We start from the raw sequence: 57,071 nt of genomic DNA on the forward strand, positions 1-57,071 counted from the left end.
GCACGCGGATGCCGTGGACGCTCTCCTCCACCGAGGTGGCGAGGTCACCCGCCTGATCCTGACTCTGTCGTGCGAGGGCGCCGTAGCGCTTCTCGAAGCGGTAGCCGGCGTACCACAGCGGCGCGGAGGCGACGAGGAAGAGCGTCCCCAGCAGCCAGTGCCACCGGAACAGCAGCACCGCGCCGATGAGGATCGTCAGCACGTTGACGATCAGCAGAATGAGGCCGAACGCGAGCCAACGGCGGAGCATGCTGATGTCCTGCATCATGCGCGAGAGCAGCTGCCCCGACTGCCAGCGGTCGTGGAACGCCACCGGCAGGCGCTGCAGGCGCGAGTAGAACGACTGTCTCAGGTCGTACTCGACCTTCGTCGCGGGGGCGAGCACGAACCACCGGCGCAGCCACACCATGCCGGCCTCGGCCAGGCCCAGCCCGAGGATGAGCACGGCACCCCACGCCAGCTGCCCGGGGTCGCCCGAGCTGATGGGGCCGGCGACCAACTGCTCGAGGACGAGCGGGATCGCGAGGGCGAGCACGCTCGCGCCGAGCGCGCTGACGGCGCCGAGCGCGAGCCGCGGGAGGACGGGCCGCGCGATGGGCAGGAGCCGCGCGAGGGAACGGAGCGTCGACAGTTGAGGGCGGTTTTCTGCGGTGGTCATGATCCTCGTGGGGTCGAAGCGACGCGCGGGAGTGGAGCGCGAGAGAAAGGATGCCAGGGGCGCCGGTGGAGACCCACCGGGACGTGCGACGCGGGAACGGCCGAAGCGCTACGAGCGACGCGCGAGGCGGATGGCGCGGATGCCGGGAAAGGAAGCGGCACGTACGACGGTGGCGTCGATCTGGTCCATGGCATCCTCCTCGATCGGTGCGCAGCCGCCGGGGGGCGCGGCAGCTTTTCAGGATATGCCTGAGAGTTCACCGAGGGCAAGCGTGGATTCTGCGGCCGGCTGTCGCACACGGGCACGCCAGGCGCCCGACTGCGGCACGACCTCAGCGATCCGCTCGACGTCAGCGGCGTCCGGCTCCCTGCGGCTGAGGTTGTACGAATCGCTGAGGGTGCGCGGCGGCGTCAGCCCGCGGCTTCGCGCTCGAGCAAGCGTCGCTTGACGTCCACTCCCCACGCGAAACCGCCCATCGTGCCGTCGCCGCGCAGCACGCGATGGCAGGGCACGAACAGCGCGGGCGCGTTCCGGGCGCAGATGGATGCCGCCGCCCGGACGGCCGTGGGCGAGCCCAGAGCGGTGGCGAACCCGGTGTAGGTGAGCGGGGCTCCCGGCCCGATGGCCCGGAGGGCGGACCACCCTCGCTGCTGCAGCGGCGTTCCGAACTGCACGACCTCGACGTCGTCGATCGCGGCGAGATCGCCGTCGTAGTAAGCCGCGACGGCCGCGGCCGCGCGCGTCTCGCCCGGCACGACCTCGGCGGGGCGGTGGGTCGGGCGGAGCCGGTCGAGCACGGCATCCACCTCGTCGGTCCAGCCGGAGACGAGCACGCGGTCGGCGGCGTCGGCGAGGATCGCGAAGGGACCGTCGGGGGTGTCGACGAACTGGAGGGTCGCGGTGGTCACGGGGCGGGCTCGCTTTCGGTCGAAGGGGTCGGCGTGCGCCACGCCTGGGTCACGGGGGCGGCGTACCAGTAGTGGGCCATCGCATAGCTGCGCCACGGCGCCGCGCGCTCCGACCATCGCGTGAATCCCGCGGGGTCGGAGGGCAGCCCCAGCGCCGCCGCGCCGGCGCGTGCGGCGACGTCACCGGGAAGCAGGACGTCGGGGTCGCCGATCACCCGCATGCGGACGTAGTCGGCGGTCCAGGGCCCGATCCCCCGCATCGCGAGGAGCCGCGCGCGCTGCTCGGCGCCGTCGTCACCCGGCCCGAGCGCCAGCGAGCCGTCGGCGAGCGCGGCAGCCGCCTCGACGATCGCGCGGCGGCGCGCGGTCGGCCCGCGGAGCACGTCGAAACCCTGCTCGGCGATGACCGCGGGGTCGGGGAAGAGCGTCATCGCGGCTCCCCCGATCTCGGTGCGCTCGCCGAGCTCGGCCGACAGTCGCCCCTGCATCGTGCGCGCCGACGCGACGCTGATCTGCTGGCCGATCATCGCGCGGAGCAGCATTTCGGCGGCATCCATGGCCCCCGGCACCCGCACGCCCGGAACCGCGGCGACCGCGGGGGCGAGTTCGGGATGCCGGGCGAGCGCCTCGTCGATCGCGAGCGGATCGGCGTCGAGGTCGAACAGACGTCGGACGCGCGCGATCAGGGTGCCGAGGTCGGCGAGGGCGGTCAGCCGCGCTCGCAGGCGCAGTCGGGAGTCGGCGTCGCGTCGCACCTCGAACCACGCCGGTCCCCCTGGCATCCGGATCACGCGTGCGAATGAGGCGTCGTCGCCGATCTCGACGCCGGGGATCGCGTGCGCTCGCATCCAGCCGAACAGGCCGACGGTGTCGATCGGGCCGCGGACGGGAAGGGCCAGGTCGATCTCACCGACCGGGACGGTGCCCGCGGCACGGGAGCGTCGGGCGCGGAGAGCGGTCGGCGACATGCCGAAGACCTCTCCGATCGTCTCGGTGAACTGCCGCACGCTCGAGAAGCCCGCCGAGAACGCGACATCGGCTGCCGACAGGTCGGTGCCCACGAGCAGGGCCCGGGCGGTGTGGGCGCGCTGCGCCCGCGCCAGGGCGAGGGGCCCCGCGCCGAGCTCGGCGGTGAGCAGGCGGCCGAGGTGGCGGGAGGAGTACCCGAGGCGCCGCGCGAGGCCGGGCACGCCCTCGCGATCGACGACGCCGTCGGCGATGAGGCGCATCGCGCGGGCGGCGACGTCGCCCCGGAGGTCCCAGGCCGGGGATCCCGGTGCGGCCTCGGGCAGGCAGCGCTTGCACGCGCGGAACCCCGCCTCGTGCGCCGCGGCCGACGTGGCGTAGAACGTCACGTTCGCCTCCTTCGGCGTGCGCGCGGGGCAGCTCGGCCGACAGTAGATCCCGGTGGAGCTCACGGCCGTGACGAACTGCCCGTCGAAGCGCCGGTCGCGCGACTGGATCACGCGGTAGCGCTCGTCGAAGCCCCGAGTGTCGGCGGCGGTGGAGGTCATGGCATCCACCCTGCCACCGACCACCGACATGCTCCGGCGGAAATCGGACACGAGGGTGGGGCGACGTCGCGCTCGAACGTGATCCCTTGCTCTCCCCTTCGTTCAGTGTCCAAGACACGCGGACGGCACCGAGGTGCATCGGCGTGTCTTGGACACTGAGGCAAACGGGCGGGGGCGGGGCGACCCGCCCCGGGGCGTCAGGCGGTCGCCGCGGTCTCGCGCAGGATCACCAGGCCGCCCCAGATCGACAGGACCAGCACCAGCACGACGAAGCCGAGGAACACCGGCACCAGCGGCAGAGCGAGGAGCGCGATGCCGACGGCCAGCGGCGGCACGGTCATCCCGGCGAAGGCGAGGAGGAAGACACCCGAGGTGATCTCGCCGCGGGTGCGCGGGTCGGCGAGAGACCCGGCCGTGGCGAGGGCCCCGCGGAAGAGGAGGCCGACACCGGCGCCCGCGACGATGCCGCCGAGCACGAACAGGATGCCGGAGGTCAGCAGATCGGCGGCGCCGAGGCTCAGCAGCCCCGCGATCATGGCGACGAGCCCCAGCCGCAGCTGCGTGCGGGTCGAGCGGCCCGCGAACACGACCTGCGACACGGCTGCGGCACCGAAGACCGAGAATGACACGGCCCCGGCGACGAGGTGATCGGTGACGCCGAGCCGTCCCGCGAGGAACGTCGGGGCGACCGAGCCGAACAGCCCCGTCACGGCGAAGGCGGCGAAGGCCGCGGTGCCCGCCGCCCAGTAGGCGCGGCGTCCGTCCGCGGGGATGCGGACCCGCTGCGGACGGTAGCGGAAGGACCGGTCGATCTCGACGGTCTCGGGCACGAACGCGTACGCGAGGCCCAGGGCGAGGAAACCGACGAGGAACACGACGTACGGCAGCACGAGCGGCGCGGGGGTGAACTCCGCGAAGAGGCCGCCGATCAGCGGGCCGAGGGCCAGGCCGCCCATGTTCGCGACGCCCGCGACCGTGGCGGCGAAGCTCGGGGATGCCGGGTGCGACACGCGCCGCAGGTCGGCGAGGTGCGCGGTGGCCGAGGCCGTCAACAGGCCGATGCCGAGCCCGGCGACGAGGCGTGCGGCGATGACGCTCGCGGCGTCGGCGCGCAGCACGAACACCAGGGCCGCGACGATCTGAAGCACCGTGGCCGCGAGGATGAGCGGGCGGCGACCGAGCCGGTCGCTCAGGTGCCCGGCGAGGTACAGCGACACCATGACGCCGATCGAGTACGCGGCGAACATCACCGTGATGAGGAACGTGGGGAAGCCGTCGCGCGCCTGATACAGCGCGTAGAGCGGCGTCGGCACGGTGTTGAAGGCCATGAGCGCGAGGAACGTGGCGGCCGTGACCCAGAACCCGGTCCGGTGCGAGAGACGCGCGGCGGTCGCCCGAGCGGCCACCGGAAGGACGATGGAGGAAGTCATGGCTTCAGGATGCTCCGTCGCGAGCATCGAGGGAAACGAACGTTCTCGATCATGATGATCGAGTCCGTCTATGATCACCGCATGGAGACCCGCCTCCTCGAGTACTTCGTGACCGTCGCGGTCGAGCGCAACGTCACGGCCGCCGCCGCCCGCCTGTTCGCGGCGCAGTCCACGGTGTCCGCGGGCCTCGCGAGCCTCGAACGCGACCTGGGCGTCCGCCTGTTCGAGCGCTCCACGAAGTCGGTGCGACTGACGCCGGCGGGTGAGGCGCTCCTCCCCCTCGCGCGCACGCTGCTCGCCGACGTCGACGCGCTGCGCGGGGCGGCATCCGAGTCCGGAACCGGGGTTCGCGGACTCGTGCGCATCGGCACGTTCGCGGGATTGCGGGTCATCGACCTCCCCGAGATCCTCGGGCGCCTCCGCCGTTCGCACCCGCTCGTCGATGTGCGCGTGACGGTCTCGGCCACGGGATCGCGCGGGTTGTTCGTCGACCTCGACCGCGACCGTCTCGACCTCGCGTTGACGGCCCTGCCCCCGGCATCCGGTGCCGTATCGAGACCGCTCGCTTCCTACCCCTACGTCGCCGTCCTACCCGAGACGCATCCGCTCGCCCGGGGGGACGGCCCCATCTCGCTGACCGAGCTCGCGGACGACGACTGGATCGACGTGCTCCCCGGCTTCGGCAATCGCGTGCAACTCGACGGCGAACTCGAGCGCCGCGGGGTGATGAGACACGTCGTGGCCGAGGTCGGCGAGCTCGCCGCCGTCCCCGAGTACGTCGCCGCCGGGCTCGGTGTCGCCGTGATCCCCGACGTCGTCCCGAAGGCGGGATGCCGCGTGCGTCCCGTCGCCGACGACCTCCCCCCGTGGACCGTCTCGCTGACGGTGGGCCCCTCCGCCGTCTCCCGCCGGCACGTGCGGGCGGTGGTGGAGGCGATCCACGCCTCGGGGTGAGGCATCCCGCGGTGCGGCATCCCGAGGTGAGCATCCGGTTTGGGGCGCATCCTTCCGTTCGGGGCGCGATTATCACGCCCCGAACGGAGAATCACGCCCCAAACGCACGAAGAGGAGGGATGCCGCGGCCTCAGCGCTCCGCGACCGCGAACCCGCCGGAGGGCAGGAGCACCGTGATCTCGCGATCGAACGCCGCCGTGCGCACGAGCGCGCCGCGCGAGTCGTAGACCCGGACCGTCCCGCCGCCCGAGACCGTGGTCCGCTGCACGAACGGGGCGCTGGACTGCACGAGCTCGCTGCGACTGCCGCCGCCTTCGAGGACGAGGCGCGACACCCACGGCCGCACGATGAGCCCGTCGAGCACGAGATCGCCGCGCAGCGCGGTGACGGTGAGCTCGGTCCGGCGCTCCGGAACCGCGGTGGTCAGCGCGTGCGGCAGCAGCGCGCCGGGCGTCGGCGAGATGCCCTGGGCGGGACCGGTGACCTTCAGCACGCCGTTGCCGCGCCAGCGCGACAGCGACTGCTCCCCCGGCTGCGAGAACACGACCGGCTCGACCCACCGCCGCGAGTCGGCCGCGCCGATGTCCCACGTCGCGCTCTGCCGCGGCTTCAGGGTGAGGGCGTCGCCCGACCAGCTCGACTCTCCCGTCCACGACGCCGGCGTCGAGACCGTGCCGTCGGTGGACCTGGCATCCTCCGCCTGCACGAACGTCAGGCCGACGCGGTCGGTGACGGAGGTGAGCGCGGTCGCCCGCGCGGCGATCGCCGGGTGCGCGTCGAGCGCGAGGGCGGTCAGGAGTCCGTGCATCGTCGACTCGGCCCCGCTGTTGCGGTTGACCGTGCCGTCGGGCTGCAGCCCGTCGAAGGTCACACCCGTCGCGGGGTCGTACATCCGCGCGCCGGCGTGGTTGCCGCCGAAGAACCACGCGGCCTGGATGCCGGCGAGGTCGGCGAACGCGCTCGATCCTGTCGTGTCGGCGAGGGCGACGAGCGACTGCACACGGGAGTCGGCGCCGTACGCGATCTGCACGCGGTCGGTCGGGCTCGGGTACCAGCCGTTGTCCGGCCCGCCCGCGGTGAGCAGCGTCGTCGTGAAGCCCGTGGCGTCGGCGATCGCGGGATCCGCCAGCGCGGGGTCGTCGAGGACGTCGGCCGCGACGGCGAGCGCCGCGGGCATCTGCGACCCCCACGCGTGCCACATCGCCGGCGACTGCGCCCACGGGAGCACCGCGCCGTACGGCCACTCGCGGGAGGTCCCGGATGCCATGGCGGCCACGCCCTCGGCGAGCTGACGCGCCGCGGTGGTCGAGGAGTCGTCCCCCGCCCGCACGGCGGCGGCGAGTCCGAGGACCGCCTCGGCCGAGGCATCCGCCCCGTCCACGATGAGCCACGCGGGGACCTTCTTGCCGTCGGCCTCGACGTACCGGCCGTACTTCGACAGGACGTCGCGCTCGATCGCTCCGTGCGACAGGGCGAGGCGGTCCTTCAGGAACGCGGCGAAGTCGGGGTCGTCGTCGGCGAAGGCCGCGTAGCCCTCGCCGAGCGCCCACACCGTGCGCGCGAGCCAGTAGCTCGGGCCGGAGTCGGACGGGTCGGGCAGCTCCACCGGCTCGGCGGAGGGGTTCAGCTCGCCGTCCGGCTGCATCCACAGGACGACGTTGCCGGCGTCAGGACCCTCGGTGGTCTGGTGGTACGCGACCGTGCGGAGCAGTTCGTACGCCTTGTGGCGGCTGTCCGCGTCGCCGGTCTGCTGCCAATGGCGCAGGTAGACGACGGCGGCGCGGGTGGTGTCGTCGGCGTTGTAGGCGCCCTGACTCCAGTCGCCCGTCGCGGGGTCGAGGGCACCTCCGCCGATGCGCTCGAAGGTCCCGCCGTCGCGGGCGTCGGCGTAGGTCCAGGGCGCGAGGAGCGTCGGCTCCTCGGCGAGACGGTAGGTGGTGTGACCTTCGACGCCCGCGGGTGTGGGCGAACCGAGGAGGAAGTCGAGGTGGTCGAGGTTTGTCAGCGACGCCGCCGGGGCGGTGGCGGCCCGGGCGACCTCGGCGGTGGCCGGCGCCAGCGCCGACGCCGGTGCGGCGCTCAGCGGCACCGCCAGGGCGACCGCGCCCGCGAGGACCAGGCCGCGCGCACTCCATCGTGCGTTCATGGGGGGGGGATCCTTTCGATGGGGGGGCACAACTCCTGCGAAGCCGCCCCACCGCCGTCGGGGGACGGCCGGAGCGGCGATTCCGCAGGAGTTGTGACGCTCAGTCGGTGCGCTCGAGCAGGGCGACGCCGATCTTCGAGTCGGCCATGCCGTAGAACACGAAGTGACGGCCGTCGATCTCCTCGATCGCGGTCGGGAAGACGACATTCGGCACGATGCCGCTGCGCTCGTCGTCGGTCTCGGGGGCCAGCAGCGGCTCCGGCGTCCGCGCGATCACGCGGCTCGGGTCGTCGGCATCCAGGATCAGGGCGCCCGCGGCGTAGTTCACCTTCTGCTGCTGCGAGAACGCGCTGTCGATCACGCCGGTCACACCGTGGTGCAGCACCAGCCAGCCCTCGGGGATGCGCAGCGGCGGCGGTCCCCCGCCGATCTTCACGGCCTCGAAGGGGAACGCGGGGCCCGCGACGAACCGGTGCTGCTCCCACAGCGCGAGGTTCGCGAGGTCCTCCCGGACGGATGCCACGGGCACGTAGCTGATCCAGATGGACTGCCGCTCGTCCGAGACGCCGGCCGGCACCCGCACGCCCTGTCCGGGCTTGGTCTCGCCGAGGTCCCACATGGGTCGGTGCAGCACCGCGAACGCCTCGCTGCCGTCGGGGGCCGTGACCGTCTCGGGGAAGAAGACCGTGTCCTTGTTGTGGAACAGGTTCAGGTCCATGTCGAGGTCGTCCTGGTAGCGGAACAGCACGGGTCCGAGACGCCGCCAGTCGCGCAGGTCCTCGGAGACGGCGACGGCGGTGCGCGGGCCCAGGGGGCCGTAGGCGACGTACGTCATGACGTGCAGCCCCAGGGCCTCCACCCAGGTCGTGCGCGGGTCTTCGGTGCCGGCGTTGTCGGCGCCTCGCTCCCACCCGCGATCGGGCTGGAGCACCACGCCCTCGCGTTCGACGGCGACGGGTACCCCGTCCTCGACGACGACGCGGGCGATGCCCACGCGCGAGACGTTGCCCTCGGCGACCAGGCGCGGCAGCAGGTACAGCTCGCCGTCGGGGCCGCGGCCCGAGGCCGGGTTGAGCACCCCCTCGGCTTCGTCGACGTTGCCGGGCTCGGGGGTCATCACCACACCCACACGTGTGAGGCGGTAGGGGACGGGGGAATCGGGGGTCATTGTCATCCTTTCACTCCGGATCCGAGGTCGTTGGAGGTGAAGTAGCGCTGGAAGATCAGGAACAGCGCCACCGCGGGGGCGGCGAGCACGACGGCGCCGGCCATCATCGCGCCGAAGGGGTTGGTCGTGGATGCCGCGATGGTGGAGATGAAGTTCGCCAGCGACACGGCGAGCGGTTGCATCGCGGCATCCTTCGTGATGAGGAAGGGCCACAGGAACTCGTTCCACGGACCGATGAAGGTCAGCAGCACCGCCGTCAGCAGCGCCGGACGCACGAGCGGCAGGGCGACGCTCCACAGCAGCCGGAACTCGTTCGCCCCGTCGATGCGGGCGGCGTCGAACAGCTCCTTGGGGAGCTGCAGGAAGTACTGCCGGAAGATCACGACCGCCGTGGAGTTGATGAAGAACGGCAGGATCATGCCGAGGTAGCTGTCGCTCAGCCCGTAGTCGCGGGCGATCATCACGTACAGCGGGATCATCAGCAGCTGGAACGGGATCACCTGCACCAGCAGCACGAGCGCGAAGGTCGCCGACCGGCCGCGCCACTTCAGCACCGCCAGCGCGTACCCGGCGAGCACTCCGAACACGATCGTGCCGAGGATCACTCCCCCGGTGAAGATGCCCGAATTGACGAGGCCCTTCAGCAGGTTGATGCGCCCGTCGATCGCCGTGTAGTTCTCCAGCGTCAGGTTCGACGGGTGCGGGAACGCGCCCGCGATCGTCGAGTCCGGGTTGGTCTGCAGCGAGCCGACGACCATGTAGTAGAAGGGGAACAGGAACGCCAGGGCGCCCAGCGTCAGCACGCCGTAGGTCACGACTCTGGTCTTCATGATTCCTCCCTCCCCACGAACCGGCGCTGGAGCGCCGCGATGATCAGCACGAAGATGATCAACACCACCCCGATGGCCGCGGCCACGTCGGGGTTCTGCTGCTCGATCCCCTTCTGGTAGATGAGCAGCACGGGAGACGTCGACGCACCGTTGGGACCGCCGCCGTTGGTGAGCAGGTACGGCTCGGTGAAGAGGTTCGCTCCGGTGATCGTGGCGAGCAGCACGACGAGGAACGTCGCCGGACGCACGCCCGGCACGGTCACCGAGAAGAACTGCCGGAGGCGTCCGCCGCCGTCCACCGCCACCGATTCGTACAGCTCGCGCTGCACGTTCTGGAGCGCCGCGAGGTACAGCAGGATGTAGAACCCGAGCCCCTTCCACGTCACGAACAGCGCGATGGTGGGCATCGCGAGCGCCGAGTTGACCAGCCACGACGGGTTCGGCGCCAGCGGGCCGAGGGCGTTGTTGATCAGCCCCGTGTTCGAGAACAGGAACAGCCACACCGCGACCACGGCGACGGATGCCGTGACGTAGGGCACGTAGAACGCGACGCGGAAGAACGCGCGGGCGCGCACCACCCGGTCCAGCGCCGTGGCCAGCACGATCGACAGCACGACCGTCAGCGGGACGTTGATGAGCAGGAAGATCCCGACGTTGCCGAACGACCGCCACACGGCCGGGTCGCTCAGCGCCGTGACGTAGTTGTCGAGGCCGACGAACGGCCGGTCGACGTTCGCGCCCGGGGCGGTGAAGAAGTAGTCGTGGAACGACATCCACACCGCGAACACGATCGGGTAGGCGAAGACGACCCCGATGAAGATCAGGTACGGAGCGGAGAACAGGATGCCGAGCGGCTGCGCCCCGAGGAGGCGGCGCCGCTTCTTCCCGGCATCCCCCGCTCCCCCCGCACGTCCGGACCGGCCGGGGTCGCCCCCGGTCCGCCCGGACGTGCGGGTGAGATCGACGGTCATGTCACTTCCCCGCCGCGAGCTGGTCGATCTGGGTCTGGGCGTTGGAGAGGAAGGTGTTCACGTCCTCTTCGCCGAAGATGACCGCCTTGGAGTACTCGTCGCGGAACGCCTGCCAGATCTCGACCGAGCTGACGACGTTGGGCACCTCGACGGTGCGGGCGGCCTGGTCGCCGAACTGCTCGTAGGCCGGGTTGGCGCTGAAGTAGTCGGCGTAGGTCGTGGTCAGGTCGGTGCGGAGCGGCATCTGGCCGGTCTCCTCGAGCCACTTCCCGTCCTGCTCCTGGCTGGTGGCGAACTTCAGCACCTCCCACGCCGTGCCCTTGTTCTGGCACGCGGTGAAGAGGCCGACGTTCTTCGCGTCGCTGAAGGTCCAGGTCTGGTCGGCCGCGGTGCCCTTCTCGGTGGGAACGGGCACGGCGCCCCAGTTGACCTTGTCCTTGTAGACCGACACGGCCCAGGGTCCGACGATGGCCATCGCGGCCTTGCCGTCGGCGAACGCGTCGCCCTGGTACTGCTCGTTGCCGGCGAGCTCGTCGGCGTAGATCGTGCGCCAGAAGTTCGCGACGGCCTCACCGTCGGCGTCGTTGAAGGTGGCCTTTCCGTCCTCGACGAGCTGCTTCCCGCCGGTCTGCGCGGCGTACAGCGGGTAGAAGTCGAACCATGACTGGAAGAACTCGCTCGTGGGCGCCGGGTTGATGGCGTAGTCCGAGACGCCGGCCGCCTTCAGCTCCTGCGATGTCGCGAGGAACTCGTCGTACGTCGACAGCTGCGGCTTCTCCGGGTCGAGGCCGGCCTGGGCGAACAGGTCCTTGTTGTAGAAGATCATCACGGGGTTGCTCTTCCACGGCAGCTGGTAGAAGCCGCCGTCGTCGGAGCGGTACTGGTCGGCGAGGTCGCCGCTGCGCTCGGTGATGTACTGCTCGCCGTCGGGGAAGTCCGACAGGTTCACCAGGCCCCCCTGGCGCTGGAAGCCGGGCACGGCCGCGGGCGAGGTGTTGAACACCAGGCACGGGGCGTTGCCGGCGGTGATCGCCGCGCCGATGACCTCCTCGCTGGAGGACCCGGCGGGGATCTCCTGCGCCGTGATCTGCTCGTCGGGGTGGTCGGCGTTCCAGGCCTCGACCATCTGCTGGCCCCACGCGATCTCGGCGGCGTTGTTCGAGTACCAGATGGTGATGGGGCCCTTGGCATCCATTCCCGAGGCTCCTCCGCCGCCTCCGCTGCACGCGGAGAGGGCGAGGATGCCGGTGGCGGCTACTGCTGTGGCGAGAATGCGTCGTCGCATGTCTTCCTCCTTGTGGGGCGGGCGGGGGCCCGCGGGTGTCAGCTTCGAGTCGGGGGCGCGGTGGAGTCGCGCACCTGCAGGCCGGGGTCGGCGAGCGCGAGTGCCTCGGGCTCTCCTCCCGCGATCGCCTGCAGCAGCGCGCGCGCCGCGGCCGCCCCCCAGCCCCGCGCGTCGGTGGAGACGCTCGTGAGGGCGGGGAACAGGTGTCGGCCGAGTTCGGTGTCGTCGAATCCGGTGATCGAGAGGTCGCGGGGCACCGACAGGCCGCGGCGCTGCGCCGTGCCGAGCCCCGCGACGGCCATGTTGTCGTTGGAGTACACGATCGCCGTGGGCGGGACCTCGGCGTCGAGCAGGGCCGTGGTGGCCCGCGCCCCGTCGGCGGCGCTGAAGTCGGTCTCGACGACACGGGCCCGGATGCCGCGCGCCCGCGCCGCCGCCTCGAACGCGGCCGCGCGGTGGCGTCCGTGCAGCATCGCGAACGGGCCCGCGACATGCGCGATGTCGGTGTGCCCGAGGTCGGCGAGGTGGTCGACGGCGAGGCGGATGCCGGCGCCGTCGTCGACCGAGACGGAGGTGAAGGGGCTGTCGACATCGGGGACGCCGAGGGTCACGGCGGCGATGCCGAGGCTCGCGACGAGGTCGATGCGCGGATCGTCGGCGCGGAGGTCGGAGAGGATCACGCCGTCGACGCGGCGGTCGGCCGCGAGTCCGCGGTAGGTCTCCTCTTCGTGGCGGCCGGGGGTGGCGGCCGCGAGCACGAGCACCTGGCCCGAGACGGAGAACTCGTCCTCGACGCCCGCGATGAACGACGGGAAGAAGGGGTCGGCCGCGATGACGTCGGGGCTGCGGCCGATGACGAGACCGCACGCGAAGGCCCGGCCGACGCTGAGCGACCGCGCCCGCAGGCTCGGGCTCCAGCCCATCTCGGCGGCGACCGAGAGGATGCGGTCGCGGGTGTCGGGGGCGACGCCGGCGCGGCCGTTCAACGCGAACGACACGAGACCCTTGCTGACCCCGGCGCGGCGCGCGACATCGGCGATCGTGGGTCGCGTCTCATTCGTCATGCTGCACCTCGTTGTGGCATCCATCGGTCTAAACCGGTTCAGTAGGACTGAGCCTAAACCGGTTCAGGGACGTGAGTCAACCCTCGACGGTGCGGTCCGCGGGGGGCACCCCCGGGTTTGGGGCGCGTTTCTCCTCTTGGGGCGTGAAATTCCCCGCCCCGAACGCAATCTCGCGCCCCAAACCCGCACCGCCCCGCGGGGGTACACCGCAACCCCTCCCCCGTGTCGGTGGGCGCCGATACCGTGGGCGCATGAGCGAACGCGAATTCGACCTGATCGTCATCGGCGCCGGCCCCGTGGGCGAGAACGTCGCCGACCGCGCCGTGCAGGCCGGTCTCACCGCCGTGATCGTCGAATCCGAGCTGGTCGGCGGCGAGTGCTCGTACTGGGCGTGCATGCCGTCGAAGGCGCTGCTGCGCAGCAGTGCCGCCCTGCGCGCGGCCCGCGACGTCGACGGCGCGAAGCAGGCCGTGACCGGCGACCTCGACATCGCCGCGGTCCTCCGGCGCCGCGACTCCATGACCAGCAACTGGAACGACGCCGGGCAGGTCTCGTGGCTCGAGGGCGCGGGCATCGAGCTCGTCCGCGGCCACGGTCGACTCACCGGCGAGAAGACCGTGCGCGTCACCGCCGAAGACGGCACGACGACCGACCTCGTCGCCCGCCACGCGGTCGCGGTGTGCACGGGTTCCGCGGCGCTGCTCCCCGGCATCCCGGGCCTGGCCGACATCGAGCCGTGGACGAGCCGCGAGGCGACGGCGGCGCAGAGCATCCCCGGGTCGCTCGCGATCCTCGGCGGCGGCGTCGTCGGCGCCGAGATGGCGACGGCGTTCGCGAGCCTCGGCGCCGAGGTCACGATCATCGCGCGCTCCGGCCTCTTGGGCGGCACCGAGCCGTTCGCCGGCGAACTGGTCGCCGATTCCCTCCGCGCCCGCGGCGTCACGGTGAAGACAGGCGTGGATGCCACGGCCGCCCGCCGCGACGACGACGGACGCCGCGTGCTCGAGCTGTCCGACGGCACCGCCGTGACCGCCGACGAGGTGCTCGTGGCGACCGGCCGCGTGCCGCGCACCACCGACCTGGGGCTCGACACCATCGGCCTCGAGGAGGGCTCGTGGCTCGACGTCGACGACACGCTCCTCGTGCGCGGCTTCGACTGGCTGTACGCCGTCGGCGACGTGAACCACCGCGCGCTCCTCACCCACCAGGGCAAGTACCAGGCGCGCGCGGCGGGCGACGTCATCGCCGCACGCGCGCAGGGCGGCGAGGTCGACGACAGCCCGTGGGGAGCCCACGTCGCGACCGCCGACCACGACGCCGTTCCGCAGGTCACGTTCACCGACCCCGAGGTCGCGTCCGTCGGTCTCACCGCCGCCGCCGCCGAGAAGCGCGGCTTGAACGTGAAGGTGCTCGATTACGACCTCGCGCACGTCGCCGGGTCCAGCGAGCAGTCCGACGCCTACGTCGGCAAGGCCCGCGCGATCGTCGACCTCGACCGCGGCGTGCTGGTCGGCGCGACGTTCGTCGGCCCCGACATCGCCGAGCTGCTGCACTCCGCGACGGTCGCGATCGTCGGCGAGGTGCCGGTGAAGCGGCTGTGGCACGCGGTCCCGTCATACCCCACGGTCAGCGAGGTCTGGCTGCGCCTGCTCGAGACGCTGGGCCGCGACTCGGCGTGATCCGCGCGTTCGCGTGAGTCGCCAAGATATGTCGCCTCACCGCCCGCCCAGGCGACGATTCCTGGCGACTCACGCGAAGAGAAGGGAGTCAGGATGCCGAGAACGATCGCGCTGATCCGCGGTGTCGGCGGACCCACGGCGATGAAGATGCCCCTGCTGCGCGAGGTGCTGGCATCCGTGGGTCTCGGTGACGTCGTCACGCTGCAGGTGGCGGGGAACGTCGTTCTCGACGACGGCGGCCGCTCCCCCGACGAGATCGCCGGAACGATCCGGGATGCCGTGCGTGCGGCGTTCGGTCACGACCTGCCGGTGATCGTGCGCTCGCACGCCGAGCTCGCCGATGCGCGGGGGCGGAACCCGTTCGCCGACGCCTCCGAGGGGCGATGGGTGCAGACGGTGTTCCTCGATGCGGCACCCGCCGTCGCGCTGGAGGTGCCCGACGGCATCCCGGAAGAGGCCGTGCTCGACGGCCACGAGGTGTTCGTGCGCTACCCCGAGGGCATCGGCGGGTCGAAGCTGCAGGCCGGCTGGTTCGAGAAGCGCCTGGGCGTGACGGGCACCGCCCGGAACGCCAACACGATCGCGAAGCTCATCGCGCTGAGCGCCTGACGCCGCGCCGGCCGTCGGCGCGGCGGTCGCCATGAGCGCTGGCGTGTGCACGCTCTACCCCTGCTCCGCGCCCCGCTCCGCGCCCCCGCTGTGCCGCGGTTGCTGCTGCCCACACCGCGCGATAAACGCGATCCGCGACGATAAACGCGACGCCAGCGCGTTTCTGCGCGCGAATCGCGTTTATCGCGCAATCGGCCGCACCCGGACGCCTCGCTGCCCCGCGGCATCCCACCCGAGACGCATCCCGCCGAAGCGCACCGCGCGCGGTCGCCTGCTTCCGCCGTGTGCGGCGCCGCGCCGCGGCCCACCATCCGCCATAAACGCGATCCACGACCATAAACGCGGCGTCAGCGCGTTTATGCGCGCGAATCGCGTTTATCGCGACGAGCCGCCCCACCCCGCACCCCCACCCCGCCGCACACGCCCCGCCGCCCAAACCCCGCCGCACACGCCCGCCCGCACAAACGCCGCCGCCCCCGCAACCGAAGTCGCGGGGGCGGCGGGAACAGGGCGCGTCAGTGGAAGAAGTGACGCTCGCCCGTGAAGAACATCGTGACGCCGGCGGCGCGCGCGGCGTCGACGACCTCGGCATCCCGCACCGAACCGCCGGGCTGGATGATCGCCGAGATCCCGGCGTCGATCAGCACCTGCGGGCCGTCGGCGAAGGGGAAGAACGCATCGGATGCCGCGATCGACCCGGCCGCGCGATCGCCCGCGCGCTCGACCGCGAGGCGGCACGAGTCGACGCGGTTGACCTGGCCCATGCCGATGCCCACGGTCGCCGAACCCTTCGCCAGCACGATCGCGTTGGACTTCACGGCGCGGCACGCCTTCCAGGCGAAGATGAGGTTGGTCATCTCCTCGTCGGATGGGCGCTCGCCCGAGACGAGCTCCCAGTCCTTCGCGACCGACTCGATGTCGGCGGGGAAGCGGTCGGCATCCTGCAGCAGCAGGCCGCCCGAGACGAGACGCACGTCCATCGGTTCCTGGCGCCAGTCGGCGGGGAGCTGCAGCACGCGCAGGTTCTTCTTCAGCTTGAACACCTCGAGGGCTTCGGGCTCGAAGTCGGGCGCGATGATGACCTCGGTGAAGATGTCGCGGAGGTTCTCCGCCATCTTCAGCGTCACGGTGCGGTTCGCGGCGATGACGCCGCCGAACGCCGAGACGGGGTCGCACTCGTGCGCGCGCAGGTGCGCCGAGGCGATCGGGTCGAGCGCGTTGGGAGCGGCGACGGCGATACCGCACGGGTTCGCGTGCTTGATGATCGCGACGGCCGGCTTCACCATGTCGAACGCGGCGCGCAGTGCGGCGTCGGCGTCGACGTAGTTGTTGTACGACATCTCCTTGCCCTGCAGCTGCGTGGCCTGGGCGATGCCGTGGCCGCCCACGCGCGTGTAGATCGCGGCGCGCTGGTGCGAGTTCTCGCCGTACCGCAGGGTCGAGAGGCGCTCGGCCTGGATCGTCAGGTGCGCGGGCAGGTCGATGTCGTCACCGAGCGTGCCCTCGGCGAACCACGTCGACACCGCGGTGTCGTAGGCGGCGGTGTGCGAGAACGCGCGGGCGGCCAGCTCGCGGCGCTGCACGAGGTTCGTGCCGCCCTGCGTGCGCAGCGCGTCGATGATCGCGGGGTACGACTCGGGCGAGACCACGATCGCGACGTTGGCGTGGTTCTTCGCCGAGGCGCGCACCATGGCGGGGCCGCCGATGTCGATCTGCTCCACGACGTCATCGCCCTCGGCACCGGATGCCACGGTCTCGACGAACGGGTACAGGTTCACGACCACGAGTTCGAACGGGAGGATGCCGAGCTCGTCCAGCTGCGCCTCGTGGCCGGCCAGGCGCAGGTCGGCGAGGAGTCCGGCGTGGACGTTCGGGTGCAGCGTCTTCACGCGTCCGTCGAGCGACTCGGGGAAGCCGGTGACGGCGGAGACGTCGGTCACCTCGAACCCGGCGTCGCGGAGCAGCGTCGCCGAACCCCCGGTCGACACGATCTCGACGCCCGCGGACGCCAGCGCCTCGCCGAGCTCGAGCAGGCCGTTCTTGTCGCTCACCGACACCAGCGCGCGGCGGATCGGGACGACGTCACGGGGACGGTAGTCGGCGGGGTCGTGGCGGGGTCCGGCCATGGCTGCGGCTCCTGTGTCTCGTGGGATGCGGAACGCGGGCGACCGCCCGCGGGGGTTCAGGGGTGGCGGGATGCCGTGGCATCCAGGTCGAGGTCTCCCTCGGCGATCCGCCGGACGACGTCGATCAGCAGACGGCGTTCGACGGGCTTGATGCGCTCGTGCAGGGTGTCCTCGGTGTCGTCGGGCAGCACGGGGATGCGCTCCTGAGCGAGGATCGGACCGGTGTCGACTCCCGAGTCGACGACGATGACGCTCGCGCCGGTCTGGTCGACGCCGGCGCGGAGGGCGTCGCGCACCCCGTGAGCTCCGGGGAACTCCGGCAGGTACGCGGGATGGGTGTTGATGATCCGCGGCTCCCACTCGGCGACGAGGTCGGCGGGCAGCAGGCGCATGAGTCCGCTCAGCACGACGAGGTCGGGCTGCCAGACCCGCAGCTGCGCGCCGAGTTCGGCGCCCCACTCCTCGCGCGAGGAGAACCCGTCGAACGGGACGAGGAAGGTCGGGATGCTGAAGTGCTCGGCGTGGGCGAAGCCGTCGGCTTCGCGATCGGCACCGACCGCGATCACCCGCGCGGGGAAGTCGGGGGCGGCAGCCGCCTCGAGCAGGGCGCGGAGGTTGGAGCCGGTGCCGGAGATGAGAACGGCGACCGTGAGCACGGAGGTCAGTCTACGGGGCGCGCGTCCCGGCCATCGGTCGCGTCGGTTCCGGGCCCGTCGCGCCACTCGGCGGGCAGCGGCTCCATGCGCGACCACGCCTCGCGGATGCGGGCCTGGACGTCGTCATCGGTGTCGAGGGCTGCCGGGCGCTCGTCGGTGTCGCCGGGAACGGGCTCCGGTGCCCACGGCGCCGGCACTGCGGCCGTGAGCACGGCCTCGGACGGACGGTCGCGGAACGCCCGCGCGGTCTCGGGTTCGCGATCGGGGATGGCGGCATCCGAGTGGGCGCGGTGCGGGAGCGACGTCCGCGGGGCGAGGAGCAGGATCGCGAGGCCGACGAGCATCTCGAGCCCGAGGGCGAGCGCGAGGGGACCCGGCTGCGGTCCGGTCTCGGCCAGGCGCCCCGGTCCGATCGCGCCGCTGGAGAAGACCGCGATCAGCGCGCCGACTCCCCCGGTGAGCGCGGCCACCGCCACCGCGACGACCAGCCGCGGGGCGGCCGGTTCGTGATCCGAGCGCTCGGGCATCGACGAGCGCAGGATCCACCCCGTCAACGCTCCGACCGCGAGCGGCAGGAGCGCCAGGAGCAGGAGCCACGACGTCGTCGACTCGGGGACGATCCCGAGGATCGGGATGCCGGGAACCGCACCGACCTGCGTGGCGGCGGGGGTGACGGCGGTGTCGGTGCCCAGCGAGAACCCGGGGCCGGCGGCGAACGCCACGGCCCACAGCACCAGCGTCGGCAGGTAGACGAGCTGGCCGAGGGCGAGGACCGTGGCTCCGATGCCGTCGACGTTGCTGGCCTGGAACAGCGTGATGATCTGCGTGCCGCGCGCGAGGAGACCCGCGACCACGACGACACCGCCCACGGCGACGAGGCCCAGGGTCGTCAGCGCAACGCCCCGCAGGACGAGCCCGGGAACGGGCGCCCAGTCTCTCGGCATCCGCTCGATTGCCGCACGGAGGCGATCGACCGGCCCCTCGTCACCGACCCGCCAGGAGCCCACGACGGCGCCGACCAGCGACGGGACCGCGAAGATCAGCGACGGGAAGAGGATCGCCTGCCACGTCTCGAACGACACCAGCGGAGCGGCCGACGTGAGCGCGACCAGGGCGGCGACGGCGGCGAAGACCAGCGATCCGGAGAGCAATCCGGTCAGCGCGGCCCCCGATTCGGCGGCCCGGATGCCGGAGCGCGCGGCGAACAGGCCGGTGAACGCGGCGAAGGCCAGCGGCGCGAGGGAGAGGACGAAGGTCGCGAGCGAGGGGTCGACGCCGGTGGCCGCGAGGTAGGCATCGGGCAGGGTCACCGTGATCGGGACCAGATGCCCCAGGTGCCACACCGCCGCCGCCGTCGGCCACAGAGCCGACCAGTCGGCGTCGCCGAGGGCGACGACCCACATCAGCGCGAGAGGCGCGAGCACGACGGCGATGCCGACCGCGGCGGCCAGGAGCGCGTCGAGGGCGGCGAGGAGAGCGACGAGGAGACGATGCATGAGCGTCTGCGACCCTACCCGCGCTTCCCCGTCCGCGACCTCAGGCGCGGCGGGGTGCGCCGTCCCGTGCGCGAGTCGCCAGGATTTGTCGCCTCTGCGCGGTCCGAAGCGACAAATCGTGGCGACTCACGCGCCGGAAACCGGCTCCAGCACGAAGATCTCGATGCGGCGCTCGGTCTTCTTCTGGTACTCGTCGTAGTCGGGCCACACCGCCACGGCGCGCGCCCACCACTCGTCGCGCTCGGCGCCCTCGGCCTGGTGCGCCTGGTATTCGCGCTTGACGTCGCCGTCCTGCAGCTCCACCCGCGGGTTCTTCACGAGGTTGTGGAACCACGCCGGGTGCTCGGGAGCACCGCCCTTGGATGCCACGACGAGGTAGCGTCCGTCGTGCTCGACCCGCATGAGCGCGGTCTTGCGCAGGCCCCCCGTTTTTGCTCCGACGGACGTGAGGACGATGATGGGAACGCCCCGCAGTTCCGCGGCCTCCTGACCCCCGCTGGCCTCGAAGGTCTCGGCCTGCGAACGGGCCCATTCGCTGGTGCTGGGCAGATACTCTCCTGAGAGTGGCATGTCCCCCACGATAGGCCCGCTCCCCCTCCCCGGCACCGACTCTCCCCCTTTTCTGGAGCCCCCATGAGCACGCCCGCTCCCGAGACCACCGCCGCTCCCGCCCCGAAGAACGCCGTCGACCGGTTCTTCGAGATCACCGCCCGGGGTTCCTCGGTCGGCGCCGAGGTGCGCGGCGGCGTCGTCACGTTCGTGACGATGGCCTACATCGTCATCCTGAACCCGATCATCCTGTCGGGCACTCCCGACGTCGCCGGCAACGCGCTCGGCTTCCCCCAGGTCGCCGCGGTCACCGCGCTGACCGCCGCCGTCATGACGATGCTGTTCGGTCTCGTCACCCGCCTGCCGTTCGCCTTCGCCGCCGGCCTCGGGATCAACTCGTTCCTCGCCGTCGGAATCGTCGGCGGCGTGACCTGGCCCGAAGCGATGGGGCTCGTGGTCATCAACGGGCTCATCATCGTGCTGCTGGCGGTCACGGGTCTGCGCCGCATGATCTTCGAAGCCGTGCCGCTCGCACTGAAGACGGCGATCACCGTCGGCATCGGCCTGTTCATCGCCTTCATCGGTTTCGTCGACAGCGGCCTCGTGACCGCGACGGGGCTGTCGTCGCCGCCCGTCGGACTCGGTGTGCAGGGGTCGATCGCCACGATCCCGACCGCTCTGTTCGTGCTCACGCTCCTCATCACCGCCGTGCTCATGGTGCGCAAGGTCAAGGCGGCGCTGCTCATCGGCCTGCTCAGCGGCACCGTCATCGCGGTGATCGTGGAGGCCATCGCCCAGCTCGGACCCCGCTCGGCCGAGAACCCCGGCGGCTGGGGCCTCAGCGTCCCCACTGTTCCGACGCAGTGGGTCGGTCTCCCCGACCTGTCGCTCGTCGGCCAGGTCGACCTGGGCGGTGCCTTCGGCCGTATCGGCGTGCTCGCCGCGCTCATGCTGGTGTTCACGCTGGTGTTCACGAACTTCTTCGACGCGATGGGCACGATGACCGGTCTGTCCCGCGAGGCGGGTCTCGCGGCCCCCGACGGCACCTTCCCGCGCCTGCGCTCGGCCCTCATCATCGAGGGCATCGGTGCGGTCGCCGGTGGCGCGACCTCGTCGTCGTCGAACACGGTGTTCATCGAGTCGGGATCGGGCATCGGTGAAGGCGCGCGGACCGGACTCGCGAACGTCGTGACCGGGGCCCTGTTCCTGCTCGCGATGTTCTTCACGCCGCTGACGAGCATCGTCCCCACCGAGATCGCCGCCGCCGCCCTGGTGATCGTGGGCGCGCTCATGATGGGGCAGATCCGCCACGTCGACCTCAGCGACCTCTCGGTGCTGATCCCGGTGTTCCTCACCGTGACGGTAATGCCGCTGACCTACTCGATCGCCAACGGCATCGGCGCGGGCTTCGTCAGCTGGGTCGTGATCCAGGCGCTGTCGGGCCGCGCCCGCCGCATCAGTCCGCTGCTGTGGATCGTCGCCGCCGGCTTCGTCGTCTTCTTCGTCCGCGGCCCGGTCGAGGCCCTGCTCGGCTGAGCCCCGCGCCCGGAAGGGGCCTGGATGCCGCGGCATCCAGGCCCCTTCCTGTGTGCGCGTGCGGCGGTGCTCCCGGCTCACATGTCCAGGACACGCCGCATACCCCCGGCTCGACACGGCGTGTCTTGGACACTCGACGCCGCAACCTCGCGCCCGCCGCGCCGCCGCAACAGATCCAGTGTCCAAGACACGCGGCACGGCGCCGTCCGCGTGTCTTGGACACTCGACCGAGCACCATCGGGGAACGCGAAAGGGCCCGGATGCCATGGCATCCGGGCCCCCGCAAGTGAAGCGTCAGAGTGCTTCGATGATCTCGCGCATCAGGGCGGCGGTCTCGGACGGCGTCTTGCCGACCTTCACGCCGGCGGCCTCGAGGGCCTCCTTCTTCGCCTGGGCGGTGCCGGCGGAGCCGGAGACGATGGCGCCGGCGTGGCCCATGGTCTTGCCCTCGGGAGCGGTGAAGCCCGCGACGTAACCGACGACCGGCTTGGTGACGTTGGCCGCGATGAACGCCGCCGCGCGCTCTTCGGCGTCGCCGCCGATCTCGCCGATCATGACGATCGCCTTCGTCTCGGGGTCGGCCTCGAACGCGGCGAGCGCGTCGATGTGCGTGGTGCCGATGATCGGGTCGCCGCCGATGCCGATGGCGGTCGAGAAGCCGAGGTCGCGCAGCTCGAACATCATCTGGTAGGTCAGGGTGCCCGACTTCGACACGAGGCCGATCGGGCCCTTGCCGGTGATGTTCGCGGGCGTGATGCCGACGAGCGCCTCACCGGGGGTGATGATGCCGGGGCAGTTCGGCCCGATGATGCGGGTCTTCTCGCCCTTCGACTTCGCGTACGCCCACGCCTCGGCGGTGTCACCCACGGGCACGCCCTCGGTGATCACGACGAGCAGCGGGATCTCGGCGTCGATGGCCTCGACCATCGCGTCCTTCGTGAAGGCCGGGGGCACGAACGCGATCGACACGTCGGCGCCGGTCTCGCGGATGGCCTCTTCGACCGAGGCGAAGACGGGGAGCTCGACGTCTTTGCCGGCGGCGTCCTTGTGGGTGACGGTCGTGCCGGCCTTGCGGGCGTTGACGCCACCGACGACCTGCGTACCCGCCTTCAGCATGAGCGCGGTGTGCTTGGTGCCCTCGCCGCCGGTGATGCCCTGGACGATGACCTTGGAGTCCTTGTTGAGGTAGATCGACATGTTCCTGTCCCTATCCCTTACGCGTTGGCCAGTTCGGCGGCCTTGTCGGCGCCCTCGTCCATACCGGCGGCGAGGGTGACGAGCGGGTGGTTGGCGGCGGCGAGGATCTCGCGACCCTCTTCGACCTGGTTGCCGTCGAGACGGACCACGAGAGGCTTGGTGGCGGCGTCGCCGAGGATCTCGAGCGCCTTCACGATGCCCTCCGCGACAGCCACGCACGAGGTGATGCCGCCGAAGACGTTGACGAACACGCTCTTGACCTGCTCGTCGCCGAGGATGACGTCGAGGCCGGCGGCCATGACCGTCGCCGAGGCGCCGCCGCCGATGTCGAGGAAGTTGGCGGGCTTGACGCCGCCGTGGTTCTCACCGGCGTACGCGACGACGTCGAGGGTCGACATGACCAGGCCCGCGCCGTTGCCGATGATGCCGACCTGACCGTCGAGCTTGACGTAGTTGAGGTCGTGCTGCTTGGCCTTGGCCTCGAGCGGGTCGGCGGCATCCTTGTCTTCGAGCTCTTCGTGCTCGGGGTGACGGAAGCCGGCGTTCTCGTCGAGCGAGACCTTGCCGTCGAGGGCGATGATGTCGCCGTCCTCGGACTGGATGAGGGGGTTGACCTCGACGAGGGTGGCGTCCTCGCCCTTGTAGACGTTGAAGAGCTTGACGAAGACGTCGGCGACCTTGGGGGCCAGCTCGTCGTCGAACTTCGCGGCCTTGGCGATCTCGAGCGCCTTCTCGGGCGAGATGCCCTCGAGCGGGTCGACCTCGACGCGCGCGAGCGCCTCGGGACGCTCGACGGCGAGCTCTTCGATCTCCATGCCGCCCTCGACGCTGGACAGCGACAGGTAGGAGCGATTGGCACGGTCCAGCAGCACCGAGAAGTAGAACTCCTTGGCGATGCGGGCGCCCGCGGCGACCATGACGCGCTTGACGACGTGGCCCTTGATGTCGAGGCCGAGGATGGCCTGCGCGGCCTCGAAGGCCTCGTCGGGGGTCTTGGCGACCTTGACGCCGCCGGCCTTGCCGCGGCCTCCGGTCTTGACCTGAGCCTTGACGACGACGACGCCGCCGAGCTTCTCCGCGGCCGCCTTCGCCTCCTCAGGGGTGTCGGCGATGATGCCGGCGAGCACCGGCACCTCGTACTTTTCGAACAGGTCTCGTGCCTGGTACTCGTAGAGATCCACGGATGATCCTTCGCTGGGCGATCGGTGGTGGGAGGAGGCGGAAGATCTCTCGATATCAAGAGATCTTGCCAAGCGACAACCCTACTAGACCGGGCTGAACGAGCCGGACGCGGATACGTCCGGACGGAGGGGTTCCGGGATGCCGAGCTCCGCGACGAGTCGCGCGTGGTCGCTGCCGGCGCCGGGGACGGCGCGCAGGGAATCGACCTCGATGTCGCCGCCCGTGAGGACGTGGTCGAGGCGCAGCAGCGGGGGCAGGAAACGGTGACCGATCGGCCAGGTCGCGCCGGACCCGCGACCGACCGCGTCGAAGGCGTCGCGCAGACGCCCGCGCATCAGACGTCGGAAGGGGGCGTGATCGCCTGTCGCGTTGAAATCGCCGGCGAGGATGACGGGGCTCGCGTCGGCGTCGGTGAACGCGCCGAGCCAGTCCATCTGCCGTTCCCATCGGCGCACCTGCCCGAGGGTGAGGGGCGCCACGGTGTGCACGTTGACCACGCGCACCGGGCCGTGGGGTGTGGCGAGGTCTGTGCGGAGCATCGGGGATCCCGCCACGTCGAGCACCGCGTCGAAGACCACCGGGAGGCGCGAGAACGTCGCCGCCCCGTGGAACTCCGGTCGCGGCGCGACCCGCCGGTGCGGATAGGCGGACCACAGGCGCGACCGCCGCAGCACGGCGAGCACCTCGGGGGTGACCTCCTGGACCAGGACGACGTCGGCATCCTCGTCCGCGATCTCGTCGGCGAGCCGCGGGATGTCGGGGTTGCTGCAGAGCAGGTTGGCCGTCACCAGCCGGAGACGCAGGGAACCGTCCGCGACCGGGTGCGGCCTCCGACCGCCCCGGCCGCGCACCGAGACGAACACGTGGAGGGCCACGAGGGCGCCGGCGACGACCGAGAGAGCCCGACGTCGGGCCAGGGCCGCGACGAGGGCGACCGGATAGGCGGCGATCAGGAGGCGCCGTTCCACCCCGCGCACCCCGATCGCGAGAGGGATCCACCGCACGGGACGGACGCGGGCGCCGACGACGGCCAGGAGCGCGGCGACGACCATCCACCCGACCCGCGTGGAGGCCGAGGTCACCCGGAGCCTTCGGCGAAGATGCGCCCGAGGACCTCCCGCAGCGCTTCGGAGCTGACCGGCTTGGTCAGCCGTGCCGACAGGCGCTGCGACGCCTCGACCGGGATGCCCGAGTACTCGATGATGCCGGTGAGCAGGACGAACCGGGTGGATGCCGCTCCCCCGAGCACGTCGAGCAGCTCGGTGCCCGTGCCCGAGGGCAGCTGGAAGTCCGAGATGACGAGGTCGTACGTGCGCTCGCGCAGCCGCGCGGTCGCCTCGGGCACATCGGCTGCGGCATCCGTCGTCCATCCCTGGGCCCGGAGCATGTGCGTGAGCACGAGGCGGGTGACGGGATCGTCGTCGACGATGAGGGCGTCGCTCACCGGTCCTCCACCTCGTCGGCGGAGTCGCGCATCACGAAGATCTGGTCGAACTGGGTCAACCGGAAGACCCGCATCGCGTCGTCCGATCGGGGGCGGATCAGCGTCACCGATCCGCCGGTCAGACCGCGGTCGCGGCGGGCGCGCGCGAGCACGGCGAGACCGGCGCTGTCGACGAACGTGACGTCGGTGAGGTCGATGGTCAGCCGCGCCGCGGCGGCCACCTGGGCCGAGTCGAAGATCTGCCGCGCTCTCGGCGCCTCCACGGCATCCAGGCGTCCGGACAGCGCGAGCAACGCGTACACCTCGTCGACGTAGACCACGTCGATCCTCAGAGCGCTCTCGCCCGCCGCCTCAGTGCTGTGCATCGTCGCCCTCGATCTCCATACGTAGTTCCAGTTCGTTGACCGCTCCGACCCGCCGGTAGGACACCTCGGTGACGAGGGAGCGGATGATCGTGAGGCCGTACCCGCGTTCGCGGAGCGGTTCGGCCGGCAGGACCGCCGCGGTCGACGGGTCGAACGGCGCGCCGTGATCGGTCAGGCGCACGACGAGCGCGGCCGGACCGACTTCCAGCGCGAGACCGATCGTCGAGCCCTCGGGGAGCTCCCCGTGGTCGATGACGTTCATGCAGGCCTCGTGGACGGCGAGCTCGGCGCGCGGCAGGAGCACGGCCGCGGTCGCCGGATCGAGGTGCGCGAGGGATGCCGTGAGCCAGCCGCCGATCTCGCGGGTGGCCAGCGCGGTCGGTTCGAGCTCGAGGGTGGAGCGCACGGTGCCGGTCACGCGAGCGTCCTTCCGCGGCGGATGACCATCAGGGTGGCGTCGTCCGACGGTGCGGCACCGCGCGCGAAACCGTCGACGGCGCCGAACACGATCCGGCCGAAGTCGGTCGAACTGCGCCCGCGGGCCGAACGGCACAGTTCCGTGAAGCGGTCGTAGCCGAACTGCTCGCCGTCGGGATCCGTCTGCTCGGCCAGACCATCGGAGCCGATGACGAGCGTGTCGTCGACGCCCAGCACGGTGGTCCACACCCGGGGGACGCGACCGCGGATCACCCCGACCGGGGGCACGGATGCCTTGACGGCCTCGACCTCGGCGCCGCTGAACACCACCGGGGAGTGCCCGGCGTTGACGAGCGAGACCTCGCCGGTGTCCTCGCGGATCACGCCCACCGTCAGGGTGATGAACACGCCGACGTCGTCGAGATGGTCGAACAGCTCATCCTCGATGCGCTGGAACACGTCGACCACGGAGTCATCCGGGCGGGTGAGGAACGCGATCCGGCAGGCGGCGACGGCGCGCGTCATGAGCATCGCGGCCGGCAGACCCTTGCCGGCGACGTCACCGACGGCGAACCAGATCGCCCCGGTGGAGCGACCGAACACGTACAGGTCACCGCCGGTGAGAGCCGCGGGAACCGTGCGCGCGTACAGGTCCACGTCGGTCGACGGCGGCGGTTCGGTCGAGATCACGGATTGGGCGAGGACGGAGGCCAACTGGTGCTCGCGTTCCACGGCGGCGCGTTCGAACTCGTGGCGGTGCAGTTCCCGGAACGCGAGCATGATGCCGATCGCCGAGACGATCGCCTCGATGAGAGGCACGTCGAGGGTCGAGAACGGGCGGTCGGCCGACCGGAAGAAGGCGATGTGCTGCTCCGTCGCGCCGTCGGGATCGAGGACGCCGATCACGGCGGTGTCGGATGCCACGGCGCGGACGGCGTCGTCGGATGCATCCTCGAGCGCCGCGCGGACCAGACCCACGTGCGCGCCGAGATCGCCGTGGTCGCCGCGGACCAGGGCGACCTCGCGCCCCTCGAAGAACAGCACCTGCCGCGAGTCCGTGATCGACAGGGCGCGGTCCAGCAGCAGCGAGAGCGTGTCGTCGCCCGCCGCACCCCGCACGTTGATGCGCGCGAGCGCCTCGACGGCCAGTTGCCGGTCCTGGCTCGCGATGAGCGCCTCCGTGAGCGCCAGCTGCGTGGCCTGGAGCTCGGCGACCGCGTCGCGGACGACGCGCTCGGCGAGCGCCACGCGGTCATGGTCCTCGGCCGACGGGCTGCGCGTCGCCGCCGAGGCGAGCAGGTCGAGCGCGTTGTCCAGCGATCCGATCGCGGCAGGCGCGTTCCCCGCGGTGCGGGGGTCCGTCTCGTCGGTCCTCACGATGGGCCGTCCGCCGCCGACCGGATCGTGAACAGCTCGGCGAGGTCGGTGATCTCCAGGATCACCCGGACGGCGTCAGCGGGGTCCACGAGCACGACCTCTCCCCCGAACGCCCGCGCCTGCTTCTGCAGACGCACGAGCTCGGCGAGGGCCGTGGAGTCGAGGAAGGCCACCTGCGACAGGTCCATCAGGATGACGGGGTGCTCGGCGGTGACCAGCGGGTGCACGGCGGTGCGGAACCCGGGAGCCTCGTGGGCGTCGAAACGCCCGGCCAGGTACACCGTGCGGCGTGAGGGTTCGATCTCGGTCCTGACGATCATCGCGGGGTCCTTCCGTCGACTTCCGTGGGGGTGAGCGGTGTCGGGCGGCGCCGCTGCTCGCGGTACGCACCGCGCAGATCCAGGAATCGGATGCGGACGAGGTCGCGCAGGAACTGCAGCGTCACCTTCATGGCATCCACGGTCGAGCCGGGGGCGTCGTACCAGTCCACCGGCTCCTCCGCCACACGGTAGCCGAGCTTGTGCGCGAGGTAGAGGACCTCGAGATCGAACGAGAACCCGTCGACGACCTGCGTCGAGAAGAGCTTCTGCGCGGCGGGCGCGGTGAACAGCTTGAACCCGCACTGCGTGTCGGCGACGTCGATGCCGAACACGCGCGAGACGAGGACGTGCAGCCCCCCGCTGAGGATGCGGCGTCCCAGGCTCTTGTTGCTCACCGCCGCCCCGGCGATGGCCCGCGAACCGACGACGACGTCGAAACCCTCGGCGACGCGTGCGGCGAGCCGATCGAACTGCTCGATGGGGGTGGACTGGTCGGCGTCGGCGAACAGCACGAGACGCCCGCGGGCGGCGAGCATGCCCCGACGGACGGCGTCGCCCTTCCCGGCGTTGCGCGTCGCGGTCAGCAGCCGCAGGTTGGCGAAGCGCAGATCGCGGACGAGGGAGGCCGTGGCATCCGTCGATCCGTCGTCCGAGACGATCAGCTCCCACGGCTCGCCGCGCGCGCTCATGTGCGTGGCGATCGCGCCGATCGTCGGGAGGATGCGCCACTCCTCGTTGTACGCGGGGATGACGACGGTGACCGCCGGCTCCTCGGTCAGGGGCTCGGTGACCCACGCCTTGTACGCGCGGTACGCCGACATCGGTTCGCTCATGGGGTGCCTCCTGCCGTCGCCGCCCGTCGCGTCGCCGACGACGACACCAGCGCGTTCACCGCGAGCGCCACCAGCAGCACGGTCATCGCCACGCCCTGGGCGGCGATGAGGGATGCCATGTCGCGGTGCCACACCAGCAGCAGGATCACCTGCAGCACCGCCGCGCCGACGAGGATCCACGACTGACGGGTCCGCGACCGGGACAGGTGGTAGCTGGCGACGAGGTTTCCGAGGGCGAACAGGGTCGTGGTGAGGGCGTACGCCGCGATCGGCACGGACAGGCCCGCGTAGGCGGGCCCCAGGACCACGCCGAGCACCGGTCCGCCCCAGAAGAAGCCGCCGACGGCGCAGACGAGGCCGATGGCCGCGACGATGACCATGCCGTTGCGGAGCACGTTCGACGCATCCTGCCCTGCGGCGTGGCGGCGGACGGCGACGGGGAAGACCACCGTGGCGACCGACCACGCGAGGAAGAAGACGGCGCGGCCGACGAGGGCCACGGCCGCGTAGACGCCGGCGTCGGCCGGCGGGAACACGGCTTTGGAGATGAGGATGTCGCTGTTGTTGGCGATGATCTGGCCGATCAGCAGGATCGAGACCATCCCGGCGTAGGCCCGCACCTCGCGCGGATCGATGGTCCCGCTGACCGCGCCACCGCTCGCGCGGGCGACCATGCTCACGACCACGCAGGTCACGACGAACGACACGCTCAGCGCGACCGTCGCCCCGATGACGCCGAAGCCGGCCCAGACCAGCACGACCCCGAGTCCGACGCGCGTGATCATCTCGATCACGAACGACAGCGCGAGGGCGGGGAACGCCAGCCGCGCCTGCAGCGTGCCGCGGCCGACGGCCTGCACGAGCCAGAACGGCACGCCCGCCGCCAGCACCACGAACGGCCACGGCGAGGCCGTTCGGAACAGGTCCGACCACAGCGGGGAGCCGGCGGCGAGCGCGACGGCGGCGAGGACGCCGGACCACAGGGCGAGGCGCCGCAGCCGCCGTACGAGGGCATCGGAGTCGCCGGGGAATCCCGAGGCGTCCGCGCGGGCGACGAACCGGGCGGCGACCATCTGCAGGCACAGCGCGACGGAGGTCAGGGTGAACAGCAGCGTCACCATGAGGTTCGCGTCGGAGAACTCCGCCGGGGTCAGCACCCGACCGAGGAACAGATTGAGCGCGTAGTTGCCCGCGTTGGCCACGAGCATCGCGCCCGCGAGCATCGACCCGCCCGCGACGAGCCGGCGTGCCCCCGCCGGCGCGGTGTCCGCGCGACGCTCCTCGGTCACACCCGCCTCCGTGCGCGCAGGCGGTCGATGTGCGCGATGTGCCACTGAACGACCTCCGACATCGGCACCCCGCTGGCGGCGGCGTAGTTGCGGCGCCCGAGCATCTCCCGCCGCTCGGGGTCGTCGAGGACCGCGGCGAGCGCGTCGGCGAGACTCTCGACGTCGCCGGGCTCGAAGTAGACGCCCTCGAACCCCTCTTCCTCGATCACGTCGACGAGGTCGCCGATGCGCGGGAGGACGGCGGCACGTCCGTACTCGCCGGCCTGGTGGAGCACGCCGGAACTGCCGGTCGTGGAGGTGTACGGGAAGGCGACCACCGTGGCGGAGCCGAAGAGCGGCGCGACGTCCTCCTCGGCGATGTACCCCGGCATCTCGATGTTCGGCACGTCGGCGTACCGGGCGGCGGCATCGGCCATGTATCCGGGCGAGTTGGGGCTGTCGGTGCCGGCCAGGACGAGCTGCAGATCGTCGTAGCCGCGATCGAGCAGCAGACGATAGGCGTCCACGAGCAGGTCGACCGTCTTGTACGTGCCCCACTTGCCGAAAGCCATGATCGTCCGACGACCGGGAGGGATGCCGAACGACGGCTTGGCGATCTCCTCGAAGCTGCCGTGGGGCGCGAGCAGGGCGTTCGCGGCTCCGTAGCTGTCGCGGAGGAACTCGACGTAGCGGGGGATCGTCAGCGCGACGATGTCGGCGCGCAGCAGCGCCCGCGTGAGCAGACGCCCGGCGAGTGTCATGAGCCGCGCGGTGAGCGCGGAGCGGGCGAAGCCGGCGTCGCGCATGTCGACGTTGTCGGCGAGGTTGTGCAGGACCACCAGGGTGGGCACCCGCCGCGCGCGCAGCACGGCCGGGAGCAGGAGACCGAGGGCACCGGGGATCCGCCGGTCACCGAAGGTCGCGAACTGCAGGTTCAGGATCACCGCGTCGGGGAGGGTGCGGGCGACGGCCCGCGCGACCCGGACCACCGTGCGCGGGTCGTTGAAGGTCCAGCTCGGGACGAACGTCACCCCGTCGATCGGCGTCGGGGCCCCGGCATCCGTCTCGTCCGCATAGACGACGACGTCGCTGACCTCTTCGAGCCGGCTCAGATGCCGGACGAGGTGATAGCCGTATTCGTTCAGGCTGTTGCGGCCCGGGGGGAACGCCGTGACGACCCCGATACGCAGGCGCGCCGAAGAGATCTGCGACACTTCCGACTGCTGATCCACTATGGCTGCCCTCCACGTGTGAGGTCGACAGTACCTGGAACGGAACCTGCCTTGTCACCCCGCTATTCACCCCGCGCGGCGTTTCGGTTGACTTCTTGAGAGCGCTCCTGCACCGTTGAGCCATCGCGACCGCTCGGGAGTCGGCGCGCAGTCGGAGTGCGGTATGACGCGGCAGAACCCCCTGGGTGTCGAGCGAGGCCAGGGTGCGGGGCTCTGGACGGTGTTCGGCATCGCCCTCGCCGTGGTCGTCGTCTACGGCGTGTCGCTGTGGATCCTGCCCGAGCAGGGGCCCGCGCTCGTGTGGTTCGTCGGCGCGCGCCTGGCCGTCGAGGCGACGGCCTGTGCGCTGGTGGTCGTCCGCGTGGTCCGGGTTCCGCGGGAACGCGCCGCCTGGACGGTCATGGCGGCGGCGCTCGGAGTCCTCGTCGTCGGAGACGCCGTGCAGTCGCTGGCACCGATCAGCGCGGACACCCTTCGCTGGCTCGCTCCGGTGGTCAACCTCCCGTTCTTCCTCGGTCTGATCGGATGCCTCGGACTCCTCGTCCGAGACCGGTTCGCCCGCCTGTCTCTCTCGATGCTGCTGGACGCGCTCATCAGCACCCTGGGCCTCCTGTGCGTGGTGTTCTTCCTCACCTCCCTGGTCGGCGTGGGCGAGCAGGCGACGCTGCTGAGCCTGGCGTACCTGATCCCGTCCCTCCTCTACGTCAGCGTGCTCGTCGCGCTGCTCTCGGGGTTGAACCGACGCCCGTCGGTGGCGTGGTGGCTGAACCTGGGCGCGGCGCTCCTGCTGTTCCTGGGGAGCCTCGCCGTGGGACCGGCCCTCGCGCTCGGCCAGACGCGGACCCCCTCCCCCGTGGACGCCCTGTGGCCCGCGGCAGCCCTCCTGCTCGCCCTGGTCGCGTGGTGCGCTCCGACCAGCCGCACGGCCGCGAGCAACGGATTGCGCGTGGTCGTGTACGTCCCCGCGATCTTCTCGACCGGGGCCCTCGTCATCCTGGTGTTCAACGAGCTCGATACCGGCGGCGGCGCGATCGAGTTCCTCGCCTTCGCGACTCTGGCCACCGGGATCGCGCGGCTGCTGGTCTCGGTCATCGAGGCGGAGCGCCTCCGTCAGCGCGAGCGCGAGTTGAGCGCCAGTCTCGAGCGGGCTCGGGATGCCGCGCTGGCGGCGACCTCGGCGAAGAGCACGTTCCTCGCGACCATGAGCCACGAGATGCGCACGCCCCTGAACGCCATCCTCGGGATGAACGAGCTCCTCGCCGGCACCGACCTCGACCCCGTGCAGCGCGACTACGCCGACCGGGCATCCGCCAGCGGTTCGCTGCTGCTGGATGTCGTGACCGACATCCTGGACTTCTCGAAGATCGAGGCCGGCGCGATCGACCTGGTGCGCGCACCGTTCGATCTGCGACGCCTGGTGACCTCGACCGTGACGGTGCTGTCCTTCGCCGCGGAGAGCAAGGGGCTGATCGTCGTGGCGGACTACGCGCCCGACGTCCCCACCCACGTGCTGGGCGACTCCACGCGCCTGCGGCAGGTGCTGGTCAACCTGCTCGGCAACGCCGTGAAGTTCACCGCCCAGGGCGAGGTGCGGGTGACCGTGCGCCGCGGCGCCGAGCCGGATGCCGTGCGCTTCGAGGTCACCGACACCGGGATCGGCATCCCCGCCGACGCCCTGCAGCGCATCTTCGAGCCCTTCACCCAAGCCGACGATTCCACCACGCGCACGCACGGCGGCACGGGCCTGGGCCTGTCGATCTGCGATGCGCTCGTGCGCATGATGGGCGGCCGTATCCAGGTGAGCAGCGACGTCGGCCGGGGCAGCACGTTCTCGTTCGAGATCGCGCTCGAGGCCACCGCCCCGCCGGCCCAGTCCCCGCGCGCCGTGGTGCGGGTGGGCCGTCACCCCTCTGCGGCGCAGGTCGCGACCCCGACGGTCGCGCCGACGGCCTCGCCCGCGGCCGCCGTGCCCGCGCCGACCGAGCCCTCGGCATCCGTCGATCCGTCGGGCCAGGAGCCGCTGAACGTGCTGGTCGCCGAGGACAACCCCACGCTGCAGCTGCTGTCGTCGCAGATCCTCGGGCGCCTCGGGCACCGGGCGACGGTGGTCTCCAACGGCGAGGAAGCCGTCGTCGCGGTCGGCCGCGACACGTACGACATCGTGCTCATGGACGTCCACATGCCCGTGACGGACGGGCTCGAGGCGACGCGTCGGATCCGCGCGGCGGGCGACACCGTCGCGCAGCCGTACATCATCGCCCTCACGGCGGGGGCGACGGAGCAGGACCGCGATGACTGCCTGCGCGCGGGGATGGACGGCTACGTCACGAAGCCGTTCACGATGAAGGACCTGCGCCGCGCCTTCGAGACCGCCGAGCTGCACGCGCCGCCGGAGGACCTCGCACCCGCCGCCGCGAGCCCCCACCGTTTCACGCTGCTGAACGACCTGGGGCCCGAGGTGAAGGCCGATGTCCTGCGCACGTTCGTGCTCCGGAGCGCCGACGACGTCTCGGCCATCGAGGAAGCCCTCCACCACGGATCGGCCGACGACGCGCGCGCGCTCGCCCACCGCCTGCGCGGGGCGAGCCTCGCGCTGGGGGCGGCGCTCCTCGCCGAGGCGTGCGCGCGCATCGAGCGCGGCTCCGACGAACAGGCTCTCGACCCGCGTCGGGTCGCCGCCGTCCGCGACGCCGCGGCGATCGTCGTCGACGACGCCGAGAGGGAGCTTCGTGCTCTTTCGTCGGGCTGAGCGCGACGCGTCCGCCGACCCCGTTGCGGATACTCCGCCCCCGGCGGCTCCCCCTGCCGACGCTCCCGCGCACGCGCCCGAGGATCCTCGACCCCAGCGCGCACGCAGCCTCTCGACCCGGACGATCGCGCTGGTCGTCGGGGCGGTGTACTTCGTCGGGTCGCTGATCATCTTCCGCGACGTGCTGTTCGCGATCCCGTCGGTCCTCCGCGGCGACGCGGTGATCGCCGGCGACGAGCTCGTGCCCTTCTTCAACTGGCACAGTCAGCTGCTCGACCAGGCCGCGGGTCAGTTCAACGAGCTGGTCAACGGCTACGAGTTCCGCGTCCGCTACGCGTTCCTCACGACCTGGCTGCGCTACTACGCCGTCCTGCCGTTCGCGATCCTCATCGTCATCCCGGCGTTGTTCTGGTCGGCCTATCTGACGGTCGCGAAGTTCATGGACAAGGTGTTCACGTCGCTGTCGTCGCAGGCGATCTACCTCGCGACGTTCTTCCCCGTCTCGTTGATCTACCTGATCATGGTCTACGCCAAGATCACCCACTTCTACACGCTCGTCCTCGGGCTCGTCCTCATGACGATCTCGTCGTTGTGGATGCTGTACGCGCTGCTCTTCGCCGGCCGCAAGTGGAAGCGCTGGATGGTGATCGCCGCCGTCGCGACGCTGTTCAACCCCGCGATCCACTACCTGGTGCTGTTCACGCTCTTCTTCGCGCTGACGGTCGTCACGCTCCTCGTGGGCGAGGTCGGGAAGTGGATCCGCACGGGCGGCCCGCGCCGTCTGCATCGACTGCCCGGCCGCGTTCGCACCCTGGTTCTCCAGGGGGGACGGTGGAGACGCCTGCGGGCGTGGTTCGGCCGCTGGTCGCTCACGACGACCGGGCGCATCTTCTGGGCCCTCGTCATCTACGCCGTGATCACCCTGATCCCCTACGCGCTGTTCGTGAAGTACGTCGCCCTCGCGGGTGTCTCGAACCTCTCGGACACGGTGCCGGGCGACTTCTACTTCATCCAGGATGCCTCGGTCTCCTGGCTCCACGAACTCTCGTGGGACCTCGCGGGCATCACCGACAAGATCCTGTTCGGCGACTACCTCGCCAAGGTGCCGCGCTACCCCGACGCCGTCTACACGCTGCTGCTGTTCGTGCCGCTCGCGGTCCCCTGGGTGCGCCGGAGACTGTTCCGCACCCGCCATCACCGGCAGCTCCTCGGCGTGCTCATCGTCACGATCGTGTTCGCGATGTGGGCGACGATCGGCTACGGCGAGCCGCTGTGGTTCCCCACCTTCCACCGCACCCTCGCGGCCCTCGCGATCACCGCCAACGACAGTCATTCCGCGATCGGCAACCTCGTGGTGACGGCCGCCGGAACGGTCGTGCAGATCCTGCGTTTCCCGCATCGGTTCCAGCTCATCCTGTTCATGCTCGCGCCGCTGGTGATGTCGCTCACGCTGGCGCTGTTCATCGATGTCGTGAGCGGTCGGTGGCTCGCTCCGCGTCGGCGGCGGGCGCCCCGGGCGAAGGCGGCCCCGGTTCCGAAGCAGGCGAAGCCGAAGAACCCCGCGCGGGTGCGCGCTCGCAGCGAACTCCTCGTCTCGCTCCTGGCGACGGCGTGCATCGGCGCGGTGTTCTTCACGCCCTTCTGGTCGAACGATCCCTACCGTTCGGTGTTCGGCTCCGGCAACATGGCCGGGTTCCTCGCACCCTTCCCCCTGCACGACCTGCAGGAGCTCAAGCAGGAATTGAATACGCTCCCCGAGGGCAAGACGGTCGTCCTCCCGCCCACCGAGACCGCGAAGCTCGTTCAGGATGCCAACGGCGTCGACCACAAGTTCATCGACAAGTTCTTCATCTACTACCTCGACAAACCGAGCTACTACTACGGCCTCACCGGGGACGTGAAGAACAAGTTCGACTTCTTCCTCATCCTGCGGGGGCTCTACTACCAGCAGGACTGGTGGATCAACGTCGCCCGAGACATCCAGATCAAATACGTCGTCGTCAACCGCAAGATCCACTCGAACAACGGCGTCGGCGCCGAATACCTGCCGAACGTCGAGAGCTACGTGGAGCCCGGGCTCCAGCGGCTGAAGGGAGACGTCGAGCTCCGGTTCGAGAACGACAGCTACGCGCTCTACGAGATCACCGATCAACCGCGCGCGAACCGCGAGACGATCCTGGTCGACTCCAGCTGGCAGACCTACCTCAACCTCGTCTTCAACCGACGGAACCTCAGCCGCTGCTACACGTTCGAATACACCCCGTACTACGACCCGACCGCGCTCCCCGCGGACGCGCCGATCCACCTGCTCACCGACGACGACGCCACCTCCGCCCTCGACCTCTGGCTGCTCGACCATCCCGACGCCATCGCCGGCCCCGACACGCGGATGTTCGCTTTCAACCCCGACGTCGTGGCATCCAACTATTACCTGTCGCCGATGTTCCGGTCGTTCCTGCTGTTCTCGAACACCAAGTGGAACCGCACCGGCATGATCACGCCCGGTGTCTTCGGGACGCTCCGGGGCTCGTTCATCGGTCTCCCCCGGGCGACCGAGATCAGCGTGCCGGTGACAGTGAAGGAACCCGGCAAGTACCGCGTGCTGATGCGCACGGCGAACACCGCGAACACGCTGCACATCACGTCGTCGTCGCTGTCGTACGACCAGTCGTTCGAGCTGCGGTCGCCACCGGAGAACGTCAAGCTCTTCCCCGTCGACGACGTCTACAAGCCCGGCCGCGTGGCCGCCGACACCTCCGCGATGTCGGTCGCCGATCTCGAACAGCAGATCCCCGACCAGCTCGTGCCGGTCAACTCGGGATTCAGCTTCCAGGACCTCGGCGTGGTGGACGCCCCGGCCGGCAAGCACACGTTCGCGATCGACAAGACCGACACGAACCCGATGCTCTTCGAAGGCCTCATGCTCGTCCCCGAGGAGACGTACCAGTCGCTCTCCCTCCCCGCGAACGTCGAGAAGATCACCGACCCGAACGCCCTCGAATGCTCGGAGCGCACCGTGAGCGCCGGCGGCAAGGACGGCTACGTCGACCCCGCGGCCAACCCCGAGCACGCCAACCTCACCCAGGATCAGCTGCTGAACCTCGCCGCCGCCGACGTCACCGACCTCGAACCGCCCAGCGGCGGTGTCGTCGGGTCGAGCTGGGTCGGGGTGGGGCTGACGGTCCTGCTCATCGCGGGCAGCCTCGTGCTCGTACGGTGGCGCGCCCGCTTGCATCCCGACGACGATGAGGACGAGGATCGCGACACCGACGACCTCGACGACGATCCGACCGACCCCCCACCCCAGGAGCCTCGATCATGACCGCACCCGCCCGCCGCATCGTGTTCCTCGGGACCCACGGGCAGTACAACATCGGCGACGAGCTGCTGCTCGAGACGTTCCTCACGCAGCTCGGCCCGCAGCACCGGTACCTCGTCAACAGCTACGACCCGGACTTCACCCGCGCGCAGCTGCGCCCTCGATTCGACGTCCGCGTGATCGACACGGGAGCGGACCGGCTGCAGCTGCTCCGCGCGCTACGCGGTGCCGATCTCCTCGTCTTCGGCGGAGGCTCGATCATCAAGGAGCTGTACGCGTCGACGGGACGCAACCCCTACTCGACGCTCGCGATGATCCTCGGGGTGGTGACCTTCGCCCGGCGCATCGCGCGCAAGCCCGTGGCCATGCTCAACATCGGCGTCGGTCCGCTGCGTACCCGGACGGGGTTGTGGCTCGCGCGGCGGATCCTCTCGCAGGTCGACCTCATCACCGTGCGGGATCAGAAGTCGTTCGACACCTGCCGTGAGATCGGGATCGACGCGACCCTCGTCCCGGATGCCGTGTTCTCCACCGACGAGGAGTTCCTGCTCCGGCCCGCCGACGACACCCCCGCTCCCCGGTCCGACGGCGCGCTCCGGGTCGCGCTCAACCTGAATTTCGACATCGAGAACCCGGAGGCGTGGGAGCCGTTCCTCGACCGGCTCGCCGCCGCGCTCGAGAGCGTCCACGCCCGGCATCCGATCGAAGTGCACTCGCTTCCGATGCAGATCGGCTTCAAGGACCACGACGACGTCGAGGTGCTCGACGCCCTCGCCGGACGCCTGGCATCCGTCCCGTTCGTGCGTCACGAACCGCGGACCCACGTGGAGGCCGCCCGCCTCATCCGCGACAGCGACGTGCTGGTAAGCGAGCGGCTGCACGCCATCGTGATGGCCTCCCTCCTCGGCGTGCCCTCGTTCGTGCTCGCCTACGACGTCAAGGTGCGCGAGCTCGCGAAGACCCTGGGACTCACCGAGTGGACGGTCGACATCAACGAGCCGTTCGAGGCGTCCGCTCTGGCCGACGGTCTCGTCGACCTGATCGAACGGCGGGAAGCCGTGGGGGCCGCGGTCGGCGCCCGGAGCGCCGAGCTGCGCACCGCGGCCCGCGACAGCTTCGCGCGGGCGCAGGGGTGGGCGGAGAGCGCGTGAGCTCGTCGGGCCGCGGTCCTCGACGAGGTCACCGACTAGTCGGTGCTCCAACCTCCGCGTCAGACTCGAAGTGCCGCAGCTCCAGCGGCTGCCGCAGGAACCGCTCCTCGTCCGGGAATGTCACCGGCTGCGTGCGCCAGTCGACGCCCGCGTAGGCGACGAGAGCCGCCTCATCCGTCCATTCGCTGACGTACTGCACCCGCGACGGATCGGCGAGGTCGACGAGCACGTCGTGGCGGTGTAATCCGTCGTACTGCTCGGGGAACGATGCGACCAGCTCGCGCAGCAGAGCGAGGAACTCATCGGCGAGACCGTCCCGGACGTGCGCCTCGGATACCCGGACGATCATCGCCAGAACCCGCGGTGGGGCTCGGCCGCCTCGTCCTCGAGATGCGGACCCGAGACGACGGTCGGCTGACTCCCGCCGGCGAACACCTCGCGGGACGGGAGGTCCAGCTCCCGTCCGTCCTCGCCAGACTCGGCGAGCGCGATGAGCCCCCGCCCCGACAGGGCGTAGACCATGCGCCCGATGCCCGCCCAGAACATCGCCCCCGCGCACATCGCACAGGGTTCGCACGACGTGTACAGGGTGGATGCCGCCAGCTCGGTGGCATCCAGTTCTCTCCAGGCCAGGCGGACGAGGTTGGTCTCGGCGTGGCCGGTGACGTCGCGGTCGGTGACGACGGTGTTCTCGGCCTCGAGGATGCCTCCGTCGCCAGTGACGAGGATCGCGCCGAAGGGGTGGTTGCCGTGGGCGCGGGCGTCGATCGACACCTGGATCGCGCGGCGGAGGTGCGCGGTCTCGGTCGGATCGAGGGTGTCGGTGGTCATGGCCACGATCCTAGGGACGCCGGGGCGATCGTGTTGATCGCGCGGCACCCGCACGGGTGGTCAGCTCGCCGACCCCGTGCCGCTGCTCGACCCGTCGGTCGTTCCGTCCGAGCTTCCCGAGCCGCCCTGCGGCGGGGTTCCGTATCCGCCGTCGGGAGGCGTACCGCCATCGGGGGGCGTGCCCATCTCGGGCCGCGTGCCGTTGCCGAAGCCGGGCCCGGTGTTCGAGGTGCTCGCGTTGGCCGCCGAGGCGTTGCCGATCGCGAAACCGGCCCCTCCCCCGATGAGCAGGCCGAGGGCCAGTGCGCCCGCGCTGATGCCGGCGACCAGCCGTCGGGTGAACGTGGGGCGGCGCCGTGCGGGAGCGGAGGACGAGTTCGTCGGCGGCGTCGCCGGAACGAAGGAGTGATCGGTCATGCCGCCGAGTGTGACGACGCGACACAAACGCAGGACTGGCGGCGGCTGTGGGAACGCTATGAGGCGCTCCGCCCCTCGACGGAGGTCGCAACGGGTCTCGACATCCGTTCCTGGCCCGGTGCCGCGACCGTTCCTAGCCTGACGCTGCGCGGCACCTCCGCCGTCCGTGAGAGGAGCACTCCCATGTCACAATCCCCCACCATCGTCCTCGTCCACGGCGCCTTCGCCGACGCTGCGAGCTGGGCGCCCGTCACGCGCACGCTGCTCGACCAGGGGTACACCGTCCGAGTCCCCGCCGTTCCCAACCGGAGCCTGCTCGGGGACGCGGCCTACATCCGCTCGGTCGTCGAGCACATCGACGGGCCCGTCCTGCTCGCCGGGCACTCGTACGGAGGTGCCGTCATCACCGTGGCCGGCGTCGCGGACAACGTCGTGGGCCTCGTCTACGTCTCGGGCTACGCGCTGGCAGAGGGCGAGAGCCTCGGCGAGCTGCAGGGCGGCTTCCCCGACTCCGACCTCGCCCAGCACCTCGTCTACACGCCGTTCCCCGTCGACGGCGGGGAGGACGGCACCGATGTGTCGGTGGAGATCGCCGCGTTCCCTGACGTCTTCGCCCACGGCGTGCCGCTCGAGACGGCGGAGGTGCTCGCGGTGTCGCAGCGCCCGCTCGCCGCGCTGGCGTTCGGCGAACCGGCACCGGTGGCCGCGTGGAAGACGAAGCCGGCCTGGGGCATCGTGTCCAGTTCGGACCACACCATCAACCCCGACGTCGAGCGCTTCGGGTACACGCGGGCCGGCCTGCGTTCGGTCGTCGAGATCGACGCGCCGCACCTCGTGATGCAGTCGCACCCCGCCGAGGTCGCCCGGGTCATCACCGACGCGATCGCCGAGATCGGCTGAGCCGAGCGCGACGCGGAGGACACCGCCATGGCGATGAGCGACCCGTTCCTGCCCGTGCACCGGGGAGCGCCCGATCGGGACGGACGCGAGATCGACATCGATCACGACGAGGACGTGATCATCGAGGACGGCGACGACGGGGATGCCGTGAGGCTCCCGTCGTCGGCCGCGGCTCCTCCGTTCCGCACGCCGGCCCCGGGCGACCGCGTCACCCAGGGACGGCTGGACGACGACCTCGGCGTGGCCGGCTCTCCGCGCTCGGGCGGTGAGTGAGGGGCGCCTGGTGCGCCCTCGGGATCGACGGCATCCGGATGCCGTGAACGTCCGCCGCGTCCGGCGCCGTCCCGCCCGCGTCACCGCGTGCGCGTCACCGCTTCGAGGTCGTTCACCGCGGCGGCGACGTCTTCCGCGAACAGCAGGGCGATGTCGGAGTGCGTCGCCGCCGGCAGCTCGCGGCAGACCGACCCCGCGGGCAGAGCCGCGTCGTACATCCGGCGCAGGGCCGCACCCTGCTCACGCAGGTCGTCGTCACTGCTGAACTGCGCCTGGAGCGGATCGATCGCGCCCGCCCGCAGGACGATCGTCGGGGCGGCGAAGGGTCCGGACCCGAGCTCGTCGAGGATCTCGATGAAGTTCGCCCCTTCTCGCGGCCCGGTCCGCAGGCCGTCGGCGGCGTGGCGAGCGCGCACGAGCTCGCGAACCTCGGGCGGCAGGTCGGCGGTGACCGACTCCCGCCATCGGCGACCGGCAGCGCGATGCTCATCGGTGACGACGACGGCCGTCGAGGCGTTGGCGTCGATGCGGAGCCGCTCCGGCATCGCCTCGTTCCACGCGCCGTGGACGGGGTCGAGCAGGACCATGCCCGCGACGCGGTCGGGGAACAGCTGGGCGAACCGTTGCGCGTACGCGCCGCCGAGGGAATGCCCCACCAGGATGACGGCCCCCGTCACGCCCAGCGCACGCAGCAGGGAATCGAGCTCCTCCGCGACCGCGGCCGCCGTCCGCGGGAGCGCGACGGGAGAGCTCCAGCCGGTGCCCGCCCGGTCGTAGATGACACCGGCCCGAGAGCGAGTCACGCTCTCGTAGCTCTGCCACAGGTCGAGCCCCATTTCACCCGAGCCGGGGAGGAAGACCGCGCACGGGCCCGGTCCCTCCCGCGTGTCGACCCACAGCCGACGGCCGTCCACGTCGACGAATCGACCGATCGGCGGTGTCGTATCGGTCAGGGTCTGCGCCTGCTGATCCACGTCACCACCGTAGCGAGCAGCCAGAGGCGAGCCGTGGCTCACGGATCGGACTAGTCCGGATGCCGCGCAGTCGCCGTCTCGATCACGGGTTGGCGAAGGATGGTGCGGAGCTTGTCGGGAGTGACGCGGCGGACGTCGCTCAGGTAGATCTCGTGATGCTTCCCGCTCAGGCTGAATCCCTGACCGGGGATGAATCCGTGGTGCATCTCGTCCAGCACGGCCGCTTCGTCGTCGAAGGAACCGAAGTGCAGTGTCTGCACGCACCGCCCCTCGGCGAGGGTCTCGATCCGGACGTCCGCGACCCGCCCCGCCGACCCGGCGGCTCTCACGATGTCGACGGCCGCCTCGACCATCGCGTCGTCGATCCACTCGGGAACGAGGAGCATCATCGTCCAGTTCCACCGCGACTTGTCTCTGGCCACGGTGAAGGCATCCATGTCATCCGCCCACCACAGGCCCTCCAACGGAGGCACCACGTAGTCGCGGCCGAGGTCGCGTCTGCTCGCGAACTTCAGCTTGTACGCGACGGGGTAGAGCGCCTGCAGCGCCTGGGTGTAGGCCGGCGAGGTGTTGGGGTCGCCGTGCCCGTCGATCATCAGGTAGCGCGTCTCGGGGATCTCGACGACCCTGAACTGCCCGGTCCTGGCCTGATAACCGTCGAGGGACTTCTTGAAGTCGATCTTGGCCGCCATGGTGCTCCTCCGCTCGCTCCGCCAGCCTGGCAGAGGCGGCGTCACCTCGCGCGGCCCCGGCGCGACGGACCGCTAGATCCAGCCGCGCTCGCGCGCGTGGATCGTCGCCTGCTGACGGCTCGCCAGCCCCAGCTTGCCGAGCACCGACGAGACGTGGTTGCGCACGGTCCCTCCCGAGAGGTGGAGGGATGCCGCGATCTCGGCGACCGTCTCACCGCGGGCGCCCGCCCGGAGGACGTCGAGCTCCCGGTCGGTGAGCGGACTCCGCTCGTCGCTCAGCGCGTCGGCCGCGATCTCGGGGTCGACGTACCGGCGGCCGGAGGCGACCTCGCGGATCACCGCGGCCACGTCATCCGCCGGTCGGGATTTCGGGAGGAAGCCGTTCACTCCCGCGCGGAGCGCGCGCCGCAGCACGCCGGGCCGCGCGTGGCGGGTGACGATGACGCACCGCGACGGCACGCGCCGCAGGATCCGTGCCGCGGTGTCGATGCCGTCCAGGCCGGGCATCTCGAGGTCGAGGAGGCAAACGTCGGGCCGCAGCCGTTCGGCCTCGGCGAGCGCCGTCTCGCCGTCGCGGCATTCGGCCACGACCTCGAGGTCGTCCTCCAGGCGCAGGAGCGCGGCGAGCGCCGTGCGGATCATGTCTTCGTCGTCGGCGATGAGCACCCGGATCACGCGGCGACCTCCTCGGGCACGCGGACGGTGAGGCGGAAACGATCGTCGAGGCGGGTGGCATCCATGTCGCCGCCCAGCGCTCCGACCCGCTCGGCGATTCCGGAGAGGCCGGCGCCGTCGCTCACCGGGGTCGTGGCGACCCGGAAGTCGTTCTCGACGACCAGCACCCACGTCCCGTCCTGTCGGACGAGCGAGAGGGATGCCGACACCCCACCGCCGTGTTTGAGCACATTGGTCGTCGACTCGCGCACCACCGGCCCGAGCACGTCAGCCGGCGCACGGTCCGCGGTCGCATCGACGTTCAGGTCGACGGTGAGGCCGGCGGCACGCAGAAGGTCGGCGGCGTTGGCAAGTTCGTCCGGGAGGGGAACGCCGCGGAAGCGCGCCGCGAGATCGCGGGTTCCGCGGCGGGCGTCGTCGACGCTGGCCCGGGCGGCGCGCACCTGGTCTCCCGCGGCTTCGGGATCCCGCGCCATCATCTTCTCGGCCAGTTCGAGCTGCAGCGCGATCACCTGCAGATGGTGGCCCTGCAGGTCGTGGAGGTCGCCCGCGAGCCGCAGTCGCTCCTGGGCGGCGGCGAGGCGGCCTTCGGCACGGCGCGCACGATCGAGTTCGCAGACGATGTCCCACCACCACAGCGAGGTCGCCGTCAGCGGGGGCAGGAGCGCCACGAAGAACGGCAGGGCGAAGACCTGCGCGTAGCCCTCGGGTTGCAGGCGCGTGACCTCGATCAGCCACACCGCCACGATCACCACGATCGACAGCACGGCCAGGCGCACCCGCACGCCCGCGCGCCACCGCACCAGGCACAGGGTCTGCGCGGCGAACCCCACGCCGAGCAGGAGCGACCCGGTCGACATCCCCATCGCCACGGCTGCCACGATCCCCGACACGACGAGCGGCCACACCGGCCGTCGAGCGGTGACATCGGCGTCGTCGAGAGGCTCGCGGCGGTAGCGCACGAGCAGAAGCACCGCGGATGCCAGCGACCCGGCGACGCCGAGCAGATTCAGGACGAGGGCCGTCGGGGCACCCTCGGCGAACACCCCGATCGTCCAGGTGACGGCCGCGAACGCGTGGAGGAAGAGGATCGACGACGCGGTGTACCACCACGTGACGCTCACGTCACGGGCGTAGGCGGCGGTCGGGGTGATCACCCGGGCCACTGTACGTGCGTGACATCCGTCATGGGTGGTGCCTGGGCCCCTCGGGCGCCGCCACCCCTGACCGATGTCATGCGGGGTCGTGACGCCGCGACACTGTCGCGCACCCGCGGAAACGTCTGCGATGGAAGCATGTCCTCCCCCACCACCCGAGCGCCGCACTGGCGCCGCCCATTCGCACTGATCCGCGAGAACCGTCGTACCTACGCGATCATCACCGGCTCCACCTACGGGCTGTTCGCCATCGGTTTCGTGATCGGTCTGCTCTTCCCCGCGCTCCCCGCCGCGCGCGCCGCCACGCTCGCCACCGACGGGACGGGCGACCTCGTCGGCGCGGTCGCCGCGTCGGCTCCGCTGTTCGCCCTCGTGATCCTGGCCGTGAACGTGCTGCGGCTCAGCCTTCTGACGATCGTCGTCCCGTCGCTGATCGTGCCGTTCGCCGGGCTCGCGTTCTTCGCGTACTGGCTGGTCGAGACCGGCATCACGCTCGTGCCGTCGACCCCGCTCACGTGGGTGGCGATGATCCCCCACTCCCTCACCGTGCTCATCGAGCTCCAGGCGTACGCACTGGTGGCGCTCGGCGCGTTCCTCCTCGGACGCGCCTGGCTCCGCCCCGCGCAGGTCGGGGCGCCGACCCGCCGCGCCGGATACCTGCGGGGCCTCACGAGTCTCGGCATCCTGTCGATCCCCGCGTTCGTCCTGCTGGTGATCGGGGCCGTGTGGGAGGCCTACTCCCTGCGCTACCTGGTCTTCCCGCTGAGCGAGGTGCTGCTGTGACGGCCCGTCGCCCCCGTTCCCTGCGGGCGCGACTCGCGGAGCGACGGGCGCGCGCCGGCGACGGTCGGCCCCTCGCCCCGTTCCGCTGGTGGCAGGTGCTGAGCCGGTCGCAGCTCTCCCTGCGAATTCCGGATGCCACCGGCCGGACGATCGAGTACACGGTCGACGTGCATCAGCTCGGCGACAGCGACGACGGCGACGTGCGCGCACGCCTGTATCGCGACGGGGTGCTCGCCGCCGTATCGCGCCTTCCCGCCCGGTTATCCGTGCCCGGCGGGCACATCGAGGTGGCGGTGGGAGGGTACGGCCTCCGCCGGTGCCATTTCGTGTCGGATGCCGGCGACGAGCGCCAGCTCGTCCCCCACCCCCGCTCCGCGGAGGGACGCCGGGCGGCGTTCGACCGGGATCACCGCGGGGCGAGTCGGCTCGTCGGCATCCTGTCGACGGCGATCGTCGTCGCGGGGGCGTGCCTCGCGGTTCCGCAGCTGATCGACACCGTCTCGCACATCCCGCCGATCGCCGAGAACATCGGCACCTTCACGTGGCCGCTGCGTCTCCCGCCCGCGGTGAACCTGGCCGTCACCCTCATCGTCGTCGCCGCGAGCATCGAGCGGGCGTCCCGGTTCCGGTCGTCGTGGCTGGACGACCTGGCGAGCTGACCGTCACGTCCGTGACATTCGTCACGGGGAGCGGCTCGCATCCTCCCGAGGGGCAGTGACACCGCGGCACTGCCGCGGCCGAGCCCCGGCCCGTGGAATGGAATCACCGCGGAAATCCCGCGGACTCATCCCCCAGGAGACCTCATGTCGAACCCCCTCACCGATCTCGTCCTCGGCTTCCAGGGCCTCGTCGCCGACGTGCCCACGCTCGTGCAGCCGCTCATCGTCGCGGCCGCGGGGGCGGTGCCGTTCATCGAGGGCGAGGGTGCCGCCGCGATCGGCATCATCGGCGGCATCCACCCCCTCGTCGCCGTCCTCGCGGCAGCCATCGGCAACCTGCTGTGCGTGGCGATCGTGGTGCTCGTGACATCGCGCGTCCGCACGGCCGTCACCACGCGTCGCGGTGCCTCCACGAACACGCAGACGGCCCGACGCGAGAAGTTCGAGAAGGCCTACCACCGCTACGGCACTCCCGGTGTGAGCCTGCTGGGTCCGCTGCTGCTGCCCACGCAGTTCACCGCCGCGGCGCTCACCTCCACGGGCGTTCCGCCCCTGCGCGTGATCGCCTGGCAGGCGGCCGCCATCGCCCTGTGGACGACGGGCGTCACGCTGATCGCGCTGGGGCTCATCCGCCTCGCGGCGTGAGGGCCGTGACCTCGGGCGACCACCGGCACCCACCTGTCAGACTCGACGGGTTCGGCAGTGAGCGAGGGAGAAGGCCCGATGGAGATCGAACCCGGCATCTACGAGCACTTCAAGGGCCAGCGGTACGAGGTGTTCGGAATCGCGCGGCACTCGGAGACCGAGGAGGTCTTCGTGTCGTACCGGAAGCTCTACGACGACTACTCGTACTGGGTACGGCCGGTGGAGATGTTCCTGGGGAACGTCGAGCGGGACGGATATTCGGGGCCGCGGTTCCGGCGGGTCGCGTAAGTACGGCCCGACGCCCACCCCGCACCCGCCACCGCCGTAGGCTTCCCGTCATGACCGACGTCCCCGCCCCTCCCGGCCGCACCGCCGTCGTGGCCGCCGCGATCGCGCTCTTCGCCGAGCGCGGCTACGACCAGACCTCGGTCGAGCAGATCGCGCAGGCCGCCGGGGTGTCGCGGTCGACCTTCTTCCGGCAGTTCGGCGGCAAGGAAGACGTCGTGTTCGCCGACCACGAGGTGCTCCTCACCGAGACGCGCACGTTCCTCTCGCAGCCGCACCCCGACCCGTGGGCGGCCGTGTGCGACGCGTCGATGCGCGTGTTCCGCCACTTCGCCGCCGACCCCGAGCTCGCCCGCCGCCGCTACGCGATCGTGCGCGAGGTCCCGGTGCTGCGCGACCGCGAGATCGTGACGGTGTTCCGCTACGAGCGCCTCTTCGACGAGTACCTCCGCGAAGCACTTCCCGGACTCGACCCCCTGGATGCCGTCGGCTTCGCCGCCCTGGTCACCGCCGTGCACAACCACGTGCTGCGCCGGCTCATGCGCGGCGCGCGGGTTCCGGCATCCACTCTCCGCCGTGCTCTCGACGACGTGCTCCGCCGGTACGGCGTCCACCCCGACGGCGACGTCGCCGCGGGCGACGACCTCATCGTCGCGGCGTTCCCCCGCCGCATGCCCGCCGCCGAGGTCACCCGGCGTCTGCGCGCGAGCCTCCCGCACTAGGGCGGGCGGCTGGGCCGGGTCGCACGCTGCGGCCGTCTTCCCGCGTCGAGTGTCCAAGACACGCGGATGCCGGCCGGCGCGGTCCGCGTGTCTTGGACACCGAAACCCGGAAACCCCGCACGCGGCGCGACACCGCATCGAACCGACGCACCACATGACACCCAGTACCACCATGCGAGATACTGAGTACATGAGCACCGACGCCCAGCCCCGCACGCTCCCCGGCGAGCGCATCGCCTCGTACGACCTCCTCGGTCGCCGCGACACCGACTACTACGCGGTGTTCGCCGACATCCCCGACGCCGACCGCGACGCGTGGGACCGCGCGAAGACGTTCATCGACGAGGTCGGCACCCGCATGCAGGCCGAGTGGGATGCCGCGACCTACCCGATCGACCTCCTCCGACGCATGGGCGAGCTCGAGCTCTTCACCGACGGCATCGAGCACCCCGACCTCCCGGGATCCTCTCCCCTCGCGGCCGGCCTGGTGAACATGGAGGTCTCACGAGGTGATGGCTCGCTCGCCACGGCCCTCGCGGTGCAGGGCGGACTCGCGCTGCGGACGCTGGCGATGTTCGGCTCCCCCGAGCAGCAGGCGCGCTGGTTGAAGCCGCTCGCCGACGGCACGGTGCTCGGCGCCTTCGCGCTGACCGAGCCCGATCACGGCTCCGACTCGGTCTCGCTGGAGACGACGGCAACGCGCACCGACGACGGCTGGTCGCTGTCGGGCACCAAGAAGTGGATCGGCAACGGCGCCTCCGGCGGCATCACGTTCGTCTGGGCGCGCGTGGATGCCGAGGGCGACGACGACCACGACAAGGTCCGCTGCTTCCTGGTCGAGCAGGACACCCCGGGCTACACGGGCACCGTCATCACGGGCAAGGTGTCGCTGCGCGGCATCCATCAGGCCCACATCGCGCTCGATGACGTGCGTCTTCCCGTGGATGCCGTGCTCCCGGGCACCCACACCTTCAAGGACGCGTCGGCCGTGCTGTACGCCACGCGCTCGGGCGTCGCCTGGTCGGCGCTGGGCCACGCGACCGCCTGCTACGAGGCCGCGCGGACATATGCCACCGAGCGCATGCAGTTCGGCAAGCCTCTCGCGAAGTTCCAGATGGTGCAGGAACGCCTCGCGCAGATGCTCGACGAGCTCACCGCGATGCAGCTCTTCTGCCGCCGCCTCGCCGACCTCGAGGCCTCCGGCGGACTCCGCCCCACGCAGGCGTCACTCGCGAAGTACCACAACACCCGCGCCGCGCGCCGGGTGGCGGCGATCGCACGCGACCTGCTCGGTGGCAACGGCATCCTGCTCGAGAACGGCGTCATGCAGCACATGGCCGACATCGAGGCGACCCACACGTACGAGGGCACCGAGAGCGTGCAGGCCCTCCTCCTCGGCCGCGACATCACCGGGATGAGCGCTTTCGCCTGATCCGGATGCCACGACCTCGGCGCCTAATCCGCGCCGGGGTCGCGCGCAAGCGGCGTGGCCATGTCGGGGGCGCCCGCTACCTTCTGAGCATGGGCCTGTTCTCTCGCCACCCCGCCGCTCGTGACGTCGCGACCACCGTCGCTCAGACGGTGCAGGCGCCACCTCGCAGCCTCTGGGCCGACGGTTTCGGTCGCCTCGCCATCCGCGCCGTGCAGATCATCGTCGTGGCAATCCTCGTCGCCGGTCTCATCTGGGGCATCCAGCAGCTCACGCTCGTGATCATCCCTCTGATCCTCGCGCTGATCTTCGCGTCGGCGTTCGGTCCCGTGACCATGTGGATGCGCCGCAAGGGCGTCCCGGCGGTGCTCGCCACACTCCTCACGCTGCTCGCGGTGGTCCTCGTCCTGGGTGTCCTCGGCTGGCTCGTCGTCAGCGCCGTCATCGACCAGTGGGACACGCTCAGCTCGCAGGCCGTCGCCGGCTTCCAGCAGGCGCAGGACTGGTATCACACGCTCCCGTTCGCGATCTCGCAGGACCAGGTCAACCAGGCCGTCAGCGCCATCGGCGACTTCGTGACGAGCGCGCAGTTCGGCAACGGTGCGCTCGCGGGCGTCAGCGCGGTCGCCTCCTTCGTGACCGGGTTCGTGCTGATGGTCGTCATCCTGTTCTTCTTCCTCAAGGACGGCCCGCGCATGTGGGAATTCGTCCTGCGTCCCTTCCACGGCACCGACTACGACCGCGCCCGCCGCATCGGCGACAAGACGGTCACGGTACTCGGGTCGTACATCCGTGGAACAGCCTCGGTCGCCGCGGTGGACGCCGTGGGCATCGGCATCGGCCTCCTGATCCTTCAGGTCCCGCTCGCCCTGCCGCTCGCGGTGCTCGTCTTCCTCCTCGCCTTCATCCCCATCGTGGGGGCGGTGACCGCCGGCATCCTCGCAGCCCTCGTCGCCCTCGTGACGAACGGGTGGGTCGTCGCCCTGATCGTCGTCGGCATCGTCGTGCTCGTGAACCAGCTCGAGGGCAACTTCCTGCAGCCCGTCCTGATGGGCCGCTCCATGAAGCTGCACTCGTTCGTCGTCCTGGTCGTCCTCGCCGGCGGAACGGCGATCGGCGGCATCCTCGGTACCCTCCTCGCCGTCCCGCTCACCGCCGTGGCGTGGGGCATCATCACCGTCTGGAACGGTCCCGATCAGCCGGCCGAGTGGGCCCGGCGCAAGAAGCGCCGGAACCCGGTGCCCCTCGCCGGGAACGAGAGCGAAGGCTGACCCATGCCGTACGACATCCCCGCGCCCATGCTCGCGAAGGCCGTGCCCGCCGTGCCCGAGCCCGGCAAGGTCGATGGTGGACTGTCGTACGAGCCGAAGTGGGACGGATTCCGCGCGCTGGTGTCGTGGGACGGCACCGACGTCGAGATCGGCAGCCGCGGCGCGAAGCCCCTCACCCGCTACTTCCCCGAACTCGTCGAGGCGTTCGCTCGACTGCTGCCCGAGCCGTGCCTCCTCGACGGGGAGGTCGTCGTGGCCCGCGGCGAGTCCGGCGCACAGCGCCTCGACTGGGAGGCGCTGTCGCAGCGCATCCATCCCGCCGCCTCACGCGTGAAGCTGCTGTCGGAGGAGACCCCGGCGATGTTCATCGCGTTCGACCTGCTCGCCCGCGGCGACCGCGACCTGCAGGACGCGCCGTTCGCCGAACGCCGGGCGCAGCTCGTCGACCTGCTCGGATCCGTGCCGCACCCCGTGCACGTGACGCGCACCACCGACGACCCCGACCTCGCGCGTCAGTGGCTCGCCGAGTTCGAGGGCGCCGGACTCGACGGGGTCGTCGCGAAACCGCTCGCCCAGCCGTACGCGCCGAACAAGCGCACGATGTTCAAGATCAAGCACGCCCGCACGGCCGACGTCGTCGCGCTCGGATACCGCATCCACAAGTCGGGTCAGGGCGTCGGGTCGCTGCTCGTCGGGCTGTACGACGCGGCAGGCCGGTTGCACGGGGTCGGCGGCGTCTCCGCGTGGACCGACAAGCGCCGCCTCGAACTCATCGACGAACTCGCGCCCCTCGTCGAGCGGGATGCCGAGGGCGAAGCCGTCGTCGGCGAGACCGACCGCTCGCGGTTCTCGGCGTCGAAGGACGTGTCGTTCGTGCGGCTGCGCCCGGAGCGCGTGCTCGAGGTGCGGTACGACCAGCTCGAGGGCATGCGGTTCCGCCACACGGTCCAGTTCGAGCGCTGGCGTCCCGACCGCGACGCGACATCGTGCACGTTCGAGCAGCTCGAGACCGTCGGCGCCTACGACCTGGGCGACGTCCTGAACTAACGGCCAGCGGTTCCCGGAGCCACCGCACCTGCCGGGTGCATCCAGAACAGGCGCCGCACCCAGAACAGGCCGATTCCGCCACGATCAGCCTGTGGCCGCGACATCCCCTGTTCTCGGCACGCCCCGCCGCCCACGCCGCACCGCGTCGCTCCGACCGGGCAGCGCTACGCCCTACTCCGCGGGCGCCTTCGCGCGCGAGGGCTGCACGCGCGGCGGCTCCCCCGGCATCTTCGGGAACTCCGGCGGGAACGGCAGCTCGCCGAGCCCGGCGTCGAGATCGCGCTGCCACCATTCGAGCAACGTGTCGATACGGCCGGGCGCGGCGCCGAAGTCCTTCCACGGATCGCCGATGGATGCCAGCCGCTCCGGCACCGAGCGGACCGTGAAGGCCGCGGGGTCGACGGCATCCAGTTCGTCCCAGGTCACCGGCGTCGACACCGTCGCGGTGGGGAGCGCCCGCGGCGAGTAGGCCCCCGCCATCGTCCGGTCGCGGTTGGCCTGGTTGAAGTCGACGAAGATCCGCTCGCCGCGCTCCTCTTTCCACCAGTTCGTGGTGACGGCATCCGGCATCCGTCGCTCCAACTCGCGAGCTGCGGCGATGACGGCGTGCCGGACGTCGAGGAACTCGTGCGTCGGCTCGATGGGGCAGAACACGTGCAGGCCGCGGTTGCCGCTCGTCTTCGCCCACGCCTCGAGTCCGGCCTCGCGCAGCACGGTCCGCAGCTCGTGCGCGGCGACGACCGCTTCGGCGAACCCGGTGCCGGGTTGGGGGTCGAGATCGATGCGGAGCTCCACGGGGTGGTCGGGGTCGCTCGCGAGCGACGCCCACGGATGGAACACGATCGTGTTCATCTGGGCGGCCCACACCGCCGTCCCGATCTCGGTGAGGACGAGTTGCGGATGCCGCCGTCCGCTGTTGTACGTCACGGTCACGGCCTCGACGAACGACGGAGCCCCCTTCGGCGGATTCTTCGAGAAGAAGCTCTCGCCGCCGACGCCGTCCGGGAACCGCTCCAGCGACACCGGGCGGTCGCCGTTCGCGGCCAGGAACGGCTCGGCGACGGCGATGAAGTACTCCGCAAGATCGCGCTTGGTGATCCCCTCCTCCGGCCACAGCACGCGGTCGGGGTTGGACACCCCGATCTCGCGGTCGCCGTCGGGGCCGGGCACGGTGAGCGTGATGCGCGGGGATGCCATGCCCCGACGCTAACGGCCCGCGCGCGTCGTGTCTGCCCCGTTGCCGATCGCGCGAGTCGCCAGGATGTGTCGCTTCGAACGGCGCGGAAGCGACACATCCTGGCGACTCACGCTGGTGATCCGGGGCCGGATCAGCCGCAGTCGGCAGTGCCGAGCTGACGGCACGCCTCGGCCAGGGCCGCGCGCGACTCCGTGCGATCCGGCTGCAGCTCCAGCACGCGCTTGAACGCATCCCGCGCCGCCGAGGCATCGCCGGCCGCCAGTTCCGCCAGTCCGGACTCGTGCCAGATCCGCGGGTTCACGGGCGACAGCACCCGCGCCTCGTGCAGGTGTTCTCGAGCGACGAGCAGTTCGCCCCGCTGCAATGCGACCATGCCCGCAGCCTCGCGAGCAGCGGCCGAACGCGGCAGCCGTGCGGCAGCCTCCGCGCTCCACCGGCTCGCGCTGTCACCGGCACCCGCCATCCCCTGCTGCAGCGCCCCGCCGGTGATCTGCGCGGCCGTCAGAGGGATGTCGGCATCCCACGATCGAAGTGCCACGGCAGCGTCGAATGCCGCGTCGGCCGCAACGGTATCGCCCCTCATCGCCGAAGAGACCCCGGTGAAGAGAAACCCGTCGGCCGCGGTCCACAGCGTCAGGGCGACGAGCCACGTGGCCACGGCGGCCGTGCCGAGCACTCGGAGGCCCCGCAGTGAGCGCGACCACGGCTCACGCGCGAGGATGACGCCCGCGACGACCGCGAGCGGGAGAAGGGTCTTGGGCGACGTGGGGCCCATCAGCAGTGCGATCCCCGCGCCGGCGAGAACGGTCAGCGCCCCCAGCACCGCGTCCCGGCGAGGCCCTTCGGCGGCGCGGAGGGCGCGGACCCCCGCGATGGAGACGGCGATGCCGACGAGCAGCACGAGCGCGATCCCCGGTACCCCCGCGACCACTCCCGCCTGCAGCAGGAGGTTGTGCGGGGAGTCCAGCACATGATCCGGCGTGACCGTCGAATACCAAGTGTCGTCGAAGTGGGCGGGGATGGCATCCATGTATCCGTTCATGCCCACCCCCGTCCACGGATGCGCCTGCACCAGTTCGAGGGCGTCTCGCCAGATCACGAGCCGGTCTCCGACGGTCTTGCGAGCGAAGCCGTCGACCCCGAACACGCGTTCCCGTGTGAAGGGGAGCGCGACGACGAGCCCGGCCACCGCGGCGACGCCGACCGTCACCCACCCGAGCGTCACGGCCCGGCGGGGCGCGCTCCACACGCTTCGCACGGCGATCACGATCACCACCACCGCGAGACCCAGGAGTGCAGCGCGGGAGGCGGAGGTCACCACCGCGACGACGCCGGCGGCGCCGCCCACGACCGCCCACCAGGACGTTCGGCGCGTCCGCAACCACACCCCGAGGGCGTTGTGAAGGAGCCACGCGGCGAAGATCAGCCCCAGGATGCCCTGGTCGGTGGCATTACCGGCGAGAGAACCCGGCCGCTCGAGGTCGGTCTCGATCGGACGCCAGCCGATCGTCTCCAGGACGGCGACTCCGGCCAGCAGGCAGGACGCGGTCGCCAGGGTGCGCACGGTCACGAGGTGAGCGGCCACCGGCGCACGCGGCCCGAGGAGACGGGCTCCCGCCCACACCGCCGCGACGAGGACCGCCGCCTCGACGAACCCCTCGTATCGTGGCGCGCGCCCCAGCAGCTGCGCCAGAGGCGCATCGCCGAACAGCGCCCGCACCGCCAGCGTGGCCGCGACGACGGCGGCCGCCACCGACCACCAGCCCGGCAGTCTCCCGGCCGGCCGGACCCAGACCGCGCACCCCACGGCGACGACGGCGGCCAGGAGCGTCGGCCAGCCCCAGCGGTGGTAGACGCCGGGGAGCACGAGGATCGGCGCGGTCCAGAGCAGGATCAGCGCCGCCGCGGCCAGACGGCCGCGCGCCGCGTCCGACCCACTCAGAAGAGGGGCCGGCCGCGGCGCGGGACGGGGCGGGGCTTTTCGCCCCGCCCTCGTGGACGTCACGTGCGGCGTCGAGCCGGACGGCGCAGGAGCAGACCACCTCCGACGACGAAGAGGATGCCGACGACCGCCAGCGCGGTCGGCACCGTGGTACCCGTGACCGCGAGCGCCCGCGGGGCCGGGGTGCTCACCGACGCGCCGCCCCCACCGGTGGAGGACGGGGATCCGACGGTGATCGGCGCCTGGGCCACCCGGCCGCTCTTCTCCCCGATCCCGAACACGGCATGGTCACCGGGAACCGTGCTCAGCGGCACCGTGGTGGGCAACCGGAAGTTCCCCTCGGCATCCGCCACGGCCGTGCCGAGCTGACTGACGACCGAGTGAAGCTCCACGCGCACCGTTTCGCCGGGCTCGTAGCCGGTTCCCGTCACCACGATCGCGCCACCGGGCAGAGCTGACGAGGAGTCGAGAGTGATGGATGCCGAGATCGTCCCGGCGTTCGCCTCCGCGGTGACGGAGGTGTAGCCGGGCTTGCTGCCGACGATCGTCACCGTCAGCTGACTGCCCACCTGGTCCGTCGTGGGTGTGTAGGTCGAATCCGTCGCGCCCTCGATCGGCTGGCCGTCCACCGACCACTGGTAAGCGAACTCGACCGGTTCCGGTCCCCAGGCTCCCGGCTCCACCGTGATCGGCACGCCGCTCAGCGCAGGTCCCGACAGCACCGGCGTGCCCGGCTGCACCACACCCGGAGCGATCGGACCGACCGGGTCGGACACCGCAGTGGCATCCGTGTACCCGGGGAGCGAAGCGGTCACCTCGACCTGGATCGTTGCGCCGAGGAAGGCCGCGTCGGGCTGGAAGGTCTGCCCGGTCGCCCCCTCGATGAGCTTGCCGTCGCTGAGCCACTGGTAGCCGAGGGTGACGCCGACGGGCGTCCAGCCGCCGCTCTGCGCGGTGAGCGTCGCGCCGACCTTCGGGTCGCCGACCACGGTCGCGGATCCCCCGGCGATCACGCCGGACTCGACAGGTCCTGCCGTCGCGGTCGCGGTCGCGGGGTTGTAGCCGCTCTGGGAACCGCGCACCGTGACGGTGACGGTCTTGCCGACGGCGTCGGGGCCGGGCGTGAACCGCGGGCCGTCCGCACCCGCCACGACGGTGTCGCCCACCGACCAGCTGTAGGTCAGGCTGACCGGCTGCGGGCCCCACGTGCCGGGGGATGCCGTCAGTTCCGTTCCGACACGGGGCTCACCGTCGATGCGAGGAGTGCCGACCTGGAGATCCAGAAGCGGGACCGCAACGATCGGGCCGACCGCGGGACTCGTGGCGGAGGCCGTCGTGTACCCCGGCTTGCTCCCGGTGACCTTCACCGCGACGAGCTTGCCCACTTCATCGTCGCCGGGGACGAAGGTGGAGCCCGTCGCGCCCGGCACGATCGTGCCGTCCGCGGTCCACTGGTAGGCGAGGGCCACGTCCGACGGCGTCCAGGCGCCCGGATCTGCGGTGAGCTCCGACCCGGCGGTCGGACTGCCCGATATCGACGGCGCCCCGGGGGTGATGAGAGCCGTGGCGACGACGGCCGACTCGGGGCTCACCACCGTGACGGTGTCGTATCCGGGGCGCGAGCCGGTCACCGCGACGGTGAGCTTCGTCCCTGCCTGAGCCGCGGTCGGCGTGAAGATGGTGTCGGTGGCGCCGTCGATGTCGACACCGTTCGCGCGCCACTGGTAGGCGAGCTGGATCGGCTGCGGACCCCATGTGCCGGGGTTCGCGGTGACCGGGATGCCGACACGAGGAGTCCCCTCGATGGTCGGCGCCCCGGGGCTGATGGCGTCCACCGCGCACCCATCGGACTTCAGCCGCAGCGTGGCATCGATCCCCGGCGTGTTCCTTCCCGCGGCGACCTCGAAACGGTCCGCCTGTCCGAGGCTGGTCTTGGCATCCCAGTACTGCGGGCAGTAGGGATAGTCGACGCCGTCGTCGCCGAAGGCGGCATCCGGGTCGGAGAAGCCGACGGTGTAGGTGCCTTCCGGCAGGCCGTAGCTGGCGTCACTCATCCGGAACCCCAGGCTGTAACGGCCCCACCCCGAGACCGCGAGCGTCTGGTCCCAGGTGGCGCCGTTCCACCGGTAGGCCGTGATCAGCGTGTTCTTCAGCGGGGCCGTGCCACCTTCCGCCCCCACGTCGCCGGACGCCGTGCCGTGACCGCGCAGCGCGATGTCGATGCCGCGGACGTCGGCGCCCCGGACGGGGACGGGTGTCGCACCCGAGTAGGTCGGGGAGTCATCGTAGTAACCGTCGTAGTACACATCCATCCAGCTCGGATCGGCGTCGTTCCTGCCGTATGAGGTGGACGAGACCGTGTAGTCCCCGTCCGCGAGTCCGGTCGCGGTATAGCGCCCGTCCTTGTCGATCGTCGCGTAGCCCTGTCGCCACCACAGCGTGACCGACCGCCCGTTCCACTCGATCGGAGCGGAGAGGAGATTGACCTGTGCCCAGGACCCCGGGGCACCCGTAACCACTCCCGTGACGCTGTGGCCCGCAGAAAGTGCGAAGTCGATCCCGGTGACGGCCTTCCCCGACTCGACGGTGATGACCTTGGCGTCACGCGGATCGAAGACGCCCGGATAGAGAGTGGGCGCCTCGGAGTCGCCGACAGGGGCGGCATCCAGGAAGTACGTGCCCGGAGCGACACGGTCGATCGTGAACGCGCCGCTGGCCTTTCGCCACGATCCGGCGTA

At 71.1% G+C, this 57,071-nt stretch carries 52 protein-coding genes (2 of these 52 running past the window's edge); 17 read left to right on the forward strand and 35 right to left on the reverse strand.

Features of this window, described 5'->3' with window-relative positions; translation table 11 throughout:
- From CSIV_RS06170 to CSIV_RS06185, 4 genes are all read right to left on the reverse strand, one after another.
- Positions 1-658, reverse strand: the start of a protein-coding gene (locus tag CSIV_RS06170; RefSeq protein ID WP_077050512.1) for an ABC transporter ATP-binding protein. 1,232 nt of this gene lie to the left of the window's left edge; 658 of the gene's 1,890 nt are visible here — the first part of the coding sequence; its start codon is at positions 656-658; its stop codon lies off the left edge, out of view.
- Between the two features lie 410 nt (positions 659-1,068).
- Positions 1,069-1,566: a methylated-DNA--[protein]-cysteine S-methyltransferase gene (locus CSIV_RS06175; RefSeq protein ID WP_077050651.1), complete on the reverse strand. Its 498-nt coding sequence runs from the start codon at positions 1,564-1,566 to the stop codon at positions 1,069-1,071.
- Positions 1,563-3,080 carry a DNA-3-methyladenine glycosylase 2 family protein gene (locus CSIV_RS06180; RefSeq protein ID WP_077050513.1) on the reverse strand — a complete coding sequence of 506 codons (1,518 nt, stop codon included), beginning with the start codon at positions 3,078-3,080 and terminating at the stop codon, positions 1,563-1,565. The genes CSIV_RS06175 and CSIV_RS06180 overlap by 4 nt, the downstream gene beginning before the upstream one ends.
- Before the next feature lie 197 nt (positions 3,081-3,277).
- Entirely contained in the window at positions 3,278-4,510 is a 1,233-nt protein-coding gene (locus CSIV_RS06185) for an MFS transporter (RefSeq protein WP_077050514.1), read from the reverse strand.
- 81 nt (positions 4,511-4,591) lie between these two features.
- Here CSIV_RS06185 and CSIV_RS06190 point away from each other — a divergent pair, with 81 nt between their 5' ends.
- Complete coding sequence (locus CSIV_RS06190; protein ID WP_077050652.1) at positions 4,592-5,464, forward strand: LysR family transcriptional regulator; 873 nt, start codon at positions 4,592-4,594, stop codon at positions 5,462-5,464.
- 130 nt (positions 5,465-5,594) lie between these two features.
- Here CSIV_RS06190 and CSIV_RS06195 read toward each other — a convergent pair whose 3' ends face one another.
- The 6 genes from CSIV_RS06195 to CSIV_RS06220 all read right to left on the reverse strand — a co-directional run bounded on the left by CSIV_RS06195 (position 5,595) and on the right by CSIV_RS06220 (position 12,928).
- Positions 5,595-7,610 (reverse strand): hypothetical protein, encoded by a 2,016-nt coding sequence (locus CSIV_RS06195; protein WP_077050515.1) that lies wholly within the window; start codon positions 7,608-7,610, stop codon positions 5,595-5,597.
- Between the two features lie 100 nt (positions 7,611-7,710).
- The gene (locus tag CSIV_RS06200; protein WP_077050516.1) at positions 7,711-8,778 is read right to left on the reverse strand and encodes a glycoside hydrolase family 130 protein; all 1,068 of its coding nucleotides are present in this window, start codon (positions 8,776-8,778) and stop codon (positions 7,711-7,713) included.
- A 2-nt stretch (positions 8,779-8,780) separates the two neighbouring features.
- Positions 8,781-9,608, reverse strand: a complete 828-nt coding sequence (locus tag CSIV_RS06205; protein WP_077050517.1) for a carbohydrate ABC transporter permease — start codon at positions 9,606-9,608, stop codon at positions 8,781-8,783.
- Entirely contained in the window at positions 9,605-10,579 is a 975-nt protein-coding gene (locus tag CSIV_RS06210) for a carbohydrate ABC transporter permease (RefSeq protein WP_077050518.1), read from the reverse strand. Before CSIV_RS06210 ends, CSIV_RS06205 begins: the two co-directional genes overlap by 4 nt.
- A gap of 1 nt (position 10,580) precedes the next feature.
- Complete coding sequence (locus tag CSIV_RS06215) at positions 10,581-11,864, reverse strand: extracellular solute-binding protein (protein ID WP_077050519.1); 1,284 nt, start codon at positions 11,862-11,864, stop codon at positions 10,581-10,583.
- 38 nt (positions 11,865-11,902) lie between these two features.
- Entirely contained in the window at positions 11,903-12,928 is a 1,026-nt protein-coding gene (locus CSIV_RS06220; protein ID WP_077050520.1) for a LacI family DNA-binding transcriptional regulator, read from the reverse strand.
- 251 nt (positions 12,929-13,179) lie between these two features.
- Between CSIV_RS06220 and CSIV_RS06225 the strand changes: the two genes are divergently transcribed.
- Both CSIV_RS06225 and CSIV_RS06230 read left to right on the forward strand, forming a co-directional pair.
- Entirely contained in the window at positions 13,180-14,607 is a 1,428-nt protein-coding gene (locus CSIV_RS06225; protein WP_077050521.1) for a dihydrolipoyl dehydrogenase family protein, read from the forward strand.
- Positions 14,608-14,700: 93 nt separating this feature from the next.
- Positions 14,701-15,216 carry a DUF1697 domain-containing protein gene (locus tag CSIV_RS06230; protein ID WP_077050522.1) on the forward strand — a complete coding sequence of 172 codons (516 nt, stop codon included), beginning with the start codon at positions 14,701-14,703 and terminating at the stop codon, positions 15,214-15,216.
- Between the two features lie 515 nt (positions 15,217-15,731).
- Here CSIV_RS06230 and purH read toward each other — a convergent pair.
- The 4 genes from purH to CSIV_RS06250 form a co-directional block, all read right to left on the reverse strand.
- Positions 15,732-17,342 (reverse strand): bifunctional phosphoribosylaminoimidazolecarboxamide formyltransferase/IMP cyclohydrolase, encoded by a 1,611-nt coding sequence (purH, locus tag CSIV_RS06235; RefSeq protein WP_077050523.1) that lies wholly within the window; start codon positions 17,340-17,342, stop codon positions 15,732-15,734.
- A gap of 56 nt (positions 17,343-17,398) precedes the next feature.
- Positions 17,399-17,998, reverse strand: a complete 600-nt coding sequence (purN, locus tag CSIV_RS06240) for a phosphoribosylglycinamide formyltransferase (RefSeq protein WP_077050524.1) — start codon at positions 17,996-17,998, stop codon at positions 17,399-17,401.
- A 5-nt stretch (positions 17,999-18,003) separates the two neighbouring features.
- On the reverse strand, positions 18,004-19,494 hold the full coding sequence (locus tag CSIV_RS06245) for a cell division protein PerM (protein ID WP_077050525.1): 1,491 nt from the start codon (positions 19,492-19,494) through the stop codon (positions 18,004-18,006).
- A gap of 126 nt (positions 19,495-19,620) precedes the next feature.
- The gene (locus CSIV_RS06250) at positions 19,621-20,064 is read right to left on the reverse strand and encodes a nitroreductase family deazaflavin-dependent oxidoreductase (RefSeq protein ID WP_077050526.1); all 444 of its coding nucleotides are present in this window, start codon (positions 20,062-20,064) and stop codon (positions 19,621-19,623) included.
- 63 nt (positions 20,065-20,127) lie between these two features.
- On the opposite strand from CSIV_RS06250, the gene CSIV_RS06255 reads away from it, so the two are divergent.
- Positions 20,128-21,579 (forward strand): NCS2 family permease, encoded by a 1,452-nt coding sequence (locus CSIV_RS06255; RefSeq protein WP_083735015.1) that lies wholly within the window; start codon positions 20,128-20,130, stop codon positions 21,577-21,579.
- Between the two features lie 294 nt (positions 21,580-21,873).
- Here CSIV_RS06255 and sucD read toward each other — a convergent pair whose 3' ends face one another.
- From sucD to CSIV_RS06310, 11 genes are all read right to left on the reverse strand, one after another.
- On the reverse strand, positions 21,874-22,776 hold the full coding sequence (gene sucD / locus CSIV_RS06260) for a succinate--CoA ligase subunit alpha (protein ID WP_077050527.1): 903 nt from the start codon (positions 22,774-22,776) through the stop codon (positions 21,874-21,876).
- A 17-nt stretch (positions 22,777-22,793) separates the two neighbouring features.
- Positions 22,794-23,957 (reverse strand): ADP-forming succinate--CoA ligase subunit beta, encoded by a 1,164-nt coding sequence (sucC, locus tag CSIV_RS06265; RefSeq protein ID WP_077050528.1) that lies wholly within the window; start codon positions 23,955-23,957, stop codon positions 22,794-22,796.
- Between the two features lie 84 nt (positions 23,958-24,041).
- Entirely contained in the window at positions 24,042-25,040 is a 999-nt protein-coding gene (locus CSIV_RS06270; protein ID WP_077050529.1) for an endonuclease/exonuclease/phosphatase family protein, read from the reverse strand.
- Positions 25,037-25,402 carry a response regulator gene (locus CSIV_RS06275; RefSeq protein WP_077050530.1) on the reverse strand — a complete coding sequence of 122 codons (366 nt, stop codon included), beginning with the start codon at positions 25,400-25,402 and terminating at the stop codon, positions 25,037-25,039. The genes CSIV_RS06270 and CSIV_RS06275 overlap by 4 nt, the downstream gene beginning before the upstream one ends.
- Positions 25,399-25,767 (reverse strand): STAS domain-containing protein, encoded by a 369-nt coding sequence (locus CSIV_RS06280; protein ID WP_077050531.1) that lies wholly within the window; start codon positions 25,765-25,767, stop codon positions 25,399-25,401. Before CSIV_RS06280 ends, CSIV_RS06275 begins: the two co-directional genes overlap by 4 nt.
- Positions 25,754-26,185 (reverse strand): ATP-binding protein, encoded by a 432-nt coding sequence (locus tag CSIV_RS06285; protein ID WP_077050532.1) that lies wholly within the window; start codon positions 26,183-26,185, stop codon positions 25,754-25,756. The genes CSIV_RS06280 and CSIV_RS06285 overlap by 14 nt, the downstream gene beginning before the upstream one ends.
- Positions 26,182-27,561, reverse strand: coding sequence for a PP2C family protein-serine/threonine phosphatase (locus CSIV_RS06290; protein ID WP_077050533.1), 1,380 nt, complete (start codon positions 27,559-27,561; stop codon positions 26,182-26,184). The genes CSIV_RS06285 and CSIV_RS06290 overlap by 4 nt, the downstream gene beginning before the upstream one ends.
- Complete coding sequence (locus CSIV_RS06295; protein ID WP_077050534.1) at positions 27,558-27,881, reverse strand: STAS domain-containing protein; 324 nt, start codon at positions 27,879-27,881, stop codon at positions 27,558-27,560. Before CSIV_RS06295 ends, CSIV_RS06290 begins: the two co-directional genes overlap by 4 nt.
- Positions 27,878-28,714: a dolichyl-phosphate beta-glucosyltransferase gene (locus tag CSIV_RS06300; RefSeq protein ID WP_083735016.1), complete on the reverse strand. Its 837-nt coding sequence runs from the start codon at positions 28,712-28,714 to the stop codon at positions 27,878-27,880. Before CSIV_RS06300 ends, CSIV_RS06295 begins: the two co-directional genes overlap by 4 nt.
- Positions 28,711-30,003, reverse strand: a complete 1,293-nt coding sequence (locus CSIV_RS06305) for an oligosaccharide flippase family protein (protein WP_077050535.1) — start codon at positions 30,001-30,003, stop codon at positions 28,711-28,713. Before CSIV_RS06305 ends, CSIV_RS06300 begins: the two co-directional genes overlap by 4 nt.
- Positions 30,000-31,196, reverse strand: a complete 1,197-nt coding sequence (locus CSIV_RS06310) for a glycosyltransferase (RefSeq protein ID WP_202969667.1) — start codon at positions 31,194-31,196, stop codon at positions 30,000-30,002. Before CSIV_RS06310 ends, CSIV_RS06305 begins: the two co-directional genes overlap by 4 nt.
- 181 nt (positions 31,197-31,377) lie before the next feature.
- On the opposite strand from CSIV_RS06310, the gene CSIV_RS06315 reads away from it, so the two are divergent.
- From CSIV_RS06315 to CSIV_RS06325, 3 genes are read left to right on the forward strand one after another with little or no spacing between them, the layout of a single operon-like run.
- The gene (locus CSIV_RS06315) at positions 31,378-33,963 is read left to right on the forward strand and encodes an ATP-binding protein (RefSeq protein ID WP_077050536.1); all 2,586 of its coding nucleotides are present in this window, start codon (positions 31,378-31,380) and stop codon (positions 33,961-33,963) included.
- Positions 33,944-37,285: a hypothetical protein gene (locus CSIV_RS06320; protein WP_139340619.1), complete on the forward strand. Its 3,342-nt coding sequence runs from the start codon at positions 33,944-33,946 to the stop codon at positions 37,283-37,285. Before CSIV_RS06315 ends, CSIV_RS06320 begins: the two co-directional genes overlap by 20 nt.
- Positions 37,282-38,433, forward strand: a complete 1,152-nt coding sequence (locus CSIV_RS06325; protein ID WP_077050538.1) for a polysaccharide pyruvyl transferase family protein — start codon at positions 37,282-37,284, stop codon at positions 38,431-38,433. Before CSIV_RS06320 ends, CSIV_RS06325 begins: the two co-directional genes overlap by 4 nt.
- Before the next feature lie 28 nt (positions 38,434-38,461).
- On the opposite strand, the gene CSIV_RS06330 is transcribed toward CSIV_RS06325, so the two are convergent.
- The 3 genes from CSIV_RS06330 to CSIV_RS06340 are packed head-to-tail and all read right to left on the reverse strand — an operon-like array spanning position 38,462 to position 39,681.
- A complete protein-coding gene (locus CSIV_RS06330) occupies positions 38,462-38,782 on the reverse strand; it encodes a putative quinol monooxygenase (protein ID WP_077050539.1) in 321 nt (106 codons plus the stop codon).
- On the reverse strand, positions 38,779-39,264 hold the full coding sequence (locus CSIV_RS06335) for a nucleoside deaminase (RefSeq protein ID WP_077050540.1): 486 nt from the start codon (positions 39,262-39,264) through the stop codon (positions 38,779-38,781). The genes CSIV_RS06330 and CSIV_RS06335 overlap by 4 nt, the downstream gene beginning before the upstream one ends.
- A gap of 60 nt (positions 39,265-39,324) precedes the next feature.
- Positions 39,325-39,681: a hypothetical protein gene (locus CSIV_RS06340; RefSeq protein ID WP_077050541.1), complete on the reverse strand. Its 357-nt coding sequence runs from the start codon at positions 39,679-39,681 to the stop codon at positions 39,325-39,327.
- Between the two features lie 183 nt (positions 39,682-39,864).
- On the opposite strand from CSIV_RS06340, the gene CSIV_RS06345 reads away from it, so the two are divergent.
- Both CSIV_RS06345 and CSIV_RS06350 read left to right on the forward strand, forming a co-directional pair.
- The gene (locus CSIV_RS06345) at positions 39,865-40,581 is read left to right on the forward strand and encodes an alpha/beta hydrolase (RefSeq protein WP_077050542.1); all 717 of its coding nucleotides are present in this window, start codon (positions 39,865-39,867) and stop codon (positions 40,579-40,581) included.
- A 27-nt stretch (positions 40,582-40,608) separates the two neighbouring features.
- Positions 40,609-40,854, forward strand: a complete 246-nt coding sequence (locus CSIV_RS06350) for a hypothetical protein (protein WP_077050543.1) — start codon at positions 40,609-40,611, stop codon at positions 40,852-40,854.
- Positions 40,855-40,934: 80 nt separating this feature from the next.
- Here CSIV_RS06350 and CSIV_RS06355 read toward each other — a convergent pair whose 3' ends face one another.
- From CSIV_RS06355 to CSIV_RS06370, 4 genes are all read right to left on the reverse strand, one after another.
- The gene (locus tag CSIV_RS06355; RefSeq protein ID WP_083735017.1) at positions 40,935-41,828 is read right to left on the reverse strand and encodes an alpha/beta hydrolase; all 894 of its coding nucleotides are present in this window, start codon (positions 41,826-41,828) and stop codon (positions 40,935-40,937) included.
- Positions 41,829-41,878: 50 nt separating this feature from the next.
- Positions 41,879-42,520 carry a GyrI-like domain-containing protein gene (locus CSIV_RS06360; RefSeq protein ID WP_077050544.1) on the reverse strand — a complete coding sequence of 214 codons (642 nt, stop codon included), beginning with the start codon at positions 42,518-42,520 and terminating at the stop codon, positions 41,879-41,881.
- A 72-nt stretch (positions 42,521-42,592) separates the two neighbouring features.
- Positions 42,593-43,195 (reverse strand): response regulator transcription factor, encoded by a 603-nt coding sequence (locus CSIV_RS06365; protein ID WP_077050545.1) that lies wholly within the window; start codon positions 43,193-43,195, stop codon positions 42,593-42,595.
- Entirely contained in the window at positions 43,192-44,352 is a 1,161-nt protein-coding gene (locus CSIV_RS06370; protein ID WP_238592340.1) for a sensor histidine kinase, read from the reverse strand. Before CSIV_RS06370 ends, CSIV_RS06365 begins: the two co-directional genes overlap by 4 nt.
- Positions 44,353-44,490: 138 nt before the next feature.
- Between CSIV_RS06370 and CSIV_RS06375 the strand changes: the two genes are divergently transcribed.
- The 8 genes from CSIV_RS06375 to CSIV_RS06410 all read left to right on the forward strand — a co-directional run bounded on the left by CSIV_RS06375 (position 44,491) and on the right by CSIV_RS06410 (position 51,193).
- Complete coding sequence (locus CSIV_RS06375; RefSeq protein ID WP_077050547.1) at positions 44,491-45,135, forward strand: stage II sporulation protein M; 645 nt, start codon at positions 44,491-44,493, stop codon at positions 45,133-45,135.
- Positions 45,132-45,794, forward strand: coding sequence for a hypothetical protein (locus CSIV_RS06380; protein ID WP_083735018.1), 663 nt, complete (start codon positions 45,132-45,134; stop codon positions 45,792-45,794). Before CSIV_RS06375 ends, CSIV_RS06380 begins: the two co-directional genes overlap by 4 nt.
- Positions 45,795-45,938: 144 nt before the next feature.
- Positions 45,939-46,439 carry a small multidrug efflux protein gene (locus tag CSIV_RS06385; RefSeq protein ID WP_077050548.1) on the forward strand — a complete coding sequence of 167 codons (501 nt, stop codon included), beginning with the start codon at positions 45,939-45,941 and terminating at the stop codon, positions 46,437-46,439.
- A 78-nt stretch (positions 46,440-46,517) separates the two neighbouring features.
- Positions 46,518-46,727, forward strand: a complete 210-nt coding sequence (locus CSIV_RS06390) for a DUF1653 domain-containing protein (protein WP_077050549.1) — start codon at positions 46,518-46,520, stop codon at positions 46,725-46,727.
- Positions 46,728-46,777: 50 nt separating this feature from the next.
- Positions 46,778-47,446: a TetR/AcrR family transcriptional regulator gene (locus CSIV_RS06395; RefSeq protein WP_077050550.1), complete on the forward strand. Its 669-nt coding sequence runs from the start codon at positions 46,778-46,780 to the stop codon at positions 47,444-47,446.
- Positions 47,447-47,636: 190 nt separating this feature from the next.
- Complete coding sequence (locus CSIV_RS06400) at positions 47,637-48,878, forward strand: acyl-CoA dehydrogenase family protein (RefSeq protein WP_077050551.1); 1,242 nt, start codon at positions 47,637-47,639, stop codon at positions 48,876-48,878.
- A gap of 89 nt (positions 48,879-48,967) precedes the next feature.
- Positions 48,968-50,146, forward strand: a complete 1,179-nt coding sequence (locus CSIV_RS06405; protein ID WP_077050552.1) for an AI-2E family transporter — start codon at positions 48,968-48,970, stop codon at positions 50,144-50,146.
- A gap of 3 nt (positions 50,147-50,149) precedes the next feature.
- Positions 50,150-51,193, forward strand: a complete 1,044-nt coding sequence (locus CSIV_RS06410) for an ATP-dependent DNA ligase (RefSeq protein ID WP_077050553.1) — start codon at positions 50,150-50,152, stop codon at positions 51,191-51,193.
- Positions 51,194-51,364: 171 nt separating this feature from the next.
- Here the strand turns inward: CSIV_RS06410 and ligD are convergent, their stop codons facing one another.
- The 3 genes from ligD to CSIV_RS06425 all read right to left on the reverse strand — a co-directional run.
- A complete protein-coding gene (gene ligD, locus CSIV_RS06415) occupies positions 51,365-52,390 on the reverse strand; it encodes a non-homologous end-joining DNA ligase (RefSeq protein WP_077050554.1) in 1,026 nt (341 codons plus the stop codon).
- 131 nt (positions 52,391-52,521) lie between these two features.
- The gene (locus tag CSIV_RS06420; RefSeq protein ID WP_160897487.1) at positions 52,522-54,396 is read right to left on the reverse strand and encodes an O-antigen ligase family protein; all 1,875 of its coding nucleotides are present in this window, start codon (positions 54,394-54,396) and stop codon (positions 52,522-52,524) included.
- Positions 54,393-57,071: the 3' portion of a carboxypeptidase regulatory-like domain-containing protein gene (locus CSIV_RS06425; RefSeq protein WP_160897488.1), read on the reverse strand. The gene runs 813 nt beyond the window's last position; the window shows 2,679 of its 3,492 coding nt (coding positions 814-3,492); its start codon lies off the right edge, out of view; it ends in the stop codon at positions 54,393-54,395. Before CSIV_RS06425 ends, CSIV_RS06420 begins: the two co-directional genes overlap by 4 nt.

It is taken from the genome of Microbacterium sp. CSI-V, from assembly GCF_001984105.1.
In the GTDB taxonomy this organism is placed as follows: domain Bacteria; phylum Actinomycetota; class Actinomycetes; order Actinomycetales; family Microbacteriaceae; genus Microbacterium.

Bases quoted from the DNA above. Each gene is read 5' to 3' on its own strand.
- CSIV_RS06180 (WP_077050513.1), bottom strand. From the start codon at position 3,080: ATGACCTCCACCGCCGCCGACACTCGGGGCTTCGACGAGCGCTACCGC.
- CSIV_RS06185 (WP_077050514.1), bottom strand. From the start codon at position 4,510: ATGACTTCCTCCATCGTCCTTCCGGTGGCCGCTCGGGCGACCGCCGCG.
- CSIV_RS06190 (WP_077050652.1), top strand. From the start codon at position 4,592: ATGGAGACCCGCCTCCTCGAGTACTTCGTGACCGTCGCGGTCGAGCGC.
- CSIV_RS06195 (WP_077050515.1), bottom strand. From the start codon at position 7,610: ATGAACGCACGATGGAGTGCGCGCGGCCTGGTCCTCGCGGGCGCGGTC.
- CSIV_RS06200 (WP_077050516.1), bottom strand. From the start codon at position 8,778: ATGACCCCCGATTCCCCCGTCCCCTACCGCCTCACACGTGTGGGTGTG.
- CSIV_RS06205 (WP_077050517.1), bottom strand. From the start codon at position 9,608: ATGAAGACCAGAGTCGTGACCTACGGCGTGCTGACGCTGGGCGCCCTG.
- CSIV_RS06210 (WP_077050518.1), bottom strand. From the start codon at position 10,579: ATGACCGTCGATCTCACCCGCACGTCCGGGCGGACCGGGGGCGACCCC.
- CSIV_RS06215 (WP_077050519.1), bottom strand. From the start codon at position 11,864: ATGCGACGACGCATTCTCGCCACAGCAGTAGCCGCCACCGGCATCCTC.
- CSIV_RS06220 (WP_077050520.1), bottom strand. From the start codon at position 12,928: ATGACGAATGAGACGCGACCCACGATCGCCGATGTCGCGCGCCGCGCC.
- CSIV_RS06225 (WP_077050521.1), top strand. From the start codon at position 13,180: ATGAGCGAACGCGAATTCGACCTGATCGTCATCGGCGCCGGCCCCGTG.
- CSIV_RS06230 (WP_077050522.1), top strand. From the start codon at position 14,701: ATGCCGAGAACGATCGCGCTGATCCGCGGTGTCGGCGGACCCACGGCG.
- purH (WP_077050523.1), bottom strand. From the start codon at position 17,342: ATGGCCGGACCCCGCCACGACCCCGCCGACTACCGTCCCCGTGACGTC.
- CSIV_RS06245 (WP_077050525.1), bottom strand. From the start codon at position 19,494: ATGCATCGTCTCCTCGTCGCTCTCCTCGCCGCCCTCGACGCGCTCCTG.
- CSIV_RS06250 (WP_077050526.1), bottom strand. From the start codon at position 20,064: ATGCCACTCTCAGGAGAGTATCTGCCCAGCACCAGCGAATGGGCCCGT.
- CSIV_RS06255 (WP_083735015.1), top strand. From the start codon at position 20,128: ATGAGCACGCCCGCTCCCGAGACCACCGCCGCTCCCGCCCCGAAGAAC.
- sucD (WP_077050527.1), bottom strand. From the start codon at position 22,776: ATGTCGATCTACCTCAACAAGGACTCCAAGGTCATCGTCCAGGGCATC.
- CSIV_RS06280 (WP_077050531.1), bottom strand. From the start codon at position 25,767: ATGCACAGCACTGAGGCGGCGGGCGAGAGCGCTCTGAGGATCGACGTG.
- CSIV_RS06295 (WP_077050534.1), bottom strand. From the start codon at position 27,881: ATGATCGTCAGGACCGAGATCGAACCCTCACGCCGCACGGTGTACCTG.
- CSIV_RS06300 (WP_083735016.1), bottom strand. From the start codon at position 28,714: ATGAGCGAACCGATGTCGGCGTACCGCGCGTACAAGGCGTGGGTCACC.
- CSIV_RS06315 (WP_077050536.1), top strand. From the start codon at position 31,378: ATGACGCGGCAGAACCCCCTGGGTGTCGAGCGAGGCCAGGGTGCGGGG.
- CSIV_RS06325 (WP_077050538.1), top strand. From the start codon at position 37,282: ATGACCGCACCCGCCCGCCGCATCGTGTTCCTCGGGACCCACGGGCAG.
- CSIV_RS06330 (WP_077050539.1), bottom strand. From the start codon at position 38,782: ATGATCGTCCGGGTATCCGAGGCGCACGTCCGGGACGGTCTCGCCGAT.
- CSIV_RS06335 (WP_077050540.1), bottom strand. From the start codon at position 39,264: ATGACCACCGACACCCTCGATCCGACCGAGACCGCGCACCTCCGCCGC.
- CSIV_RS06340 (WP_077050541.1), bottom strand. From the start codon at position 39,681: ATGACCGATCACTCCTTCGTTCCGGCGACGCCGCCGACGAACTCGTCC.
- CSIV_RS06345 (WP_077050542.1), top strand. From the start codon at position 39,865: ATGTCACAATCCCCCACCATCGTCCTCGTCCACGGCGCCTTCGCCGAC.
- CSIV_RS06350 (WP_077050543.1), top strand. From the start codon at position 40,609: ATGGCGATGAGCGACCCGTTCCTGCCCGTGCACCGGGGAGCGCCCGAT.
- CSIV_RS06360 (WP_077050544.1), bottom strand. From the start codon at position 42,520: ATGGCGGCCAAGATCGACTTCAAGAAGTCCCTCGACGGTTATCAGGCC.
- CSIV_RS06375 (WP_077050547.1), top strand. From the start codon at position 44,491: ATGTCCTCCCCCACCACCCGAGCGCCGCACTGGCGCCGCCCATTCGCA.
- CSIV_RS06385 (WP_077050548.1), top strand. From the start codon at position 45,939: ATGTCGAACCCCCTCACCGATCTCGTCCTCGGCTTCCAGGGCCTCGTC.
- CSIV_RS06390 (WP_077050549.1), top strand. From the start codon at position 46,518: ATGGAGATCGAACCCGGCATCTACGAGCACTTCAAGGGCCAGCGGTAC.
- CSIV_RS06395 (WP_077050550.1), top strand. From the start codon at position 46,778: ATGACCGACGTCCCCGCCCCTCCCGGCCGCACCGCCGTCGTGGCCGCC.
- CSIV_RS06400 (WP_077050551.1), top strand. From the start codon at position 47,637: ATGAGCACCGACGCCCAGCCCCGCACGCTCCCCGGCGAGCGCATCGCC.
- CSIV_RS06405 (WP_077050552.1), top strand. From the start codon at position 48,968: ATGGGCCTGTTCTCTCGCCACCCCGCCGCTCGTGACGTCGCGACCACC.
- CSIV_RS06410 (WP_077050553.1), top strand. From the start codon at position 50,150: ATGCCGTACGACATCCCCGCGCCCATGCTCGCGAAGGCCGTGCCCGCC.
- ligD (WP_077050554.1), bottom strand. From the start codon at position 52,390: ATGGCATCCCCGCGCATCACGCTCACCGTGCCCGGCCCCGACGGCGAC.